This window comes from Streptomyces sp. NPDC018610, from assembly GCF_044391765.1.
GTDB lineage: Bacteria > Actinomycetota > Actinomycetes > Streptomycetales > Streptomycetaceae > Streptomyces.
Window position 1 is genome coordinate 56457 of the sequence record NZ_JBISAL010000013.1, and the last position, 56199, is coordinate 112655.

Below are 56199 nucleotides of genomic sequence, written 5' to 3' on the forward strand. Positions count from 1 at the left end.
TCTGCGCGCCGTGCGCGACCGCCACGGCACCGATGTCCTCCACCGTCTCCGCGCTGATCTGCGTCGCCTGGCACCGGATCTGCTGCGCTGGCACATGCCCCGGATCGCACCCGACGGGCGGCTCCGGCCCGGCCTCACCCTCGCCCTGGCCCGCTACCCGCGTTCCGGCGCGCCCCCGTTGCAGCTGGTGGTGCGGACGCCGCCGGCCTGGGCGGACGCCGGGCAGCGGATGTCCCTGGCCCTGTGGGACGGGTCGGGGAACGGCTGCCCCGAGGGCCCCGCGCCTCCACCGCCGCGCTCGCGCCCCCACCCTCATCCGCACCCTCACCCCGACCGCCGTTTCCGGCTCGACCTGCACCGGCACCTCTGGGACGCCGCCAGGAGCGGGGAGCTGGCGTGGCGGTGCGGGGCGGGGGACGCCTCCTTCGGGGCGCCGCCGCGCGGGGTGGCCGACGAGTCCGGCCGGCCGGTCGCGGCCGAGTGGGCGGTGGAACGCTGGGCCGCCGAGGCGGAGTCGCTGCTACGGACCGAGGGATGTCCGCGCGGCGCCTTCACCGTGCGGCTCGGCGCGCGGAGCCGGGCGGTGCTCGAACTCGTCGCGCCCGACGACAGTCACGCCCCGACCTTGCGCCCGCTGCCGGAACCGCTGCCGCCGCAGGAGGTCGCGGCGCTCGCGGTACTGCCGGAGGCCGCGGCCCGCGTCCTGCCGGACCTGGAGCTGCTGCGGGCCGGGCTGGTCGCGGCCGGCCGGTTGCACCCGCTGGTCGCCCCGGCCCTCGCGGCGTACGGCCGGGAAGCGGTGGCCGGGCCGTCCGTCCCCGAGCCGGGCGATCCGCATCGGGTGGAGTGCCGGGGCGAGGTCCACCGGATCGCGCTGCGGGACGGCGTGCTGACGGCCGTCGACCACGACCCGGACCAGCTGCGCCGGGAGGAGCTGCTGATCGCGCTCGGCGGACCGCCGCTGCCCTGCCTGCGGGCGATCGACGCGGTGCATCGCAGCCCCCAGGCGCTGCCCGCCGTGCGGGAGCGGCTCGGCCACGGAGACGTCGCCGGGGCGCTGGCCGTGGTCGAGGGGCTGCTCGGGCCCGCCGCGGTGCTGCGCGACGGTCCGCTGCGCACCGAACTGGAGACCGCCGCGTCCCGCCGAGTCGACCACGGGCTCTTCCGCGCGGGGCTGGTCGCCGTGCATCCCGCCGCCGGCCCGGCGGGGAGCGGCAGCGCCTCGGACGGCGGACGCGCCGACTCGGGGCACCGGCCCCGGCTCGGCCGCCGTACGCCACCGGACCTGCACCGCAAACGCGGCAGCCTGGCCCGGCCGCGCACCGGCATCGGCCGCTGAGAAGCGGCGACAGCTCCACCCGCACTGTGCGTTGGGCACCGCGCGTCCTTGCGCGGCTGCCTCGTTCCCCCTGTCATCCGGGACGCGCCGTCCCGTTCCCTTCTCCCACCTCAGGTGATGCCCATGACCACGAGTACCTTCCCGCCCTCGTCCGCACTCGCTCCGGAGCCGGGCCCGAGGACGACCGCCGACGCGGCTCCGGGTCCGGTTCCGGCCGTCGGTGCGGCGTCCGTCGACGCGGTGTCTGACGGCGCGTCCGGGACCGACGCCCGACTCGCCGTCGCCGAGGACCTGTTGTCGCTGCTGCGGACGACCACCACCGAGCCGCGGCCCGATGAGCAGCTCGAAGCGCTCACCCTGGCCGTCGCCGCCGACCTGCCGGTGCTGCTCTGGGGCGAGCCCGGCATCGGCAAGACGGCGGCCCTCACCCAGCTCGCCGTCTCGCTGGACCTGCCGCTGACGACCGTGATCGCCAGCGTCCACGAACCGTCCGACTTCTCCGGTCTGCCCGTCGTGGGCGAGGACCCGGCGGTCCAGGGTGTGCCGATGGCGCCGCCGCAGTGGGCCGTCGAGCTGGTGCGGGCGGGGCGGGGACTGCTCTTCCTGGACGAGCTGTCCACCGCCACCCCCGCCGTCCAGGCCGCGCTGCTCCGGGTCGTACTGGAGCGGAGGGTCGGAGCGCTGCGGCTGCCGCCGGGAGTGCGGATCGTGGCCGCCGCCAATCCGCGCGCGTCGGCGGCGGACGGCTGGGAACTGAGCCCGCCGCTGGCCAACCGGTTCGTGCACCTGTACTGGGTCCACGACCGGGAGGTGGTGGTGCGCGGGCTGGGCGGAGTATGGCCCCGGGCGGAGCTGCCCCGGCTCGCGCCGCGGCGGCTGACGGAGGCGGTGGCCTTCGCCCGCCGCGCGGTCTGCGGCTTCCTGGAGGTACGGCCGACGCTGATCCACCGGCTGCCGAGCAGCGAGACGCGGCGCGGCGGCGCCTGGCCATCGCCCCGGAGCTGGGAGGCGGCGTTGACGCTGCTGGCCTTCGGCACGGCGGCCGGCGTCTCCCGGGACGTACTGGCGCTGCTGGTGCGGGGCGCGGTGGGTGACGGGCCGGGGCTCGAACTGCTCGCCCATCTGGACCGGATGGACCTGCCGGACCCCGAGACGCTGCTGGCCGATCCGGCGCGCGCCGAGCTGCCGGAGCGCGGTGATCTGCGTCAGGCGGCGCTGGAGGCGGTGGTGGCAGCCGTCGGGGCGCGGCCGGAGCGTGCCAGGTGGGAGGCGGGCTGGGCGGTGCTGGTGCGCGCGCTGGAGACCGGCGCGCCGGATCTGCTGGTCGCCCCGGCGACCGCGCTGGCCGCGCTGCGGCGCGACGACTGGGAGGTGCCGGAGGCCGTGGAGCGGCTGGCCGGGGTGATCGGTCTCGCCCGGCGGGCGGACCGGTCGGTGGGGCGGGCCACGGCGGCGGAGGCCGGGCGCACGACGGGGGCGCGCCGATGACGGGGCCCGCGAAGCGCCCGGGCCCGCCGCAGGCGGTGCGCCGCCCCGCGCCGCAGCAGACGCCGCAGCAGACGGTGCAGCAGACGGTGCGGGAGGCGGCGCCCCGGCCGGTGCCCCGGCCGGTGCCCGGGCCCCCGCCGCAGCGAGCGGCGCCGCAGCCGGCGCCGTCGAACTCGCCGCTCCGCCCCCGCCCTCAGCCGGTGCGGCCACGTCCGGCGCCCCGGGTGCCCCCGGTGCGGGGCGCCGTGGGACGGCCGCCGGACGGCCCGGGCGGCCCGGGCGACGGTCCGCGACTCCGGCTCGACATGGACAAGTTGCTCGCCGCCCGGCTGCACGCCGTGCGGGTGCGCCCCTATCTGGCCGACGCGCTCTTCGCGCTGCACGTGGTCGAGGACCGGTCGGTGCCGACGATGGCGGTGGACGCCCACTGGCGCTGCTACGTCTCCCCCGGCTTCGTGGCGCGCACCCCGGTGGAGGAGCTGGCGGGCGTCTGGGTGCACGAGGTCTCCCATCTGCTCCGCGACCACCACGGGCGCGGTGAGCGGTACGCGCGCGAGCACGAGGAGTACGGGCCGGGCGAGCGGCTGCGGCGGAACATCGCGGCCGACTTCGAGATCAACGACGACATCTACGGCGACGGTCTGCCCCTGCCCGGCGGGGCGGCGGTGCCGTCGCTGCTGCGGCTGACGGACGGGCTGCTGATGGAGGAGTACCTGCGGACGGCGTCGATGTCCGCGCTCGCCGCCGACCTGGCCTGGCTCGACTGCGGCAGCGGGGCCGACGGCCAGGCCCGGCCGTGGGAGCTGGGTCCGGACGGGGCGCACGGACTGACCAGGCAGCAGCGGGACGCGGTCCGTTTCCGGGTGGCCGAGGGGATCAAGGGCCGGCCGGGCGAGGCGCCGGAGGGGTGGCGCCGGTGGGCGGACGAGGCGTTCCACCCGCCGCAGCCGTGGCGGCAGTTGCTCGGGGCGGCGGTCCGCTCGGCGGCGGGTGCGCCGGGCGTGGGCGAGAACCACAGCTACCGGCGTCCCTCCCGGCGCTCGGCCGGTGTGCCCGGGGTGGTGCTGCCGAGCCTGCGCCGTACGCCGCCCCGGGTGTGCGTGGTGATCGACACCTCCGGGTCGGTGAGCGACGCCGAGCTGGGCGGTGCGCTGCTGGAGGTGGCGGCGATCTCCCGGGCGGTGGGCGGGCGGCGGGATCTGGTCTCGGTGATCTCCTGCGACGCGGCGGCCGGCGTCGCCGTCCCGCTGTGCCGCGCCGAGAGCATCGAGCTGGTCGGCGGCGGGGGGACGGACCTGCGCTCCGGCTTCGCGCGGGCGCTCGGTTCCCGGCCGCGCCCGGACGTCATCGTCGCCCTGACGGACGGCCAGACCCCGTGGCCCTCCGCGCAGCCGTCCTGCCGTACGGTCGTGGGGCTCTTCCCGCGCCCCGCGCCGTCCGCGGACGAGAACGACCCCGACTACGTCCCGGACGCCCCGCCGCCGTGGGCCCGGGTGGTCATGATCGGCTGAGGCGAGGGCCGGCCGCTGCCGTCCCCCGTCCGGGTCGGAGAGCTGGGTGGCGAGGCCGTCGAGCAGCCAGCCGAGAACGCGTTCGAAGGACTGGGGCGGTTCGGTGTGCCGCCCCGGGTCGGCGGCCCAGCGGGTGAAGTGGGGGTGGCGGCCCTCGGCCGCGATCCGTTCGAGGTAGGGGGCGGCGGCCTTCTCCAGGTCGCTGTCGGCGCTCACGCCGGCGCGGGCGCGCATGGCCCGTTCCTCCAGCAGGGCGAGCCCGGAGCCGAGGACGTGGCCGAGCACCGTGTTGACGAAGCCCATGCGGGTGGCGGCGTCCCGCCCGAGCGGTTCGAGTTCGGCGAGCGCGTCGTCGTACAGGCGCAGGGCGTCGGGGCCGAGCGGGGGGCGGCTGAAGGCGAGCCGGGCGAACCAGGGGTGGGGCCGTACGGCCTCCCAGCCGGTGCGGCCGAGCCCGGCGAGCGCGGCCCGCCAGCCCTTGCCCCGCTCGACGTGGATCAGGCCGTAGATCTCGTCGGCCATCAGGTCGGCGAGTCCGTCCTTGCTGCCCACGTAGCGGTATCGCCATCGGGCCGCGTACGCCGAGCAGGGCCGGGCCCGGGCCGGAGCCCGACCCGGACGCGTCCGAGCGCTGATCGCGTGGTGCGGGGCAGGACCCCGAGGTCCGCGACGCGGCGACCGGTCCGGACGGGCGACCGGCCGGGCGGACGGCGGCGAGCCGCCCGGTGAACGCGCGGCCGGTGCCGTGCTGTTCGGCCTCTCGCAGGAGGGTCCCGCGCGAACTCGCCGCGTCTGTCCGTCTCTTCGTCTCGTTGCGGTGACCCGTTCGGTGAAACAATCATGGCTGCCATGGACCGACCGAATCAGATCATCGAGTGCGGGGACATCGTCCTGCGACGGTGGCGGCAGGACGATGTCGCCCGGGTGTCCAAGTTGATCGAGGAGTCCTCGGACCACCTGCGTCCGTGGATGCCGTGGGTCGCCGGCCACAGCGAGGAGAGAGCCCGGGAGTTCCTGGCCAAGTCCGAGTCGAACTGGGTGCGCGGCGAGACCTTCAACTACGCGGTGAGCGAGGGCGGCACGCTCGTCGGCATGTGTCAGGCCTACCGCGTCGAGGCCGAACCTCCGGGATGGCGGATGGGGTACTGGCTGCACCCCGCCGCCGTCGGCCGGGGCATCGCCACGAGAGCCACGGCGGCCCTGGTCACCGAGATGTTCACCCTGCCGCAGGTGCGGTACCTCGAGATCACGCACGACGTGGCCAACACCTCCAGTGCCGGCGTCCCGCGTCGGCTGGGGTTCACCGAGATCGGGCACGAAGAGGCGATGCCGCCCGCGGCTCCCTCCTGCCGCGGCGTCGACGTGGTCTGGCGTCTGAACCGCCCCGCACCACCCGTCGGCGGCGCCTGCGCACCCTGAGCCGCGGAAACCCGCCGGGCTCTCTCTTCGGCTCCGGTTCGCCCGTGGGCGTCCCGCTCGCCCGGTGGCGTCTCAGTCGCCGTGCAGGGCCGTCCTGAGGGCGTCGACGGCGAGTTTGCGGGCGACGACGGCTGCGCGGGTGTCGCGCGGGCTGTCCAGCAGCAGGAAGTCGTGGACCATGCCGGCCACCCGTACCGAGGTGACGTCCACCCCGGCCTCGCGCAGCTTGTTGGCGTACTGCTCCCCCTCGTCGCGCAGGACGTCGGCCTCGTCGGTGACGACCAGGTGGTGGGCAGGCCCCGGAGCTGGTCCAGGGACGCCTGGAGCGGGGAGGCGTACACCTCGGCGCGCTGGGCGGGGTCGGTGGTGTAGGCGTCCCAGAACCACTTCATGGCGTCGCGGGTGAGGTAGTAGCCCTCGGCGAACTGGAGGTAGGACGGGGTGTCGAAGGCGGCATCGGTCACCGGGTAGAGCAGGACCTGCGCCTTGAGGTCGAGGCCGCCGCGCTCCTTGTTCATCAGCGCGAACACCGCCGACATGCGGCCGCCGACCGACTCGCCGGTGACCGCGACGCGCGAGACGTCCAGTCCGTGCTCCGCACCGTGCTCGGCGACCCAGCGGCCCACGGCGTAGTTCTGCTCCACCTGGGTGGGGTACTTCGCCTCCGGGGCCCGGTCGTAGACGGGGAAGACGCCCGCCGCGCCCGCGCCGACCGTGAGTTCGCGGAAGAGACGGTCGTGGGTTCGGCGCCGACTTCTGGGCGGACCTCCTGGCCAACCCCCCGCTGGAGATGCTGCGCTGCCGCGCCTGAGGGCCGGCCGCTGCGCCCGGCGCGGGCCGTGCCGGGAGGCGGCCTCGTCGGCCGCCCCACGGTACGGCCGGCGCCGCGACGGGCTCCGCCTCCCGCCGCGACGCCGGTCGTCGCCGGATTCAGCGAAGGCGCAGCGCCTCGCGGATCGTGGTGAAGAGGTCGGTCTGGTCGGTGACGCCGAGGACACGGTAGGCCAGCGGGCCCTGGGCGGCGATCCGGACCTCGGTGCCGGTGTGCTCCTGGGACTGGCCCGGGGTGTTGGTCGAGTAGTTGACCTTCAGCCGCTGGCCCTCGTCGGTGACGAGCGTGGAGGACAGGCCGGGCGGGGTGGCCTCCAGGGGCACGATCTGGCTGGTGTGGCCGTGATCGGCGGTGGTGACGACCAGCGTGTCCGGGTGCTTGGCCGCATAGTCCCGGGCCACCTTCACCGCACGGTCGAAGGCCACGGTCTCACCGATCTGGCCGCAGGGGTCGGCGGAGTGATCCTGCTTGTCGATCGAGGCGCCCTCGATCTGCAGGAAGAAGCCCTGCTGGGAACGGTTCGCCTTCTGCTTGGCCTCCAGCACCTGGATCGCCTTCGCGGCGGAGTCGGCGAGCGTGGGGGTGGTGGACGGGCGGCCCGAGTTGGAGGTGACGCACCGCTGCGGGTCCGTACCGCCGACCGCGGCCGTCCTGCCGGTCCACTCGGTGGGCACGTTGCCCGGGGCGAACAGACCGAGAACCGGCCGGCCCGGCTTGGCCGCCTTCATCGACGCGTCGTCGGTGACGACCTGGTACCCCAGCTTCCGCGCCTTCTCGGTGACCGTCAGTCCCTTGTGCCTGCCGTCGGCGATCTTCTGGTCGAACCGCTGCTTGCCGCCGCCGAAGAGGACGTCGACCTTGTGGTCGACCTCCTGCTCGGCGATCGAGCCCGGCCCGCCGGCGGCGATCGTGTCCTTGGGGCACTTGGCCATGTCGGCCGGGCCCTGGCAGGAGCGGTCGGTGGCGTGGGAGGCGAGGACGGCCGGGGTGGCGTCGGTGAGTTCGGCGGTGGTGACGTCGCCGGTGGCGTAACCGTTGCGCTGGGCCAGCTCCAGCAGGGTCCGTACCGGCTTGTCGCCGCCGGGGGTCTTGGAGATGCGGCCGTTCACCGTCTTCACGCCGGTGGCCCAGCCGGTGCCGCTGGCCGCCGAGTCGGTGACGTAGTCCGGGGTGCCGTCCGCGTGGACCGCGTACGTGGTGTAGGCGCCGGTGAGCGGGAACGCGTCCATGTTCAGCCGCCCGGCCGCGCCCACGGTGTAGTCCCGGGCGAGGGTGATCTCCGAGTCGCCCATGCCGTCGCCGATGAGCAGGATGACGTTCTTCGCCTTCCCGCCCTGGATCGCGTGGATCGCGTGCTCCTTGCCGTCGGTGGCGCCGGCGGCGGTGGTGATCGCGACGGCGGCCGTGGTCGCCGCGACCAGCGCGGTCGCGACCGTGAGGTGGCGGCGGGTGGATCTGCGCATGAAGTGACTCCTTGGGGCGTCCGGTGACCGGATGCGTGGTCCGACGGGAGTCAGATCACCATGCGTTGACAAAGAGGAGGTAAACGAATGGCCGTGTGAACGTAGCCGCGTCATGTCGCGCGATCCACGGCGGCGCGGACCGCGGGAGCGGCAAGGGGCGGCGACGCGCGTGTCGGGTCGGGCGGTGACACCACGGCCGGTCGCCCCGCGGCCTGCGCCGCCGCCGAAGGTCCGCGGCCACGGGCGGCGCCCCTCACCCCGGCAGCACGTACTCCGCCCAGACCGTCTTCCCCGGGCCGTCCGGCCGCGGGTGCCAGTCCCAGCGGGTGGCGAGTCCGGCGACGAGGAGAAGCCCCCGGCCGCCGGTCCCCTCGACGTCCGGCCCGGCGAGCGCGGTGGGGCGGGGCGGTACGTGTTCGGCGCGGGTGTCGGTGACCTCGACCCGGGCGGTGCCGGTGCCCGGCCACGCGGACGGCAGCGCCCGGCGGGTCAGTTCCACCCGCAGGTGGAAGTCACGGCCGGGCACGTGGCCGTGCCGCACGGCGTTGGCGGTGAGTTCGGCGACGATCAGCACGATCGCGTCATGGGACGCGCAGTCGTACGGGATCCCCCACGCGTCCAGGCGCACGGCCGTCAGACGGCGCGCGAGACGGGCGCCGCGCGGCGTGGAGGTGAAGCGCATCGCGAACGCGTGGGCGGGCGGAACCGCGGAAGCGGGCAAGTGGGTGCTGTGGCCGCCGGGTTGCGTGAGGCTGTCGGTTCCGGCGGGATTCGTCGTCATGCCGACAAGGGTCGCGCCGGTCGCGTAGCGTGACCAGTGGTGACGCACCGACGCGGGCCGGTTGTACGCGCGGTGTCGGCAGGGGTACGCGGCGCGCGGCGTGACGACGCCTCCCGTGGGGGCGTTGAGCCGGTGAGGTGGTGGTGATGACCAAGGGTACGGGGACGGACGACGGGTCCGTCGCAGCGGTCGACGGGACGGCGACGGGCCTCGGGGACGGCTGGGAAAGCGAGGACCGGGACGGGCGGAGGCCGGAGGACGGGGCCGCCAAGGGCGTGGTCCTCGCGTTCGGGCAGACCATGAAGGCGCTGCGGCTGCGCAAGGGGCTGGACCGCGAGGAGTTGGGCAGACGGCTCGGCTACTCGGCGTCCACGATCGCGTCGTTCGAACAGGGACGGAGGATCCCGTCGCCCAGGACGATCGACCAGGCCGACGGGGCGCTGGACGCGGACGGGTTGCTGTGCTTGTGGAAGGCGGAGGTGGAGCGGGCCCAGTACCCGGTGTTCTTCCAGGGGATGGCGGTTTTGGAGAAGGAGGCCATGGAACTGCTCTCCTACAGCACCCTCGTGTTGAACGGTCTGGTACAGACCGAGGAGTACATGCGGGCAGTGCTGGGGATGCGGTGTCCGATCCTGGACGAGGAGACCATTGAGCAACGGGTCGCGGCGCGGCTGGCCCGGCAGGACATCTTCGACCGCTGGCCGGCCCCGCTCCTGAGCTTCGTGATCGGGGAGGCGGTGCTGCGGCACCCGTACGGCGGAAAGCCGGTGCTACGAGGGCAGTTGGAGCACCTGCTCCTCGTCGGCCAGAAGCGGAACGTCGCGATTCAGGTCATGCCGCTCGACTGCGAGGTCAATGCGGGCGTGGACGGGCCGTTCACACTGGTCACACGCAAGGACGGCAAGAAGTTCGTCTACGCCGAAGCCCAGGGGACCAGTGCTCTCCAGACCGACCCGGAACAGACGGCTCTCGCTGCTGCCCGCTATGGGATCATCCGGTCACAGGCTCTCACTTCGCGGGAGTCACTGGAGCTCATCGAAGGGTTGCTGGGATCGCTATGAACAACGCTGAGTCCTCGACCGTCGCATCCGGCCTCGCCTGGTTCAAGAGCAGCTACAGCGGAGCCGAGGGCGGCGAATGCGTAGAGGTCGCAACCGGTACGGGAACCGTGCACGTGCGGGACTCGAAGGCTGCCGCAGGGCCCGTGCTCACCGTCTCGCGCACGGCGTGGGCGGGGTTCGTCGGCCTGGCCTCCTCGGCCCGGGGCGCCTGACGGCCGTACGGTCGCGAGGGCCCTGCCGGTCCCTGTCGAACGGCGGGTCCTCGTACCGCGTCGCCGACGGGGTGCCTGGTCAGGCGGTTGCTTCGGTGAGGATGCCCGCGCAACGTCCGATCGTGCCGCCGTACTCCCACCGACCCTCCACCGAGGCCATTCTCGCCGCGGTCCCCGCTCTCGCTCCCTATGCCCGGCCCGCGGTCGTCCTCCATCCGACGGCGGGGACGCCCGGGCCCCGGCCCACCTGGCACCTCACGGACCCGTGGGAGTTCCGCTGCCGGGAGTGCGACACCCCCATGAGACTCCTGTTCACCGTGGCCAGTGACGACACCACCCGTATCACCGTGGGCCGATGGGGAGACCTCCGGGTGTTCAGCTGCCCCGCGGACATCCGGCACGGCTACGAGTTCGACGTGCACTGAGCGGCAGCGGGACGGCGGGAACCACGACGGCCCCTCCCGGGGCGGCGTCAAGTCGCCAGGAGTCCAGTGAAGTTCGGTTCCCGGACGTCCGACCTGTGCTCGAACGATTGACGGCCTTCCGGCGGCTGGCTAGCTTCCCATGAGAGCGCTCTCCGGCGTTCGGCGGTGTGCCCCCACGCATCAGGCAAGGATCAGGAGTCCCCCATGGGCGTGAAGAGATCCGTACGGGCCGCGGTGCTCGCACTGGCTATGACAACGATGTCCACCGGTATCGCCGAGGGCGCCTCCGCGCTCGAGGCGAACGCCGCGATCTGCGACAAGTTCTGCGACACCCGGGATCCGGCGCTGAGCCCACAGGACCGGCAGCCCGTCAGCGCCGCCCTCCAGTCCCGCTCGATCGTGCTGCATTTCGACGACTCCGACGCCATGGGCTGGGCGTCCATCGAGAAGGGCGCGGCCGGCGACGAGGTCTGGCTGGACCGCTCGATGGACGGCGGCCGGACCTGGTCGAGCGGCAGCAAGCTCGGCGACACCAGGGTGCCGGCCGGGAACAGCGGCTGGCGGACGCTCATGTACAACGTCGACGACTGGAACACCGAGGGCGTCGGCGCGCTGCGCGCCTGCGGACAGGTCGCCGGCAGCATCGCGTGCACGGCCTGGGCGCGGACCACCTGGAACGCCGGCGACCGGCGGACGGCCGCCGCCACCGCGTTGATGATGTCGTTCGACCGGGGCACCAAGCTCTTCGGCGGGAACGGCTGGTGGACCTCCGCCAACGCGCTGACCGCGATCATCGACAACATCCGGGTCACCGGCATGGGCAGCTACCGGTACGCGATCGCCGAGACCTACGACGCGAACATCAACGCGCAGGGCGGCAGGTTCACCAACGAGTACCTCGACGACACCGGCTGGTGGGGTCTCGCCTGGGTGGACGCGTACGACCTCACCGGTGACAGCCGCTACCTCGCCACCGCCCGCGCGGACGCCGACCACATGTACGCGAACTGGAACTCCACCTGCGGCGGCGGTGTGCGCTGGAACACGAACGGCAACTACAAGAACGCGATCACCAACGAGCTGTTCCTGTCGCTGACTTCGGCGCTGCACAACCGGATCCCCGGTGACACGGCCTATCTGGGCGAGGCGAAGAACGAATGGGCCTGGTTCCTGAGGAGCGGCATGATCAACGGCGACCACATGATCAACGACGGGCTGAGCGACGCCTGCGTCAACAACGGCCAGCCGACGTGGACGTACAACCAGGGCGTCGTGCTCGGCGGGCTGACCGAACTGTACAAGGCGACCGGCGACGCGAGCCTGCTGGACTCGGCACGCACCCTGGCGGGCGCCTCCACCGTCAGGCTCCAGTCGGGCGGCGTGCTGCGCGAACCCGGCGAGGGCGACGCCTGCACCGGCGACGGTCCGACCTTCAAGGGCGCGTACGTCCGCGGGCTGGGCAAGCTCAACACCCGACTAGGCGACCACCCTTACACCACGACCTTGCGCAGCTGGGCGGACACCGCCTGGAGCAAGGACCGCAACGCCCTCGACCAGTACGGTCCGCACTGGGCCGGTGGCGGCGGCGCCGGCGACTACGGCTGCCAGCAGAGCGCCCTCGACCTCCTCGACGCCTCCGGCTGATCCGGCCTCCACGGCCCCGGCACCAGTACCGGTACCAGGGTCGTGAAGGGGCGCGTACCGACGCCCTCCGCCTGCCGGCCCCACGTGTTCACCGGGGCCGGCGGGAGGCCGGGCCTCAGTCGACGCGGGTGCTCGTGCCCGGGGTCAGCCGATGGTAGAAGGCCGGGACCCCAGGGCCCCGCTCGCCGAGGAAGCCCTCGACCATCGCGGTGCCGACGTCGTTGAGGGCGCCGTCGTGCACGGCGTACGCGTCGCGGGGGGCGACCTCGCGCACGTAGTCGATCAGATCGCCGACGGTGGACCAGGGAGCGTGCACGGGCAACAGCAGTGTGTCGACCGGAGTGCCGGGGACGGTCAGGGCGTCGCCCGGGTGGAAGAGGGTCTCGTCCACCAGGAAACCGATGTTGGGAATGCGCGGGACATCGGGGTGGATGACCGCGTGCCAGGCGCCGTGGACCCGGACGTCGAAGCCGGCGGCGCTGAAGGCGTCCCCGTCCCCGGTGGCGGTCACCTGCGCGCCGAGGCCGTCCAGTCGCTTCGCGACGGACGAGTCGGTCCAGATGCGCAGCTCCGGACGCGCCGCGGCCGCCCGGCGCAGCGTCTCCTCCGAGAAGTGGTCGAAGTGCTCGTGCGTGACGAGCACGGCGTCGGCGCCGTCCAGCGCCCTCGGGTCGCTCAGACCGCCCGGGTCGATGACCAGGCGGCGCCCGTCCTTCTCGAGCCGCACACACGCGTGACCGAACTTGGTGAGCTCCATGGCCGACACACCCTTTCGTTTCTGCATAAACTCTTTTGTACAACCTAACTGTACAACTAGCTTACGCGACCGCGGGTAGGATGACGCCATGGACGAAGACGCACTGGCCGAGGAGCTGCGGCAGACGCTCGGGGAGCTGGTCCGGGCGGTACGAGCGGTGGACGCCATGCCTCCCGGCGAGGCCGCCGTCCTCGGATTCCTCGACCGCGGCGGCCCGTTGACCACGGCGGACCTCGCCCGCCTGCGCGGCGTCACCCACCAGTCGGCCGCCAAGTCGGTCAAAGACCTCACCACGGACGGCCTGGTCCGCGGCGAGCGGCATCCCGACGACGGGCGCAAGCTCCTGCTTCACCTCACCGACGCCGGCCGCTCCCGCCTCCAGCGGGAACGCACCCGCCGTGCGGGCGCCCTGGGCGCCGCCATCCGCGAGACGTTCGACCCCGAGGAGAAGCGGCGGCTGCGCGAGTCCGTCGCCCTCCTGTCCCGCCTGACGGCCCACCTCACCGGAGGCTGACCGCCTCGGCGAGCAGCCACCCGGGCGCGTCACCTGCTCGTCGCGGGCCGCGCTCCTCCCCGCGGCCCGCCCGGTTCACCGGCCAGGCGGCACTCCACCGCACCGGCGCCGTGGGCACGATCTCGGTGTGCAAGCGCGCGGACGGGGCGGACCTCTCCGCCCCGCGACGTCGGCCCGTCCCCGCCCCGCGGTTTCCCTCCGGACGTCACGGACCGACCGGTGCGCGTTCTGACATGATCGCGGCGTGATACCGGACTCCTCCGAACACCCTGCCGTGCCTCCCCGCGCGGTCCGCGTTCCCGCTCCCGGCGGTGGCCGGCTGTGGGCCGAGCGCGGCGGCGCCGGCACCCCGGTGGTGCTCCTGCACGGCGCGGGGATGGACTCCCGCCTGTGGGACGCCGTCGTGCCCGAACTGGCCCGCCGCCACGACGTGATCCGCTACGACGCCCGCGGACTGGGACGTTCCACACCGCCGGGCGAGCCGTTCGGCGACGTCGAGGACCTGCGCGCCGTCCTCGACCACTTCGGGCTGCGTCAGGCCGCGCTCGTCGGGTTGAGCATGGGCGGGGAGACCGCGCTGGACTTCGCCCTCGCCCATCCCGGACGCGTCACCGCGCTGGCCCTGGTCGGCGCCTCGGTCAGCGGCCACGCCTGGCCGCCGGGTCCAGAACTGGCCGCCTACGACGCGGCCCGGCGCGTGGGCGACACGGCCGCCCTGGCCGAGCTGGAACTGACGATCTGGGCAGCCATGGGCCGCACGGCTCCGGGCGGTGAGCTCATCGAGACGATGGTCGCCGAGAACGCCGAGCGGCGTGTGGTGAGCGAACGGCACTGTGTCGTCCCCCCGGCCCGCGACGCGGAACCCCACCTCGGAGAGATCACCGCCCCCACGCTGGTCGTCCACGGCGACCGCGACCACCCGGAGATCGCGGCCATCGCCGGACGACTGGTCACCGGCATCCCCGGCGCCCGCGGCGAGACGATCGCGGACGCCGACCACTACCTGCCGCTCCGCACCCCCGCACGCCTGACCGAACTGCTACGGACACACCTGCCCTGCGTAGGGTCTCCCGTATGACGATCAGCGTGCGCAGATCCCGTCCGGAAGATCACTCGGCGATCCTGTCCCTCATGGACAAGTCCCGCGGCGTGGGCCTCAGCGACGAGGAACGGGCGCGTCGAGGCTTTGTGCAGGGCAGCCTGACGGAGGAACTCCTCAGCCGTTTCGAGGACGGCCCGGGCGTCTTCGTCGCCGACGCCGCGGGGCAACTCGCCGGGTTCGCGGTCACGAGCGAGCCGGGCCGGCTCCCGCCGCAGCACCCGGCTTCGGCGGCCGTCGCGGCGGTCAACGAGGCGGCGGACGGGCGCGACCTGGGCAGGCTCTTCCTCTACGGCCCGGTCGCGGTCGACGAACGTTTCCAAGGGCGCGGAGTGCTGACGCGGCTGCTCACGACGCTCAGCCGCGCCCTGGCGGACGACTACGACCTCGCCGTCGCTTTCGTCGAGACGGCCAACGAGCGCTCCCTGGCCGTGCACCGGCACTACGGGATGACGGAGGCCGCCCCCTTCGAGACGGGCGGACGCACCTACGTGGCCTTCACCTTCTCCCCGGCGGCCTTCGCGCGAGGACAGTCCCGATGACGTCGGCCGACGAGGAGTGACGGACGGCGCCGACGGGCCGGTGGGGACGACCAGTCGCTCCGGGCAGTGACGGGACGACGCGGTCCGGCGGTCGCGGCCCGGTCCCGCGCGGCCGCAGAGGCGCCGCCGCGCCTCAGCCCCGGGGATCCGCCGGTCGTGACCGCGGGCTACGGGAGGGGCGTGCCCACGAACACCGGTCCGACCCGCCCCGGGGCGACCGGATACAGTGCGCGGGACGGCAGCCTGGTTTGTGAGGGGAAGCGTGACCGACACCAGCGACACCCGACCCGCGGACAGTGAGGCGCGAGCGCCACGGCAGAGCCGGCTGCACCGCCTGATGCGCTTCATCCCCCTGATCGCCCCCGTCCTGCTGTGGGCCGTGCCGTACTGGGTGCTCCTGCACACCGGCCAGCACTGGCCGCTGCCCGTCACGCTGGCCGGCACCGCCCTGTTCGCCCTCGGCCTCGTCGGCATGCCGCTCGCCATGACGCGCGGCCACGGCCGGCGTCAGCAGGACCGGGCGGCGATCGTCGGTGACACCCTGCTGGGCACCAGCTGGGTCCTGTTCACCTGGTCCGTCCTGCTCGGCGTCCTGCTGCGGCTCATCCTGACCGTGGCCGGCGTCGGCGAGGGCCAGGACCGGGCCCGCATCGTCACCTGGGCCGTCCTCGGCGTCAGCGCCGCACTGCTCGCCTGGGGGTACGCCGAGGCCCGCCGCGTGCCGCGCGTGCGCCGGCTCGACGTACGACTCCCGCGCCTGGGCGCGGGGTTGGACGGCACCCGCGTCGCTCTCATCACCGACACCCACTACGGCCCCCTCGACCGCGCCCGCTGGTCGGCGCGGGTGTGCGAGACGGTGAACACCCTGGAAGCCGACCTGGTCTGCCACACCGGCGACATCGCGGACGGCACGGCCGAACGCCGCCACGCCCAGGCCGCCCCGCTCGCCACCGTGCGGGCGACCCGTGCCCGTGTCTACGTCACCGGCAACCACGAGTACTACAGCGAGGCCCAGGGCTGGGTCGACCTGATGGGCGAGCTGGGCTGGGAGCCGTTGCGCAACCGCCATCTGCTGCTCGAACGCGGCGGCGACACCCTGGTGGTCGCCGGCGTGGACGACGTCACCGCCGAGTCCTCCGGCCTGACCGGCCATCGCGCCCACCTCGCCGCGGCCCTGGACGGCGCCGACCCCGACTGGCCCGTCCTGCTCCTGGCCCACCAGCCGAAGTTCGTCGACCGGGCGGCAGCCGCCGGCATCGACCTCCAGCTCTCCGGCCACACCCATGGCGGCCAGATCTGGCCCTTCCACCACCTGGTCCGCGTCGACCAGCCCGCCCTCGCCGGCCTCAGCCGCCACGGCGCCCGCACCCTGCTCTACACCAGCCGCGGCACCGGCTTCTGGGGCCCGCCGTTCCGTGTCTTCGCCCCCAGCGAGATCACCCTCCTCGTGCTCCGCTCCCCGGACCGGCCCGACTCGGTGTAGCGCGGCTCCACGCTCGGCCACCGGCCCTCGGCGCCGCCACGGTCGGCTTCTCGGACGGTCGGCGCGGTCGGCGAACGCCCGGCGGGCCTTTCTCGCGCGGCGGCGCGGGCGGGCGAACGGCGCGCCGGCGCGGGCCGGTGTCACGGGTGCAGCACGAGTCGTCCGGTGAGGCGTCCGGTCTCCAGACGGCGGTGGGCTTCCGCCGCCTCGGACAGGGGCAGGCGGTCGGTGATCCGGGGGCGCCACGCCGTGGTGGTGAGCAGGCGTACGACGCCGTCCGCCGCCTCGGCGAGATCCGTGACGGAGGCGTTGCTGATGGCGAAGCCGACGATGCTCGCGTCGCGGGTGTAGAGCCGGCCCACCGGCAGCGCCGGCGTCCTGTTCAGGCCGACCATCGCGACCAACCGGCCACCCCGCGCGAGCAGTTCGACGGCGTCGGCCAACTCGGCGTGCCCGGAGGTGTCCAGGTGGACGTCGAAGCCGTCGGGCGCGGAGCGGCGCAGCCGGTCGGTGAGGTCCGGCGCCCGGTAGTCGAGGACCTCGGTGGCGCCGAGATCCCGGAGGCGGTCGGAATCGTCGGTGCGGGCGGTGGTGACGACGCGGGCACCGGCCGCGGCGGCCAGGGCCACGGCGGCCGAGCCGACGTTGCCGCCACCGCCGCCGACGTACACGCGTTCCCCGGCGCGCAGCCGGCCGTGCCGGAACAGGGCGAGCCAGGCGCTGGCGGCCGGGTGCGCGGCGGCGACGAGGTCGTCGGGGTCGACGTCGGCGGGTGCCGGGTAGAGGCGGTCGGCGGCGACCACGGCGTACTCGGCGAAGGAGCCCTGGCGGCCCGCGTGTCCGAGGCTGGCGCACCACACCGCCTGCCCGGGTGTGTACCCGGCCGCGCCGGGTCCGGCGGCCGCGACCTCGCCGACCAGGTCGCGACCGATCACGAACGGTGTCGGCATCGGGGTGGGATAGGCCCCGGACCGTACGAAGGCGTCCACCGGGTCGGCGGCCACGGCGCGGACGCGGACCAGGACGTCGGTGGGGCCGGGCCGGGGCACGGGCAGGGTGCCCCACCGGATCGATGCGGCGGGGCCGGGTCCCTCGATGTGGGCCGCGTTCATGTGGGTGGGCAGGGTCATGGACGGACTTCCTCGCGCCGGTGGGTCGTCGGGTTCACTCGGTCCATGTCACCAGATCACCGAGGAGTGGCCCCGGCCGCGGCACGTCGTCAGCCGCGAGTCGGCGGCGGCCTGGTGACCGTCGCTCCCGCGGGATGGCCGACCGGGTTCACGGGCTTCGTCCGCCGGCGCGGCGTGCGCCGGCGTCCGGCCCGAGGGAGTCGATGAGCGGGCGCGGGTAGCCGGCGGCGAGCAGTGGTGTACGGACGTCGCGGTCGAGGTCGGGCAGGTAGCCGAACAGGACGTCGGCCGGTCCGGTGATCTCGACCTCGGCGCAGGCCGCGGGCACCAGCAGTGTCTCCGCCCGGCCGAGTTCCTCGTTCCAGCCGCCCGTGCGCACCCGTACCGGCGCCCCGACGTTGGTGAGGATCTGCGCCGTGGCGAAGGAGTGCCGCAACGGCTCCGCGGTCCCGGCGCACCCGCGTTCGAGGGCGAAGTAGGGGCCCGCGTTCAGGAAGACCCGTTCCACTCCGTCGCCGACGGCGATGCCCAGTCCGGGGGTGAAGTCCGGCCTGGTCTCCAGGTCTGCCTGCCGCATCAGCATGTCCAGGTTGGAGGCGAACTCCGCGTCTCCCACCCGCGAGCCGTCCTCCATGTGCCAGCGCATCGCGTGCTGCTGGACGTCGGAGGTCTGCTCGATCTCGTAGACCAGGGTGTCCGGTCCGAAACTGTGCGGGGTGCCGCCGGGGACGTAGAGGGTCTCCCCCGCCCGTACCGGCAGGCGGCGCAGGACGGCGTCGAAGTCCTGCGCCTCGAGCGCGGCGCGCAGCCTGCCGGCCGTCACGCCGTCCTGGACGCCGCATAGGGCGGTCGCGCCGGGGGCGGCGGCCAGGATGTGCCAGGCCTCGGTCTTGCCGTTGCGCTGCCCCTCCCAGCGCCGGGCGGTCTCGTCGTCGGCGTGCAGGTGCACGGGCAGGGTGCCGGTGGCGTCGATGAACTTCGTCAGCACGGGGAAGCACTGACCGGACCATCCGGCGCCCATCAGTGCCTCGGGATGATCGGTGACCACTTGGCGCAGGGACTGTCCGGCGAGCGGCCCGTCGGTCACCACGCCGACGGCGCCGGTGACGTCGCTGCACTCCCAGGTCTCCGCGACGCTCCAGTCCGGGATGCCGGTCTTGCCCAGGCGGCGGGCGATGGCGTGCCCGCCGAACACCAGCGGCTTGGCCGTGACGGTCAGCCGCAGCGGATACAGGCTCGGCACGCGGCCGCTCACCGGACCCGCCGACCGCCGGTGACCGTGACCCGTCGCCTCGCCGGAAAGGCGTCCGAACCCCCGGGGCTCTCCGCGCCGTGATCGGACCGGGGAGCCGTCTCACCCGTGACACCGGGCGGAGACTGCTCCTGACGGGGCTGAGACATACCGCCTCCCCACGATCGCGTCCACCGGATCGGCTCTCCATGGGGCCCTGACCGGCACCGACACGCACCCGGACGGCACCGATGGCCGGCCGCCCCGGCTACCTCACGTCCACGGGCCGAAGGTGCCACACCCCAATGTTCACCCGCCGCCCGGCGGCCCGCCACGGCACGCCGCTGCGGACCGCGGAGGACCACCGTCCGCGACGACGATCGCTTCCGCCTGCGGGTCGGCACACGAAGGTCTCCCGTCTCCCGCGAGACCGACGGGACCAGGGTCTTTCGTTTGGATCAGGGTGTCAGCACGATTCTGCCGAACACCTCGCCCGCGTCCATCCGGCGGCGGGCCGACGGAGGGCCGCGCGGGCCGCCCTTCCCTCCGCTGAGGGAAGGGCGCTGATGCCACGCGGCCAGGACTCCCGGGGTCTTCGGACTCCCGGGTGAGCGGCTGTGCGGGGCGTCAGCGTGCGAACTTCTCGATGGCCGCCGGGGTGACGGGGGTGAAGAAGTTGACGAGGTTGCCGTCGGGGTCGCGGAACAGCAGCGACCGGTTGCCCCAGGGCATCGTGGTGGGCTCGGTGACGAAGTCGGCGACGAAGCCGGTCAGGTTCTGGTGGACGCGGTCCACGTCGTCGACGAGGAACTCGGTGATCACGCTGTGGTTGTCCGCCGGGCGGGCGGAGCCCGGGGCGAACAGCGCGACGGTGCGGGTGCTCGCGATCGCGAGGGTGGCGCTCCCGGTCCGGAGTTCGGCGAAGTCCTCGGTGGCCCACGTCGCCCGCGCTCCGGTGGCTCGCTCGTAGAACTCGACGAGACGCGCGACGTCGCTGGTGATGATGCGGATCGAGACGAAGTCCATGGGAATCTCCTTGGCTGTGCCGGTGGCGTGCACTGCGCAGGCTAGGAGAAATAGTGGACAGAATCGGTCCTGTATCCGCGTTAGGCTGCGCAGCGTGCCTCGACCGACCGCCCGCGTGCTGACCCTCCTGGAACTGCTGCAGTCGGGCGGCATCCGGACGGTGGCCGAGCTCGCCGACCGGCTCGGCGTCGAGGGGCGCACCGTGCGGCGGTACGTGGACCAACTGATCGACCTGGACGTGCCCGTGGAGTCGGTGCGCGGCCGCTACGGCGGGTACCGGCTCGCCCCCGGATACCGCCTGCCTCCGCTCATGCTCAGCGACGACGAGGCGCTGGCCGTACTGCTCGGCCTGGTCGCCGGCCGCCGAGCGGGGTTGACGACGACGGAGCACACGGCGAGCGAGACGGCGGCGGCCAAGATCCGGCGGGTGCTGCCGAAACATGTCGCCCACCGGCTCGACACACTCCTGGAAGCTCTCGCCTTCACGGATCAGCCCGGCGAGTTCGACACCCCGGACGCCGGGATCCTGCTCACCGTCGCCGACGCGGTGCGCCACCGCCGACCGGTCTCGATCCGCTACACCGACCGCGAGGGGCAGCGCAGCGAACGCACGCTGCACGCCTACGGGATCGTCGCCCACGCGGGCCGGTGGTACGTCACGGGCAAGGACGCCCGAAGCGGCGAGGACCGAACCTTCCGGCTCGATCGCGTCGCGGACGCGCGGACCCTGCCCGGCTCGTTCGACGTGCCCGAGGGCCTCGATCCGGCACAGCGCGTGCTGTCTGCGTTCGCCACGGCCGAGTACCGGCACGCGGTGACCTTGCGGATCCACGGGACGGTCGGCCAGATCCGCGCCCGTCTTCCCGCCAGTGTCGCGAGTCTGGAAGACTGCGCGCCCGTGGCGGGCGGGAGTCCGGAGGACCGCGCGCCCGTGGCGGGCGAGGAGCGGCCGGCCGAGCGCTGGCTGCGCGTCGAGCTGCGGGCGGAGCGGCTGGACTGGTTGCCTCCGGTACTCGCCTCACTGGACCGGCCGTTCGTCATCGAACGCCCCGATGAGCTGCGCGACCTCGTCGCCGAGTTCGCCGATCGCCTCACGTCCCACGCCCGCCGGACCTGACAGCGAGGAGGATCGAGCGTCGCGGAGCTCCGCCACCGAACCCGCACCGCTTGCCGGTGGTGCCGGACGACCGCGACGGGTGATCTCGCAGTGCCCCTTCACCACACCCCGCCCCCGCGAGTCGGCCCGCCCGCGCATCACCCCGTCCGGTGGCCGTGTACGTCCTTCGGTGTGATGGTGGTGTGCGGGAGAACATCGGGGTGTCGGTCAAGTGCGTCGACACCAGCGACGCGGACCAGTGGGTCACGCTGACGCCGTGACGCCGTGAGCCGGTCACCGCTCGCGGGCGTACGGCCCGGAGGAGGTCACCCCATGAGTCGTCCCACGCCTCGTCCCAAGCGATCGATCCAGGCACGCGCCGGAGCAGTGGCCGTCACGGCGCTGCTGTCCCTTCCCGCCACCGCGCGTCCCGTGCCCGCCGCCGCGGCCGACGACTGCGCGAGTGCCCAGGCGGCCGCGGACAGGGCGCAGAAGGACTTCGACGAGACCAAGAAGGCCTACGAAGCCCAGATCGCCGCCGGCGGAACGCCGGGCGCCGCCGAACGCCAGGAGCTGGCGGACGCCGATGTACGGCGCAGTGTGTCCCGCGCCGAGGCCGAGCGGACCTGCGACAGTTCCTCCTGACCGCCGCGCGCGTGAGAACGCCCTGCCCTCGTCGGGACGACGTCACCCGTGCGGACCGTGACCCGAGCTCGCGACGCCGGTTGATCAGGGAGCCTGACCTGAGGCCGCCAGGTGCTTGTGTGCCAGCGGACCCGCCGGTCCCCGGCACTCGCATCGAGAGGAACACGGCATGGACACAGGTCAGGGGTTCGTCAGCCGGCGATCCTTCCTGGAGGCGTCTGCCGCGGGCGCTGCCGCGGTGTCCCCCCTGCGGGTGCGCCCCGCCGCGGCGGGGCGCGTGCTGACGTACCGCGAGACGACCGGCGGATCGGTCACCGCCCGGCTCGGCGGGGACTTCGTGGTCGCCGAGGTGCAGGGCGTTCTGTGGCGGATCCCGCGCGTGGGCGGCGACGCCGTACGGCTGACCCGCTGGGAGCTGGAGGCGACCCGGCCCGCGCTCTCCCCGGACGGACGGACCGTGGCCGTGTGCGGTTACCAGGGCGGCGGCTTCCATCTGTGGACGATGCGGCCGGACGGTGGGGGGCTGCGCCGGCTCACCGACGGTCCGTGGGACGACCGGGGCGTGGCGTGGTCGCCGGACGGCACGCGGCTGGCGTTCTCCTCCGAGCGCGGCGGGGATCCGGTGGCCGGGGGCGCCTTCGGCCTGTGGACGCTGGACGTGAGCGACGGCCGGCCGACCCGGCTGACCGGCGGCGACCACGAGGACTACGACCCCGCGTGGTTCCCGGACGGACGGTCGCTGGTGTGCGTGCGCGCCGCCCACACCCCGGACGGCGGTGACGACGGAGGTCTGTCCCTGGTGCGTGTCCCGACCGCGGGCGGCCCGGCGCGGGTGCTGCGCACGGTCGCCGCCGGCCGGCTGCTGTGTCCGGCCGTCTCCCCCGCCGGCCGGATCGCCTATCTGCGGCTGACGGGCACGAGCAGTTCGCCGTCGCTGCCGGCCGCCACGGCGACGCTGATGGTGGACGACCAGGTGATCGCCGAGGGCGAGGACCTGGCGGCGGCCCCGCCGTGCTGGCTGGGCGAGGACCGGCTGCTGTACGTCGCGGACGGGCGCATCCGCGTCCGCCGTGTGGGCGCCCAGGGCGCCGCGGACGTCGAGGAGATCCCCTTCACCGCGCCGATGCCGGTGCCCGGGCCGCACCACCGGCCCGCGCGGAGGGTCCCCGACCCGGCTGTCCCCGTTCCCGTGCGGGGCCTCCACCGTCCGGTGCTGGCCCCGGACGGCCGCAGCGCGGCGTTCGTCGCGCTCAACGCCCTGTGGCTGCTCCCGCTCGAGGACACCGGGCCGGCGGCCGTCCCACGCCGCCTGGTGCGGGCCGCCGACGTGCACTACCTGCAGGCGCCGGCCTGGGCTCCGGACGGTCGCAGCCTGCTGTACTGCACCGACCGCGACGGACTGACCGCCGTGCACCGGCTGCGCCTGGCCGACCTGCATGACGAGCGGGTCACCGGCGACGGACGGCTGTATCCGGCGCTGTCGCCGGACGGCTCGCTCCTGGCCTGCCAGGACGTGACCGGGAACCTGCTGGTGCGCGACCTGGCCACAGGCGAGGAGCGGGTGGCGGCCCGCCCCATGGCGACCGACGGGCCTCCCGGCGCGCCCACCTGGTCCTCGGACGGCCGCCACCTGGCGTTCTGCGACCGTAACCGGCTCAACCGCCGCTTCCGCGAGGGCTACAACCTCATCCGGATCGTGGACGTCCGCACCGGCGCCGAGCGACGCCGGCTGCCCGCCGACCACCAGTCCCTGTCCGACCGGGTCGCCGCCGGACCCGTGTGGTCCCCCGACGGCCGCTGGATGGCGTTCGTCGCCGAGTCGGTGCTGTGGCTGCTGCCCGTCGCCGCCGACGGCACGCCCACGGGCCCCGCCCGCCGGCTCACCGACGAACCGGCCGACCACCCGAGCTGGGCCGGCGACTCCCGCACCCTCCTCTATCTCTCCTGCGGCGCGTTGCGGCTGCTCCGCCTCGACTCCGCACACGTCCCGGGCCGTCCGCGCACCGTCCCGCTCACGCTGACCGCCCGGCGGGCGCCTGGATCGTGGGAGCCGCTGCGCGTCCACGCCGGGCGGCTGTGGGACGGCACCGGCAGCGCGCCGCGCCAGGACATGGACGTCCTGATCCGCGGCGGCCGGATCACCGCCGTCGAGCCGCACCGTGCCCGCAGGCCGGGCCACCGCACCCTGGACGCCTCCGGGCAGACCGTCCTGCCCGGCCTGTTCGACAGCCACACCCACCCTTACACCGCCACTTACGGCGCCCGGCAGAACCTGACCTTCCTCGCCTACGGCATCACCACCACCGCCTGCATGGGCGGGCCGCTGTACGAGACGGTCCGGCTGCGCGAGTCGGCCGCCTCCGGGCACGGACTGGGTCCCAGGTCACTGGCGTGCGCCGAACTGATCGACGGCGCCCGTACCGCGTACGGCATGGGCCGCGCCCACCGCACCGAGCCGGGTGTGCGGGCCACGCTGCGGCGGGCCGCCGCTCTGGACGTGGACTTCGTCAAGACGTATGTCCGCGCGCCGGGAGAGACCATGGCACTGGCGGCGCGGGCCGCGCACCGGCTGGGCGTGCCGTGCGGCAGTCACCTGATCTTCCCCGGCCGGGCCGCCGGCCAGGACCTGACCACGCATCTGCAGGCCACCCAGCGGCTGCCGTACGGCCACGCCACCACGCCGCTCGGAGGCGTCCGCCAGGACCTGGTCGAGCAGTACGCGGACGGCGCCTTCGCGCTGATCGCCACGCCGTTCACCGCGCAGTGCCTGCTGGGCGCGGACCCGGCCCTCGCCGACGACCCGCGGGTGAACGCCCTGATGCCGCCCTGGGACGCCGCCGCCGTCCGCGACCGCGCCGCTACCGCGCCCACCCGGCGGCAACTGGACTCCCTGGCCACGGAGATGGCCGACTACCGGCGGCTGACCGAGCGGGGAGCCGTACTCGTCCTGGGCACGGACTCGCCCCTGGTGCCCGTGGGCCTCTCCCTCCACCTGGCGTTGCGCGCCCTGCACCGGCACGGCTTCAGCGCCGCCCAGGCCCTGCACACCGTCACCGTCGGCCCGGCCCGCCTCTTCGGTCTGGACCGGGACCTCGGCACGGTCGAGGCCGGCAAGCTCGCGGATCTGACCGTGGTCGACGGCGATCCGTTCGACGACTTCGACACCCTCGTCGACACACCCGTGGTGCTGCGCGACGGCATCCCCCACCACCGCGACGACCTGACCGCCCTCGGCCCGGCGGACACTCCCGCCCCTCCCCACACCACCTGGCTCGACGTCGCCCACCGCTTCCAGCACCCCTCCTGCTGCCACTCGGACGAGCTGTTCCGCCGCTCCGAATCGTCGCCGTCCTGACAAGCCCGCTCGGCGAGGTCATCGACCGCTTTCCGAACGGCGCTCCCGAAAAGTCCCGACTGCCGAAAAGTCCCGGCGCCTCGGATCCCCGTCGACGCGCACGTGCTGTCCCTGCTGCGGGCGCTGAACGCGCCCAGGCGTCCGGACCAGCTGACCGCGCCGGACGGGATGCGGTGCAGGTGGTGCTGCGTGACAGCATCGGGCAGCCGCTGGGCGGTGTGCTGTTCGCCTTCGCCGCCGCGGCTCCCTTCCTCCTCGACGGCGCCTCGTTCCTGCTCGGGGTGATGCTGCTGCTGTTCCCGGTCCTGCGAACGCTGCGGACCGCTCCGAGCGGGCCGCGGGCCGGCTGGTGGCCGATGGTCCGCGAGGGCATCGGCCACCTGCGCTCGGACGCGCTGCTGATGCGGCTGGCCCTGGTGCTCGGCGCGCTGAACTTCTTCACCATGAGCCTGGGCGTCCTCATGGTCCTCTACGTCGTCCAGTGGCTGCACCTTCCGGAGAGCGCGTACGGCTTCTTCCTCGCCGCCAACGCGCTCGGCGGGGTCGTCGGCGGGCTGGGCAGCGACTGGGTGCGACGGAGGATCGGCGTCCTCCCCGGCGCCGTGGCCGCCCTCGCCGTCATGGGCGTCGCCTGCCTGCTCCTCGGCGGCACCCGCGTGGCCGTCGTCGCCGCCGTCGCCTTCGGAGCCGTCGGATTCGGCATCGCCACCTGGCAGACACTGATCACCGCGTTCCGGCAGACCACCATCCCGACGGCCATCCTGGGCCGTGTGAACGGGGCCTTCCGTCTGCTGTCGGTGTGCGTCTCGCCGTTCGGCGCGATCACCGCCGGTGTCGTCGCCAAGTACACGCAGGTCAACGTCCCGATCCTGGTGTCCGGTGTCGGCATCCTCGCCCTCACCGCGATCAGCGGCGGCCCCCTGCTGCGCATGGGCGCGGCCCAGCCGGCGGCCTAGGGACCGTCTGACAAACCCCCGCCTGCACCGCGACGGTCCTCGCCGTGGCGGGTGGCCAGGTGTCCCGACCGGGGACGGGGGCTCGCCCGGGGCGACGAGGTCGACGGCCTCGGCGAGCGCGTCCGGGACGCTGCCCGCCACGCCGGAGAACCGGACGCCCCGCCGCGGCACACCGACGCCGGCGACGGGGACAGACTTCTGTCGCGCAAGTGGTCTCGGACGTGCCGTCCCCGAAATAGCGGGGCCGCCAAGGACGTTGATCACGTCATGACGCAAGGACCAGCACCTCGCCCACTGTCCGACGAAGCCCTCTCCAGGCTCCTCGGCCAGCAGCAGTTCGGCACGCTCGCCACCGTCAAGCGCAGCGGCCACCCCCACCTGACCACCATGCTGTACAGCTGGGATCCCGAAGCCCGCACGGTGCGGTTCTCGACGACGGCCGACCGGGTCAAGGTCGGGCATCTGCGGCGTGAACCGCGGGCGGCGCTCCATGTGCAAGGTGGCGACGTGTGGTCGTTCGCCGTCGCCGAAGGCGAAGCCGAGGTCTCCGAGACCACCACCGTTCCCGGTGACGCCGTCGGGCGGGAACTCCTCGAGATGATCCCGCGAGCGGCGAAGCCGGAGGATGAAGGCGCGTTCCTCGAACAGCTGGTCGCCGAGCGCCGGGTGGTCATCCGGTTGAAGGTGGACCGCCTGTACGGCACGGCCCTCGACATCGACGGCTAGGACGTATCAGGATCCGTGCCGTGGCCTACAGCAGCCCCCGCGCCAGGAGCTGTCGTCCGTCAGCAAGGGCCCGGTCCTGCAGACGTTTCGCCAGTCCCTCCGGCTCCGCCGGCCTCGCCGGACGAATTGGGACCCTCTCCACATCGGCCTTCGAGACAGCGGTCCCGGATCTCGACGCCCTCGAACGACGGCAGGTGTGTCTGCCGAGCCGGACCGGTGCTGGAGCCGGCCACGCACTCCCAGTCCCTGGTGCCGTGGCCGCGCGCCGCGGATCCCGCCCGGCCGCGGACCGGACTGCGGCGGCTGCGCCGCAACGGGTTCGCCGTCGACAAGGAGCGCTCATTCCGGAGCGACGCGAAATTCGAATTCGGGACGGTCCCACGGCATGGCGGGCGGGTTCGCCGGCACGGTCCCGGTCCGCACCGCGCCCACGCGGTGGTAGAAGTCCGCGGCGGGAACATGCGACACGACCTTGACGCGGTCGAGTCCGGCGGCACGGGCCTCGGACCGCATGTGCGCGACGAGCAGCCGCCCGATACCCCGTCGTTGCGCTTCGTCGGCGACGAACAGCAGGTCGAGCTCCGGTGGGGAGAGGACGAGCGAGTAGAACCCGAGCACCCGCCCGTCGGGTTCGTCTGCGTCGACGGCCACGAAGACGCGGTGGGCCTCGATGTAATCCGGCCCGACCCGGTAGCCCGCGACCGCGGCCGCGTACTGGCCCGCGTAGGCGCCTGAGCCACGCACGAGCCGCGTGAGCCGTCTGGCGTCCCGCGCCACGGCCCTCCGAATCCTGATCGGCCGGCTGATCGGGGAAGTGCGTGAACTCATCGGGAGAGTATGTCGCACAGAAGCATGCCGACACGCGCCGGGTCGGCTGCTCGGGCGGCACTGCCCGACCTGCCCGCCGGAGCGCTCGTGCGCCCCGCACCGGCCGTCACACACACGACGATGCCCCGACGGCCGTCGCGTCGTTCGAGGCGGTGGACGATGCGGGTGCGGGAGACGAGGTCGACGGTGCCGCCGTCGACCTCGGTGCGTTCCTCTCGTCCCGTCCCGCCGGGCGTGGAGATCCCGGATTCAGTGGGCGCCGGGCTTGGCGGCGATGCGCTCCAGGACCGCGTCGAGGTCGGTGCGGGACCACCAGGAGCCGTCGCGCATCACCCCCACGATCCGGTGCAGGGCGGTGTGCTCCTGCAGCGGGTCGTTGTCCAGGAGCACCAGGTCGGCGGGCATGCCGGGGAGGATCCGGCCGAAGGCGCCTTCCTCGCCCAGGAACCTGGCCGGCTCGGTCGTCGTCATCCGCAGGATGGTCAGCGGGTCCAGCCCGGCCTCGGCGAGGTGGTCGAACTCGTCGTGGAGGGCGAAGCCGGGGATGATGCCCGCCGCTCCGCAGGCGTCGGAGCCCGCAATCATGGGGACTCCGGCGTCGGCGAAGGTCTTGGTCATCCGCAGCTGCGCGGTCCAGTGCCCGCGCAGGGCCTCGCGGGTGGCGTCGGGAAGCTTCGAGAACTTCCTCGCCGACTTGTCCCACGCACGCAGCTCCTCGGGGGCCATGTAGCGGCGTCGGGGGTCCGCGGTGTGTTCCGGGGAGTCGCCGAACTGCTGCGTGTGGACCCGGATCAGCGTCGGGCACTGCCAGGTGGTGTGTTCGACGAACAGGGCGGCCAGTTCCTCCGCCTTGGCCTGGTCGTAGGAGCGGTCGGCCAGCTCGTAGGCGTGGGCTTCCGTTTCGGAGGTGCCTGTCGCGGGGTTCACGGCCATGCCTTTGACCAGCTTCATCGCCAGTTTGTCGGCACCGGGGAACTTCACCTTGGGGATCGGCGGGAGCTTGCGGGCGGCGTTGGCGGCCCGGACCTCGGCCTCGCGGGAGGACGCGGCGGCGAACACCGTGACACCCGGGCCGAGGTGTTCGATCGACCACACCCCGCCGCGCGCGGCCTCCCGGGGGTCGAGGTCCGCCGGCAGGTGACCCCCCAGCAGGATGCCGAGCCGGTTCGCCTCCTCGAGGGCGGCCATGAACGTGGTGCGGGTGGTGGCGCCGGCCTTGACGAAGTCGGCGCCGTCCCGGTGCTGCTCCCGGACGGCCCGCACCGCTCCCTCGACCGTGCTCGCGTTCAACGGGGTCAGCAGGTCGCCGGAGGTCGCCTTGAGCGCGGGTGCGCCGGTCGGCCGGGGCAGCCTGCCTTCGCGCCGCGACTTCAGCAGCGCCTTGTCGCCCGACATCTGGCGGAAGCCGACGACACCGTTGGCGAGCATCAGCGCGTAGGTGCCGTCGACATCCTGCGGGGTGTTCAAGGCGTGCATGTGCATGTCCATGAACCCCGGGACGACGAACCGGCCTCGTCCCTCCACCACGTGTGCGCCGGCGGCCGGCGCGCCGGTCGTCGTCACCGCCTTGATCCGGCCGCCCTCGACGACCACGTCCTGGCCCGGGGTGCGGCTCCCGTCCAGCGGATCGACGACGGTGACGTCCCGCACCACCACGCGCCCGTTGATCGCGGACGGGTTGACGTACCTGCTCATGTCACTCCTTGGTGTCATCACTGGGCTTCGACGGTCGGCTCCGCGCCGGGCCCGGGTCGTCCGTTCCTCCGGCCTGCGTCAGGTCATGCCGGATTCACGGTGAACAGACGGCGTGCGTTGCGGGTGGTGAGGTCCCGCCAGGTGTCGGTGGCGGACGGCTGTACCGCCGCGTCGACGGTCCTGACCTGGGCGAGGGCCGCGTCGGCGGGCGTCCAGCAGTAGTCGCTGCCGTACAGGAGACGCTCGGTGCCGAACGCCGCGTCGAGGGCCGGGATCTGGCGGGGGAAGGGCGTGCCGGCCATGTCGTACCAGAGGCGGCCCAGTTGCTCCACGGCGTTCGGCGCGTCCTCGGGGCCTGTGCCCAGCAGGGTGCGGAACAGTTCCATGCGGTCCGCGAGCAGCGGCAGTGCTCCGCCGCCGTGGGTCAGGACCCAGCGGATGCGCGGGTGACGGGTGAGGACGCCGCGGAAGAGCAGGTCACTCGCGGCGCGGGCGGTGTCGAAGAGGAACTCCAGCATCGGCCGCGGCCGGTTCAGGGAGAGGTCGTCGGCGTGGGGCGGTGAGGTGGGGTGGACGAAGACGACGGCGCCGCGGCGGTCGAGGTCCTCCCACAGTGGTTCGAGGCGGGGGTCGCCGAGGTAGAGGCCGTGGTGGTTGGTCTCCACCGCCACTCCGTCCGCACCGAGCTCGTCGAGGGCGTGTGCGGCTTCGGCGAGCGAACCCTCGACGTCGGGCAGCGGGAGGGAGGCGAAGTGCCCGAACCGCCGTGGATGCTCGCCGCGGACGCGGGCGGCGAACGCGTTGACCTCCCGCGCGAGGGCCCGGGCGGCGCCGTCGTCACCGAAATGGACGCCCGGCGAGGAGATCGACAGGTAGGACTTCTCGATGCCCGAGCGCTCCATCAGGTCGAGATGCCGGTCGACGGTCCATGTGGGCCAGCCGGGCATGCCGTCGGGATGCTCGATGCCCCCGGACCGGGCGGCGGCCACGTAGCCGTCGGTGAGGAAGTGGGCGTGGACGTCGATGAGTCCTGTCGAGGTCATCCGGGGCTCCTGGTGTGCGTGCGCGGTTTCGTACGGGCACCACCGTAGGAAGGGGGGCCGTACAGTGGCAGGGGTGATGCCGATGAATGAAACAGCGGGTTCCGCGGGTGGTGTCCGACCGAGGCGCGGGGGTCGGCCCGCGGAGGGGCAACCGGTCATCGAGCGGGCGTTCGACCTGCTCAACGCCTTCGACAGCGATCACCGTGCGCTGCCGCTCGCGGATCTCGCACGCCGCAGCGGCATACCCCGCAGCAGTGCGCTGAGGCTCGCCCGGTCGCTCGTGCACGTGGGTGCGCTGGAACGTCTCGACGACGGCCGCTTCGTCGTGGGGCTGCGGTTGCTGGAGACCGCTTCCCTGGCGCCCCGTGGTCACGGGCTGCGGTCCGTGGCCATGCCTTTCATGGAGGACCTCTTTCACGTCACCCGCCAGCATGTGCTGCTCGCCGTGCGCGACCAGGAGGAGGCGCTGCTCGTCGAGCGTCTCTCGGCGCTCGACGCCAGTCCCGTGCGGTACCGCGTAGGCGGCCGCCTCCCGCTGACGTCCACCGGTGTGGGACTGATCCTGCTCGCCTTCGCGCCGCCGGCCGTGCAGGACCATGTCATCGCCGGCTACGAGCCCGGCCACGGGGACGACGACATCGGCACTCCGGCCGATCTGCGCCGCACGCTCGCGGAGGTGCGGCGTGGTGACCTGGCCCTCGGCCGCCAGAGCCACCCCTGGCAGCTGAGTACCGTCGCCGCGCCGGTGCGGGACGGGGACGAGGTGGTGGCGGCGCTGTCGGTGGTGGCGCCCAGCCCCGGGTTCCCGGACGCGGGCTACGGCCCTGCCGTGCGGGCGACGGCCCGCGCGGTCTCCCGGCGGCTCTCGCAGGAGGGCCACCGTGCGAGGGGACATGCGCGGCCCTGAGGGCGCGGGCGGGCGTCGCCCGCCCTGTGGGCCGCGCCCTCCGTACCATCCGACGTCGCCGTCGTGGCGGACGGCCGGTGGGGTCGCCGTGCGGACACCGCCTCAGACGTCCCACCAGTCGAAGGCGCGGGTGGGTGTGTGTACGCCGCACGCCCGGTCCAGGCGGACCAGTTGGCCGCGGTGGAAGATCAAGGGCTTGTGGCGTCCGCCCGCCGCGGCCAGACGCCGCGCGATGAACTCTGCCGTCCCGGACACAGGACGAAGGGGCGGCCCGGGTGGGTTGCACCCCAGTCGGAGGTGATGAACCCGGTGAAGCCCAGGTCGTTCTTGAGGACGTTGTTCTGCAGCTGCCCGTTCTCTCAGGCGAAGGTGCCGTTGACGGCCGAGTACGAGCACATGGCCGAGTCGGCGTCGCCCTGCTTCACCGAAGTCTCGAACGCCGGCAGGTAGATCTCCCGCTCGGTGCGGTCGGAGACGATCGCGTTGTCGGTGATGTCGTTGCGGTTGGTCTCCTGGTTGTAGACCGCGTAGTGCTTCACCTGGGCCATCGGCCCCTGGCTCTGGATGCCCTGGATGTCGGCGGGGCCCATTTGTCCGGCGAGGTAGGCATCCTCTCCGAAGGACTCGAAAGCCCTTCCCCACCGCGGGTCGCGCACGATGTCGACGGTCGGGGCCAGCACCACGTTGGTGCCCTTGCCCCAGGGGTGCATCCCCGAACTGGGCAACTCGGACAGTTCGCTTCACCACCCCGCAGGGGCCGTCCCCGTCCCGACGCGCCGAGCGGGCCGCCGCACTCGGTCGAGGACTTCGCTCAGCTGCTGCACGAGGCGTTCGCCGTTCTGTCCAGCGGCGGTGCGTGGCCCGCGGGCCGACATGTCCAGCCGGCACATGCCTCAGATCTACGCATCGCGCCGCAGCCGACACCGGGTGAGCGACGTCCACCGGCACGCCACGCTCGGCAGCATCTGCAGACGCAGCCCGGGTCCGCCAGGGCCTTCCTCCACCACCCCGTTCGCGCTCTCTGCACGGCGCACCGCCTTCGGGCCACATCGCAGGGGGTGGCACGGTCGACGCCCTACCCGCCGCCGCCCGCTTCCGGCCGTGACGCGTCGGGCAGCGGGAGCTCGATGCGGAAGGTGCAGCCCTGCCCGGGGGCGGTGACGAGGGTGAGGCGGCCGTTGTGGGCGGTGACCAGGGCGTGGGCGATGGCGAGGCCGAGGCCCGAGCCGCCGGTGGTGCGGGCGCGGGAGTCGTCGGTGCGGTAGAAGCGGTCGAAGACGCGGTCGCGTTCGGCCGGGGTGAGGCCCGGGCCCTCGTCGGCGACTTCGAGGACGGCCCGGTCGCCCGCGGTGCCGACGCCGATACGGATCGAGGTGCCGGGCGGGGTGTGGGCGACGGCGTTGCCGATGAGATTGGTGACGACCTGACGCAGGCGGGCCTCGTCGGCGACGGCGGGGGCGGTGGCGGGTCTTCCGCCGCCGAGGCCGGTCAGGGTGACGGGGCGGGAGGCGTCCAGGGCACGTACGTCGTGGAGGGCGTCGGCGGCCAGAGTACGCAGGTCCATGGGGGCGAGGTCGAGGGCGAGGGCCGGATCCCGGTCGGAGAGCGCGTCTTCGTCGAGGCGGGCCAGGAGGAACATCTCCTCCACCAGGCGGGTGAGGCGTTCGGACTCGGCGGCGATCCGAGTCATCGTCTGGTCGACGTCCTCGCGGGTGGGGAGGGCGCCCATCCGGTAGAGGTCGGTGTAGCCCTTGATGCCGACGAGTGGGGTGCGGAGTTCATGTCCCGCGTCGGCGAAGAAGCGGTGGGTGCGGGCCTCTGCCTCGGCTCGGGCCCGGAAGGCCGTGTCGATCCGGTCGAGCATCTGGTTGAGGCAGGTGGTCAGGTGCCCCACCTCGGTGTGAGGGGCGGCCAGTTCGGGGACGCGGTGGGAGTGGTCGCCGGCGGTGATGGCGGTCGCCGTCTCCTCGATGCGGGTCAGTGGACGCAGCCCTGAGCGGACGGCGAACCAGCCGGCGACGGTCAGAGCGGCGAGCAGGACGGCGCCCACGGTCAGGGAGAGGTCGCGGGTCTTGGTGACGGTGCGGTCGACCTCGTCGAGGGAGGCGGCCACGACGACGCTGCCTCCGCCCGCGGCCCTGCCGGGCGGGAACATCCGCGTCGGCTGGATCAGGGCGATGACCCGCCACTCGTGGTCGCCGTCCTTCGCGGGGACGGCGAAGGGCCGGCCCCCGTGGGCGACGACGGCCGCCCGGTCCAGGGGCGGGAGTTCGGGGCCGCCGCCCGGGGGCACGGTGCCCGTCTCGAACGTCGCGCGGGTGGCGCCGGCATCGTCCAGATAGGTCACGGTGGTGTCGCCGAGGACGCTGAGGGCCCGCACGCTGGTCGGGACCCCGGTGCCTGCGGGTGGGGCGAGGCGGGCGGCGATCTGCCCGGTGAGGACGAGTCGGTCGTCGACGCGGTCCTGGAGGTAGCCGTGCAGGGCCGCGGTGACGATCACGCCGGTGCCGAGGAGACCGACCGCGACCAGGGCTGTGGTCAGGCACAACAGTCGGGTGCGGAGTGACAGCCGGAGCAGCCGCCGGTGTCCGGGCAGCCGCGGGACACGCCGCTTCACGCCCGGGGCTCGCGGATCACGTAACCGACGCCCCGGACGGTGTGGATCAGCTTGGGCCCGCCCTTGTCGACCTTGCGGCGCAGATAGCTGATGTACGTGTCGACGATGCTGGGGTCGCCGCCGAAGTCGTACTCCCAGACGGCGTCCAGGATCTGGTTCTTCGTCATGGTCCGTTCGGCGTTGGCGACGAGGAAGTGCAGGAGGCGGAACTCCGTCGGGGACAGGCGCACGGTCCGGCCGGCCCGGGCGACGTGGTGGCTGTCGGGTTCCAGCGTCAGGTCGCCGACGGTCATCCGGACGGGCTGCTCGCCCCGGGTGCGGCGCAGTACGGCGTGGATGCGGGCGATCAGTTCTTCGAGATCGAAGGGCTTGGTGACGTAGTCGTCTCCGCCGAGCCGCAGGCCGTTCAGCCGGTCCTGGCGGGCGTCGCGTGCGGTGACGAAGAGGACGGGCACGTCGCCACCGCGGCCGGGCAGGGCCGAGCGGGGCTGGGCCCGTAGGCGGCGGATCACCTCGAAGCCGTCCAGGTCCGGGAGCATCACGTCGAGCAGGACGAGGTCCGGCGTGCGGGCCGCGGCCAGTTCGAGGGCTTCCTGACCGGTTGCGGCGGCGTCGACGTCGAAGCCGGCGTAGCTCAGAGCGGCGCGCAGAAGTTCCCGGACGGTCGGCTCGTCGTCGACGACGAGCAGGTGGTGCCGGCCGGGGCGACCCACGGAGTGTGGGGGAGGTGCGGATGCCGCCATGGTGTGGATCGCTGCCTTCGTGGACTGAGGACTGGGCTGACAGGGGCCTTCTCAGGAGATCACATGGAGCTCACGACACCCTGTCCGACGGGACACGGCGGGCGGGTCGGGCGGCGGCCGACCGTCCACCCGTGGCGCCGCGCAACCGCGGGGTGGGGACCGAACGCCGGGCCCGTCGGCCGTGCAGGCGGCTGCCGGCGTAGGAACCGAGGGCCGCCAGGACGAATCCGGTCAGCGCGGACAGCCCCAGGCCGCCTTCCAGGCCCGCGGTCATGCCGCCCATCTCGTTGCCCATGAGGCTGATGCCGATCCGCAGCGACCCTTGCGCGAGAAAGGGGAGCACCAGAGCTGAGGCACCCACCGCGATGCCTGTGCGCAGGGCGATCTCCGAGTGGCGGTCGAGCAGGGCTTCGGAGTTCTCGCGCGGGGTGCGGGCCGGGGTGCGGGCGGAGGCCACATATCCGGCGATCACCAGGAGGAGCAGCACGAGGGTCATGGCGAGCAGCCACAGCGGCACGCCGGCGCCCGACCAGCCGCCGAGGTCGAGGGACTTGTCCGTGCCCGCCGCGTCCCCCTGACCGGCGCCCGCGCCGCCGAGCATGCCGAGCATCCCGCCACCGCCTTCGGGCTGCAACCGGTGCATGCCGGCCTGCCAGGAGGCGCCGAGGCCGGCGGTGAGCAGGACGGCGATCACGTTGGGGCCGAGGAGCAGCAGCAGGCCCGCCGCCTTCGCCGCCTGGTCCCGGCCGGTCAAGGACGCGGCCGCGGCCAGGAGCGCGACGACCAGGGCCGAGCAGCACAGCACGGTTCCGAAACCGGTCACGGTGGAGGCGACAGCATGCCACTTCAGGCGCAGGCGGCTGAGGGCGAGGGGGCGCGGGAGGGTCGTACGACGGGCGGCGAGGCAGCCGAGGGCGAGGACGGCCCCGACCCACAGAAGACCGAGGAGGACGGTCGCCGCGGTGTCGGTCTCGAACATGACCGACGACAGGCCCTTGGTGAGACCTCCGCCCCCGCCGCCTCCGAACCGGCTGAACGCTCCGGACGAGGCGCCCTTGCCGAAGCGCTCCGTCACGCTCTCCGGCAGCCGGGCCGTGCCCTGGGCCATGCCGGCGAGTATCGGGAGGACCACGGCCGAAGTCACCAGCGCGCCGCCGCACCGGGCCCACAGCAGCGCCGCAGCAGGCCGCTTCCGTCGGCGCAGGGGCCGGTAGAAGGCGGTCGCCAGGACCGCCGTGCCGAGGAACGTCAGCATCAGTGGCGTCACCGCCGCCTCACCGGTCAGGCCGAGGCTCAGACCTCCGCCTCCACCGCCCGGTCCCCCCAGCAGCCCGCCGAGGCCGCCGTCCGAACCGCCCCCGTCGCCGGAGCCGGCGGAGGGCGCCGACTCCAAGGTGACGCCGCCGCCGACGGCCATGCTCACCGTCATCGGCACCAGGCGGGAGACGGGGGCGATCGCCCCGGCGCCGAGGACCATGAGCGCCGTCCATGCGGCGGCTGTCATCGCGAGGACGGCGGTCGCGGCAGAGAGGGCCCCTTCGAGGGCGTGGCGCCAGGGCGAGCCGGGAGGACGGAGGGACGCGGGGACGGAGGGCATGGGGCGGGCTCCTGTGTACGACATGACGGGGTAAGGGGGAGGCCCGGGGCGGCGGGAGGGGGCCGCCCCGTGGACTGGGGCGCGAACCGGGGCGGCTCTCGGACCCCGGTCCCGGGCACGGGCTCAGTGGCCGGTGCCGGTTCTCGCGGGTTCGGCGCCCTTGTCGGAACCTCGGGGTGACGTGTCGGCCAGGGCGTCCCTCTGGTCCCGCTCCAGCCGCTCGCCCTCGACGTCCAGGTCGGGCACGAGCCGGTCCAGCCATCGGGGCAGCCGCCACGCCCGCCGGCCGAGCAGCGCCAGGACCGCGGGGACGAGCGCCATGCGCACGATGAAGGCGTCGAAGAGCACGGCCGCGGCAAGGCCGAAGCCGATGGTTTTGAGCATCTGCTCGTCGCTGCCCATGAAGGACGCGAACACCGAGATCATGATCACGGCCGCCGCGGTCACCACGCGGGCGCTGTGCTCGAAGCCGCTGACCACGGAGTCCTTCGGCGACTGCCCGTGCACGAACGCCTCGCGCATCCGCGTCACGAGGAACACCTCGTAGTCCATCGCGAGTCCGAAGACGACACCCACCATGAAGATCGGCATCATCGACATCACCGGTCCCGGCACCGCGACACCGAACACCGAGGACAACCAGCCCCACTGGAACACCGCGACCACCGCGCCGAGGCCGGCGAGGACGGACGACAGGAAGCCCAGCGCTGCCTTGAGCGGGACGAGGATCGAGCGGAAGACGGCGATGAGCAGCAGGAACGCCAGGCCGACCACGAGCCCCAGGTACGGGAGCAGCGCGCCGGAGAGTTTCCGCGAGACGTCCACGTTCATCGCCGTCGATCCGGCGACCAGGACGTGAGCGTCGCTGTCGCTCGCGAGTGCCGGGTCGCGCAGCGCGTGCACGAGGTCGGCCGTGTCGGTGCTCGACGGCGCGGTCGCCGGGACGACGTCGAGGACGGCGGTGTCGCCGGACTCGCTCAGCCGCGGCTGTCCGACCGCGGCGATGTCCTTCCTGTCACGGACTTCCTCGGCCACGTTCCCGGCGGCGGCCCTGGCGCTGCCGCTTCCCTCTGCCTGGACCACCACGGTGAGCGGGCCGTTGTAGCCAGGGCCGAAGCCGTCGGCGACCAGATCGTACGCGCGGCGCTGCGTGGTCGAGGCGGGCTTGCTCTCGTCGCCCGGGAGCCCCATCTTCAGTGACGCCGCCGGTACCGCGATCACGCCGAGCAGAGCGATGCCGCCCAGGAGGACCGCGACCGGTCGCCTCACGACGAACCGGGCCCAGCGGACACCCATGGACCGCTTCGGACCGCCGTCCCCGCCGCGACGCCGCTTGACGCGGGGCGGACCGATCCGACGGCCGCAGATCCCGAGCAGCGCGGGGATCAGCGTGACGGCGATGAGCACCGCGACGACGACCGTACCGGCCGCGGCGAGTCCCATCCGCGTGAGCAGCGGAATGCCCACCACAGCCAGGCCCGCGAGGGCGATGACCACGGTCAGGCCCGCGAACACGACCGCCGGTCCCGCGGTGCCGACCGCGTGCCCGGCCGCGTCCTCGCGACTGCGGCCACGCACGAGCTCAGCTCGGTAGCGGGAGACGACGAACAGGGCGTAGTCGATGCCGACGGCGAGGCCGATCATGGTGGCGAGCCCGCTCGTGGTCGAACCGAGCCCGAGCGGCTCCGCGAGCACCTTGATGGCCAGTCCGCCGATGCCGACGCCGAGGACGGCGGTGAGCAGCGGGAGTCCGGCGGCGAGCAGTGAGCCGAAGGTGATGACGAGCACCACGGCGGCCACCGCGAGGCCCAGGGCCTCGGAGGAATGGCCGCCGGCGACCGCGTTGACGGCATTGCCGCCGACCTCGACCTGCAGCTCCGTCGAGCCCGCCGTCTCGACGGTGTCCCGCAGCGCCGTGCGCGAGTTCTCCGCCAGCTTCGAGGCGGGCACCTCGTAGGAAACCTGAGCGTAGGCGGTGGAGCCGTCGGCGCTCACCGACCGGGTGGCGTACGGGTCGGTGACCCGTACGACCTGCGGATCGCCACCGAGGTCCCGGACCGTCTCCTGGACGGCCTTCTTCGCCTCCGGAGCGGTGATCTTGCCGTCCCTCGCCCGGAACACGACCCGGGCCGTCGCGCCGTCGGCGTTCAGCTCGGGGAAGCTCTTCTCCAAAAGGTCGTACGCCTGCTGTGCCTCCGTGCCGGGCATCGAGAAGTCGTTGGGCGGCGGGGCGGGAGCCCGTCCGGCCAGCACCCCCGTCCCCACGAGCAGTACCACCCACAGCAACGCGACCAGCCAGTGCCTCCGGAAGGAGAACCGGCCCAGCCCGGAAAGGAATGTGGCCACAGCAGACGCTCCACGTCGGTCGAGGCGTATCGGAACAGGTGCCGAACGCTGTCAGCCGGTCCTGATCACCTCCGGAGAGATCCTGGGAACTTCCTGAGAGTTCCGGGCGTCATCGCGGTGGGCGATGCCCGCAATTCCGGCAGGGCCGCTGTCACCGCGGCCCGATTCACAGGAAGTTCACCGAGTCGCTTCGAGGTGGGTATCGATCCGCAGGAACACCCGGACGAGCGGGGCGATCGGCACGTCCGGGGAGATGACCTGCGAGCCGAAGTGGACGGCGACGAGGCCGAGGCCGGGTGGGACGAAGAGCCGCTGGCCGGGTGGGACCCGTGTGGTGCTCTGGTCCACTTCTTGTGGACTGGTGGGTTACCGTCGAATCTGGGGGCGGTGGAGTGACGGAACCGCTGAATGATCATGAGGTGATGGCATCGCTCGCGAGCGGTCTTCAGCATCTTGATCCGGTTGACATGACCTCCACGACGCCGGAGTTCCAGGGCAGTGCGAGGCCGGCGATGACGGCGTCGGGGTCGCGTTCGAGATGCTGGGCGAAGTGCCGGAGGCTGGGTAGGTCGGTAGTGGAGGTGGCCGCTTCGATCCAGGTCGGCAACTGGTCGCCCTGGAGGTGAGCGACCATGTGGCCGAAGGAACGCTCGTGCTCGGAGGGGTGGGTGCGAGGGCGGCCAAGAGGTCGACGGTCTCGGTGACATACCGGTAGGCGGTGGTGGTTCCGACGCCGCATCCGGCCGCGGGCTGGGCATACGTGTGGCCTATCCGCAGGTGGGCGAGCGCGGGCAGGGCCTGGCGGCCGGCGCTCAGCCGTCGCCGGCGGGAACCGATCGCACGGCGGTGCCGCCGCTGCTGCTGCTGCTGCTGCGTGAGGAAACGGAGGGCAGAGCTGGACACGTCCAGCCCGGACGGGTAGACAAGCACGTGAAGCCCCTGGTGGAGACGGTTCTCTTGGTCGAAAACCCATCTACCAGGGGGCTTCACCACGTTGCCAGCCCAACTGCCCGACTCCATAGGCAGGTTGGAAAGGGTTCACCGCACGGGACGCGCGAGTGGATGGCGCCGGTGTCGGTGAAGCGGTCAGATCGCGGGACTCATCGACTCAGCCGCCGCTCTTGCGCCTGAACGACCGCTGGCTCGCAGCCGGGCCGTGCGCCGAACGCACCTTCGATCCATCGGACTTGGCGGCGATATCGGCGGCGTCCGCCTGCGCACCGCGCTTGCGCGCCAGGGCTTCGCGGAACTTGCGCTTGAGGTCGTAGTTGCCGTCGCCGTCCGGCTCCAGAGGGGACGTCTCAGGGGCATCCGGCTCCGAACCTTCCGTAGATACGGGCTCTGCCGTCATGGTGATCTCCTAGGTTCGGGGGTGGGCAAGCACAGCTTGTCATGCCGGGCGCAGTGCGAGGCGCCGGCAACGTCATCCCGCTCCGTTTCGGCGGGTATCTCTCTCGCGGCCGAAGGCGTTGACTTCGTAGGTGAGGCGCACATGACGGCTTCGGGTCGGGCCGAGGGTTGTCGATCCCGTGGCCAGGCTGCCAGGGCAACGGCTCTCAGCCGTTGCGACGCACGAGGGCGGCCCTGCGGGCCTCGGCGAGCTTGCGGGCCTCGCCCGCCTTCCGGGACTTGCCGCCGGCGCCGCGGGAGGTGCCCTTGCTGGTGCCGAGGCCGCGGAAGGGAGCGTTGGGATTCTTGGGTCGGGGGACGGCGGGCTCGCCGTCGAGCGGGGTCCCGGAGGGAGTCTTGGCGCCGGTGATCCGGCTCAGCTCCGCCTCGCCGGAGCGCACCTTGGTGACGGTCGGCTCGATGCCTGCCCCGGCCATCATTCGGCTCGTCTCGCGGCGCTGTCCCGCCAGCACGAGCGTGACCACGCTGCCGGACTCACCGGCGCGAGCGGTGCGGCCCGCCCGGTGCACATAGTCCTTGGCGTCGGTGGGCGGGTCGACGTTGACCACGAGATCCAGGTCGTCGACGTGCAGGCCACGGGCCGCGACGTTGGTCGCCACCAGAACGGTGATCTGGCCATTCTTGAACTGCGCCAGGGTCCGCGTGCGCTGCGGCTGGGACTTGCCGCTGTGCAGGGCCCCGGCGTGCACCCCGCTGGCCCGCAGATGCCGGGTGAGCTGGTCGACGGCGTGCTTGGTGTCGAGGAACAGCAGTACACGGCCGTCGCGGGCGGCGATCTCCGTGGTGACGGCGTAGCGGTCGGGGCCGTGGACGACCAGAACGTGGTGCTCCATCGTCGTGACTGTGCCCGCGGCCGGATCGACCGAGTGGACGATGGGGTCGTGGAGGTAGCGGCGGACCAGGTGATCGACGTCGCGGTCCAGAGTGGCCGAGAACAGCATCCGCTGACCGTCGGGCTGCACCTGGTCGAGCAGGTCGACCACCTGCGGCAGGAATCCCAGGTCACACATCTGGTCGGCCTCGTCCAGCACGGTGATCCTCACCCGTCCCAGACGGCAGGCGTTGCGCTCGATCAGGTCGTGCAGGCGTCCGGGGGTGGCGACGACCACCTCGGCTCCCTGGCGTAGCGCGGCAATCTGTCGGCCGATCGACATGCCGCCGACGACCGTGGCGATCCGCAGCCGCAGTGCCTCCGCGTACGGCGCCAGCGCCTGGGTGACCTGCTGGGCCAGCTCCCGGGTAGGCACCAGGATCAGAGCAAGGGGCTGCTTCGGTTCCGCGCGCCGCCCGGCCGTCCGTGCGAGCAGCGGCAGGCCGAAGGCGAGCGTCTTGCCCGATCCGGTGCGCCCACGCCCCAGGACATCGCACCCCTTCAGGGCATCGGGCAGCGTGGCGGCCTGGATCGGAAAGGGGTCGCGCACCCCGAGGTCGCTCAGGGTCCGCAGCACCTCCGCCGGCAGTTCCAGACCGGCGAAGGTGACGGCCGGGGGCGACGCCGGGGTCGTTGCCTCGGGCCGGGCGGGACTGCCGTGCGCGATGCCGGAGTCATTGGGATGCTTCATGAACAGCCTTCCGCAAGGGAACGTACCGAGGGAGGCCCGGCAGGTTTGAACAGCCCACGCACAAGCCGAGCGGAACAGGAAGAATCGCCCACCGCGACGACCACGCAAACGCGTGAGACTAACACATGGCACAACCTCGCGCCGGGTCGCTGTTCTCCAGCGGGTACTGAGCGTGTCGGACGCGTGCGCGGAGCAGCCACTGCAGCGGGGTCGTGCCGGTCTGTTCACGGAAGCGGCGGCTGAAAGTGCGGGTGCTCATGGCGCAGCGGGCAGCCATGTCCTCCAGAGTGAGATCCTCGGCGAGGTGGTCCTGGATCCAGGCCAGTGTCGGTTCCAGAAGTGAGCCGCGCGGGCGGTCGGCCCTGCGCAACGACCGCTGTCGCCTCAGGGGCACTGGCCCCGCCGTGTGTCCTGGCGCATGGGCGGAGCCCGATCCACCGTTCGCTCAGGGAGCAGGCATGGGTGCAGGATGACGGGGTAAGCGGCGGCGTGTCGGCCGTTTCTTCGGCAGGCGGCAGCGGTGAGATCGATCGTGGGAGGGTATCAGCATGGCGCCCAGCACGCTGGCAACGCGCACCCGGACGGCCGAGCTGCCCAAGGTCGTCGATCCTTCCCAGGTGGCGCCCAAGGACGCTCGTGAGCTGTCCAAGCTGTTCTTCCGGCAGTTGGCGGTGCTGGAAGAGGGCACGCCGGAGTACAGCTATGCCCGTAACACGCTGATCGAGATGAACATGTCCCTGGTCCGCTTCGCGGCCGGCCGGTTCCGCAGCCGCGGGCCGGAGGAGATGGAGGACATCGTCCAGGTCGGCATGATCGGACTGATCAAGGCCATCGACCGGTTCGAGCTGTCGAGGGAGGCGGAGTTCACCTCCTTCGCCATCCCCTACATCGTCGGCGAGATCAAGCGCTTCTTCCGCGACACCACCTGGGCCGTGCACGTGCCGCGCCGGCTGCAGGAGGCCCGCGTTCAGCTCGCCAAGGCGACGGAGGAGCTGCGCAGCCGTCTCGACCGTGACCCGACGGTCAAGGAGCTGTCGGAGTTGATGAGCCTGTCCGAGGACGAGGTCCGCGAGGCCCGCTTGGCCTCGAACGGTTACAACTCCTCCTCCCTGGACGCCACGCTCAACGGCAGCGAGGACGGCGAGGCGGCCCTCCAGGACTTCATCGGAACCGAGGACGCGGCTCTGGAGCTGGTGGAGGACTTCTACGCCCTCGCCCCCATGATCGCCGAACTCGACGAGCGCGACCGGCAGCTCATTCACATGCGATTCGTGGAGGAGCTCACCCAGGCTCAGATCGGCGAACGTCTGGGTGTCTCGCAGATGCACGTCTCGCGGCTGCTGTCCCGGTGCCTGGCCCGGCTGCGCGAAGGCATGCTCATGACCGGCTGAGTCTCTTCGCGGTACCCCTCTTGATGCCCGCCACGGCTGTGGCGGGCATCAGCATGCTCAGTTCGTCCGGCTGACGGATTCAGGCGGCAAGTGCGTCACGCAGGGTTGGGTGGCAGGGGATGACCTCGGTGAGGCCGACGATCTTGATGGTCTCTAAGACGGCGGGGCTCGGCGCAGCGAGTCGCAGCCGGCCGCCATGGCTCTGCGCGGCATGATGCGCGGCGATAAGAGCGTTGATACCGCTGGAGTCCATGAAGCTGACGCCGGCAAGGCCGCTATCAGGTCGACGTCCACCACCGGGTCGCGACCCAGCCCGCCCCCACCGGCGACCTCTATGTACAGAACGCCGAGCTGCACACCCACCGCGTGGCACACCCGACCAAGCCGTTCCCGGATGCGATCGCCGAACTCACCATTCTCCTCGCACCGGGCGAGGCGCTGCACTGAGGCCCTCGGCCGTGACGGGGCCGTGTCCACGAATGGCTGATCCCGACGCCCGGGGCCGTGATCAAGGACGCGGTGTCCAATTGCCGCTTGCCCGGCTCACCGTCTGACCTGGTCAGTGGTTGCCGTCGGCAGCGAAGTCGGGCAGTTGGGTGGACAGTAGATGTTCGGCGGCACCGTCAAGGAGTTGGGCCATCTTCGTGGAGCGGGGAAACATGGTCTCCTCATAGGCGTGGATGGCGTCGTCGACGGTGTCGTGGTGTGCGAGGGCAAGGGCGAGTTCGCAGGCATCCAGCATGGCCAGGTTGACACCGACGCCGAGCGGGGGCATGAGGTGGGCGGCGTCACCGAGCAGAGTCACTGTGGGGCTGTGCTCCCAGGTGTGCGGGACGGGCAGGGCGAAGATCGGGCGGTCGACGTAGAGGCCGTCGTTGTCGGTGATCAGCTGGCGCAGGCGAGGTGACCAGTTGCGGTAGCGCTCCAGGAGGAGGGCGCGGACACCGTCGGTGTCCTCGGGGGTGAGGCCGCCGGCGGTGATCCAGTCGACCGGGGCCCGCTGGATGATGTAGACGCGGATGTGGTCGCCACTGTTGCGCTGGGCGAACAGGCCGCGGTCGCCATCGGCTGCTGCGGCGCCGCCCTGGCCGACCATTTCAGCGATGTCGGAGTGCCGGGCCTCGACATGGTGGAACCAGGCTTCCAGGAAGCTCACGCCGCTGTACTGGGGGACGGCCGGGGAAATGACGCGGCGGACCTTGGACCAGGCGCCGTCGGCGCCGACGACGAGGTCCGCTTCGGCGGTGGAGCCGTCGGCGAAGTGCAGCTGCCGGGGACCTTCGTCGGGGCCGCTGATGGCCTGCAGGGTATGGCCCCATCGTACGGTGCCGGATTGAAGCGAGTTGAGCAGCAGGTCGCGCAACTGGCCGCGGTCGATCTCCGGCTTGAACCGCTCACCCTCCTCGGGGGCGTGGTGGAAGAGGATCGTGCCGGCCGGGTCCATCTGGCGCATCTCCTGGCCCTCGGGGCGGGCCAGTTGGAAGAACTCCTCCAGAAGACCGGCTTCACGCAGGGCGATCTGGCCGTTGTCGGCGTGCAGGTCGAGGGTGCCGCCCTGGTTGCGGGCGTCGGGGCCGGCGTCACGGTCGTAGACGGTGGCGGTGATGCCGTGCTGCTGGAGGATGCGAGCGCAGGTCAGGCCGCCGGGGCCGGCGCCGATGATGGCGATGCGGGGTGCCGGAGTGGTGTGCATGGTGGTGCTCCGTTCGTTCCGTGCAGCGATGCCGCGACTGCATACGGCTGATGGGATGGCGGGGTCTCGTCGAGAAGCGAGAGGGGCCGGGCAGCGCCTCGCGGCCGTCACACCAGAAAAGCACACCGAACCAATAAGTGCAACGACTCAACCTTTAGAGTCGATTAACCGAAGAGGGTGAGGTGCCGATATGCCCAGCACTACGACCGACACCGCGACGCAGCCGGGCGGGTGTTGCCGGGGTCGCTCGGGTATAGGCAGCGAGCGGGCCGGCCGGCAGCCGTTCTTTGAGGTCTGCCGGGCCGTGGGCCAGGAGCACCAGACCGCTGGACGAGGCGTACAGCGGCAGGCGTACAGCGGCAGGCGTCCGGCGATCCGGGTGTAGTTGATCACCGCGTTCGATGCCGAAAGGCGTTCGAGGAACAGCACCTCGTCACCGTCGAGGACCCCCAGTTGCACGGCGACTGACGGCCGATCGGTCCCGAACGTCCTGGTTCCACGCGGCGTGGTCAGCACCAAGTCAGCACGGGAGAAGCGGGGACAGGTGATGACATGGGCTTTTGGTCAGCACCGAACCAGCACGGGATTTCGTGACGACCTTCCATAGCGTGCCGGAACAGGGCGACTCGGACGCCCCCCTTCACCTCCCTCGGAAGCCGTTTCCTTACCGTTCGCGCGGCTCCCCCACGGCCCCCATGGTGGGCACCCGCACCCCCCGGCCCGAAACTATGGTGTCCCATCACATACGCCTCTCACCTGCCCGTTCCTACGGTGTGGCGACACGTAAACGTCCCCGTCACACGCCAGGAAGTGGTGCCGATGTCGTCGCCCGCAGCCGCTCCGCCAGCTCCGAACCACCTCAAGCGCATCGTCGCCGCCAGCCTCATCGGGACCACCATCGAGTGGTACGACTACTTCCTCTACGGTTCCGCCGCCGCCCTGGTCTTCGGCCATGTGTTCTTCCCCGACTCCGATCCGCTGACCGGGACGCTGCTCTCCTTCCTCACCTACGCCATCGGCTTCGCCGCGCGTCCGCTCGGGGCCGTGGTGTTCGGGCACTACGGCGACCGTGTCGGGCGCAAGAAGCTGCTGGTCATCAGCCTGCTGATGATGGGCGGCTCCACCGCCCTGATCGGCTGTGTGCCCGGTTACGACACGATCGGCGTCGCGGCCCCGCTGCTGCTCACCACGCTGCGTCTGATCCAGGGCTTCGCTCTCGGCGGCGAGTGGGGCGGTGCGGTCCTGCTGGTGTCCGAGCACGGTGACGCCAGGCGGCGCGGGTTCTGGGCGTCCTGGCCGCAGGGCGGCGCGCCCGCCGGCAACCTGATCGCCGTCGGCGTCCTCTCCCTGATGACCGGGACGCTCAGCGACGACGCCTTCAACTCCTGGGGCTGGCGGGTGCCGTTCCTGCTCTCGGCCGTGCTGGTCATGATCGGTCTGTGGATCCGGCTGTCCGTGGACGAGTCGCCGCTGTTCAAGGAGGCGCTGGCCAAGGCCGAGCAGCGCAAGGCGCGGCAGAAGGCCGAGCAGTTGCCGTTCGTCGCCGTTCTGCGCAACCACTGGCGTGACGTCCTGGTCGCCATGGGCGCCCGGATGGCCGAGAACATCTCCTACTACGTGATCACCGCCTTCGTCCTCACCTACTGCGTCGAACACCTCGACATCGGCAAGCAGACGGCGCTCAACGCGGTGCTGATCGGCTCGGCCGTGCAGTTCTGCCTGATCCCGCTGTTCGGCGCCCTCTCCGACAAGGTCGGCCGCAAGCCGGTCTACCTGGTGGGCGCGGTCGGCGTCGGCGCGTGGTCGTGGGCCTTCTTCGGCCTGCTGGACACCAAGTCCTTCCCGGCGCTCGTCCTCGCCGTCACCGTCGGCCTCGTCTTCCACAGCGCCATGTACGCCCCGCAGGCGGCGTTCTTCTCCGAGCTGTTCGCCACCCGGATGCGCTACACCGGCGCGTCCATCGGCGCCCAGCTCTCCTCGGTGGCGGCCGGGGCGCCCGCACCGCTGATCGCCACGGCGCTGCTCGGCTCCTACGGCAGCTCCGTGCCGATCTCGGTGTACGTCGGGCTGTCCGCCGTGATCACCGTGGTCGCCGTGGCCGTCGCCCGGGAGACCCGCGGCAGCGACCTGGCCGCGGTCGAGCCCGCCGGTGAGGGCGCGCCGCGACCGGCCGCCGCCGCCACCGACCAGCAGGCGACCGCGTCCACCTGACGCCCGGCGGCCCGCCCGCCGCGACGAGGGGGCCGGGTCCTCCGGTCCTCCTCCGTCCGCCGCGCGGAGCGGGCCGGCGCCTTCGGACTTCCGGCCGTCCTCCGACCGCCGCGACGAGGGGGCCTGATCCTCCGGGCCCCCTTGGGCGGCTCCCGCTCCCGCCGTCTCCCCCCTCCCCACGCCTGCCCTCTCCCGACTACGGTCCGCCCATGCCCAAGAACACCACCTCCGTCGCCCCTCACCTGCGCCGGCTGCTCGAACTCCTCGCCTCGGACGCCCCGCCGGAGGACTTCGGCGCCGTCACCGCCGAGGCGCGGCGAAGCGGAGCCGATCCGCGGGACATCACGGAGGTCGAGCAGGCCGCCGGTACGGCGCTGCGCGTGCGGAGCACGCTGCGGCAGCACCGGCGGCGGGAGGCGGAGCTGACCGCCCTCTACGACACCGCCGGCGACCTCGCGGCGCTGCGCGACCTCGACGCGGTGCTGCGTTCGATCGTCCGCCGCGCCAGGATGCTGCTCGGCACGGACACGGCCTACCTCACCCTCCCCGACGAGGCGGCCGGGGACACCTACATGCGCGTCACCGACGGCTCGGTGTCCGAACTGTTCCAGAATCTGCGGCTCCAGCTCGGCGAGGGCCTGGGCGGTCTGGTCGCGCAGACGGCGCGGCCCTACGCGTCCCCGGACTACCGCACCGACGAGCGGTTCCACCACACCGGCAGCATCGACGCCGGTGTCCTGGACGAGGGCCTGGTCGCCATCCTGGGTGTGCCGCTGCTGCTGGGCTCGGGAAGCGGCGGCAAGGTCATCGGCGCGCTCTTCGCCGCCGACCGGGCGCCCCGGACCTTCTCCCCCGACGAGGTCGCCCTGCTGTGCTCGCTGGCCGACCACGCCGCCATCGCCATCGACACCGCCAAGGCCATGGCCGACGCGCGTGCCGCGCTGGCGGAGCTGGCCGAGGCGAACGCGGTGATCCGGGAGCACTCCGCCGCCATGCAGCGCGCCGAGGAGTCCCATGACCGGCTCACCGACCTCGTGCTGCGCGGGGGCGACGTGTCGGACGTGGCCGCCGCCGTCGCCGGCCTGCTGGAGGGGGACGTCGCGGTCCACGACAGCGGCGGGCGGCCGCTCACCTCGACCGCCCTCGACGGTGGAACGGGCGTCGGCGCGGGCGCGGATGCCGAAAGTGCGGGGAGCGCCGCGGGCGTCGACGACGCCGCGGCGCTGGTGGCCGCCGCCGAGGAGTCGCGTGCCGCCGCGCACGCGGTGTTCCGCGGCGGGCGCTGGGTGTGCGCGGTGCTGGCCGGGCAGGAGTTGCTGGGCAGCCTGGTCCTGCACGGGCGGCCGGACCTGGACGGGCCCGACCGGCGCCTGTTCGAGCGCAGCGGTGTCGTCACCTCACTGCTGCTCCTGTTGCGGCGCTCGGTCGCCGAGACCGAGAACCGGGTCCGAGGCGACCTGATGACGGATCTGCTCACCGCCCCGGACCGGGACCCCGTCGGCCTGGTGGACCGCGGCCGGCGCCTGGGTGTGGATCTGAACCGGCCCCATGTGCTGCTGGTCGCCGAGGCCGGCGCGGCCGTGCGGGAGCGGCTGGCCGGGGCCGCCGTGCGGTACCTGTTCGGCAGCGGCAGCGTCAGCGCGGAGCACGCGGGCGCCGCGGTGCTGCTGCTGCCCTGGGACGACGGCGGGCCGGGCGCGGCGGCCCGGGCCGCCGCCACGCAGCTCGCCCAGCTGGTCGGCGCCCCGGTCACGGTCGCCGGCGCCGGGCCCGCCGCCGGGCCGAGGGCGATCGCGGACGCGCACGCCGAGGCCTCGCGCTGCCTGCGGGCCATGCGGGTGCTCGGCCGGGACGGCGGCGGGGCCTGCGCCGGCGAACTGGGTTTTCTGGGTGTGCTGTTGGGCGAGGAGCACGATGTGGACGGTTTCGTCGCCGCCACCCTCGGACCGCTGCTGGAGTACGACGCCCAGCGGGGCACCCAGCTGGTCCAGACCCTGCACGCGTACTTCGGCTGCGGCGGGAGCCTGACCCGGGCCAAGGACCGACTGCACGTGCACATCAACACGGTGGTGCAGCGGCTGGACCGGGTCCAGACCCTGCTGGGGCCCGACTGGAACAGCCCGGAACACGCTCTCGAACTCCAACTCGCCCTGCGTCTGCACCTGCTGTCGGGCAGTTGACCTCTCCCCCGCGAGGCAGGCGGGAACTCGTCAGACACGCCCTAGGGTCGGCTGCGGGAGTGGCCGTCCGTGTCGGGCACTCCCGCAGCGGTCAGCAGGTGGCGTGCGACGACGCGGGCGCCGTCGTCGCCGACGAGGATCGTGTAGTGGTTGGTGCCGGGCACGACCTCCGGCCGGACCAGGTGCGGGTCGAGCCGGGCGGCGGCGAGGCGCTGTTCGTCGTACAGGCCCTGGGGCTCGTCCATCAGGCCGCGTTCGGCCCACAGCAGCACGGCGGGGCGGGGCAGCCGGTGGACGGCGCCGAGCACCTGCTCGCCGAGCTGGTCGATGCCGTCGACCCGTACGGCGTCGATGCGGCAGGAGGAGCGCAGCTCGGGCTCCTCGCCCACCAGGTCGCGCTGGATGTACGCGTCCACCCACGGCGACCAGGCCGCGGCGAAGGCGGGGTGGCCCCGCCAGAAGTCGCGGTAGGCGTCCCGGTCGGGGAAGGTCATCGACAGGCGCCGCATGGCCGGGCCGATGACCGCGGTGATCAGCTCGTCGGGGTCGAGGCCGGCGGGGGCGGGGAAGCCCACGCCGCCGTCGACCAGCAGCAGGCCGGACAGCAGACCGGGGTGGCGCACGGCGGTCAGGGCGGCGGTGAAGGCGCCCATGGAGTGACCGGTCAGGACCACCGGGCCGAGTGCGAGGGCGTCCACCACGGTGGCCATGTCGTCGGCGTGCGCGGCGATGCCGTACGGGCCGGGAAGCCCGCCGCTGCCGCCCCGGCCCCTGAGGTCGGGCGCGACCAGGGTGACCCGGCCGGCCAGGTGGTGAGCGACGCGGGCCCAGCTCAGGGCGTTGGCGGTGATGCCGTGCAGCGCCAGCACGACCGGTGCGCCAGGGGCGGCGGCCGGCCAGCGCAGTACGGCCAGTTCACCGCCGGGCACCGGCACCCGCAGTTCCTCGGGCGGGAGCCGGCCGGTCGACTGATGTTGCGTCATGTCTTCGTCGTTCGTGGTGCGGCTCACGGGTGGGACGCCTCCTTGCGGGCCGTGGGGGTGCGGGCGGCTCGCAGTCGCGCCGGCAGCCGGGCCATACCGCCGGGCAGCAGGTATATCACCGCGACGAACAGCGCGCCGAGCAGGAACAGCGGCTGGGACAGCGGCACCCGCAGCACGGCGGGCAGGCCGGCGACGGCACCGGAGTTGGCCAGGTCGCCGAGCCGGTGGTCGGCCCAGGTGTAGAGGATGCCGCCGGCCATGGGGCCCCAGCGGGTGCCGGAGCCGCCGAGCACCACCATCACCAGGAGCGACAGGGTGAAGTCGGAGGTGGTGGTCTGCGGGGTGGCGCCGCCGGTCAGCAGCAGGTAGACGATGCCGCCGAGCGCGGCCAGGGTGCCCGCCAGGGTGAAGGCGGTCAGCTTGAAGCCGTACGGGCGCAGCCCCAGCACCTCCACCCGGCGCTCGTTCTCCTTGATGCCCTCCCACACCCGGCCGGTGGGCGAGCGGACCGCCCAGTGCACGACGAACAGCACCACGACGAGGTAGGCGAGCGCGATCCAGTACAGGCCGGCGGTGTGGTCGATGCCGACCAGTGAGGCGGGCAGCTTGTCGGCGGGGGCGGCCCTGCCCTCTTCGCCGCCGGTGAGGCCGCCCGGGTCGCGCTGGACGAGGATGGAGCCGGCCTGCGCGAAGGCGAGGGTCACCATGGAGAACCCGATGCCGCTCACCCGCAGGCTGACCGCGCCCAGCAGGGCGGACAGCGCGACCCCGGCGAGCAGGCCGAGGAGCGCGGACAGGGCGAACGGCAGGCCCGCCTCCAGCATGACGGTGTTGGTGACGTAGGTGCCCGCGGCGAAGTACAGCGCGTGCCCGAAGGACAGCAGCCCGGTGCGGCCGAGCAGGAGGTCGTAGCCGGTGGCGAGGGCGCCGAAGAGCAGGCACAGGGCGAGGAGTTGGAGGTTGCCCGGGCTGCCGATGGGGCCGTCCAGCAGGCCGGGCAGCGGCAGCGCGCTGTAGGGGGCGGTGAACAGGACCGCCAGCAGCAGGGCCGGCCACCAGCGGGTGACGCGGCGCAGCCGCCCGGCGCGCAGGTCGAAGGGGTGGTCGGCCGTGCGGGTCTCGCCGCGCGGCTGGGTGGCGGTGGTCATGCGAGTCTCCCGGTCAGCCCACGCGGCCGGACGAGCAGCAGGGCGGCGAGCAGGACGACGACGGCGAGGTCGCCGAGTCCGGCGCTGGTGTAGTAGTTGGCGAACTGCTGGACGAGGCCCACGGCGACGGAGGCGAGCGCCGCGCCGGTGAGCGAGCCCATGCCGCCCATGACGACGACCACGAAGGCGAAGATGAGCAGGGAGGTGCCCTGTGCGGGGTCGACCGAGCCGAAGTAGAGGCCGCCGATCGCGCCGCCGAGGGCCGCGGCGGCCCCGCCGATGGCGAAGACCAGGGTGAAGGCCTTGCGCACGTCGATGCCGAGCGCGGTGACCATGGCCCGGTCCTCGACGCCCGCGCGGACGACCAGACCGTGCCGGGTGCGGCCCAGGAACAGCTTGAGCGCGGCGAGGACCACGACGGCGGCGGCGATCAGCACCAACCGGTTGAGAGGTACTTCGGCGCCCAGCAGGCCGAAGGTGCCGGACAGCGCCTCGGGTCCGGGGAAGGGCCGGGCGTCGGCGCCCCAGATCGCGGACAGCAGTGCGGGCACGGCCAGTCCGACGCCTACCGTGGCGAGGATCTGCTCGCGGGGGCGGGTGTAGAGGGGGCGGATGACGGCGAGTTCGAGCAGGACGGCGGCGAGGGTGCCGGCCGCGGTGCCGAACGCGACGGCGAGGACGAAGCCCGCTCCGCCGGAGCCGGCGCCGGGCAGGTGACCGGAGGCCGCCCACCAAGTGCCGTACGCGCCGACGGACATGAGTGCTCCGTGGGCGAAGTTGAGCACGTCCATCAGGCCGAAGATGAGCGAGAGGCCCGAGGCGACCAGGAAGTACAGCGCGCCCAGGCCGAGTCCGGTGAGGGTGAGCAGAACGACGGTGGACATCAGGCGTCCGCCTCCTCGGTCGGTGCGGCGGGGTGCGCCGCGGTGTGGGCTGGTGCGGCGGGGGCCTGGAGGCGGGTGTCCGCATCCCCTCGACTGCGTCGATCCCCTCGCTCGCCTCGGTCCCTCGGGTCTTCCCGGTCCGCCGGAGTTCCCCGGTCGCCTCGGTCGTCGCGGTGTTCTCGGCCGTCGGTCCGGTCGCCCCGGCTCCCGTGTCCGCCGTGGCCGACGCCGAGGAGCCGGCGGGTCGCCTCGGGGTCGGCGAGGAGTTCGGCGGCGGGGCCGCGGTGCGCCGTGCGGCCGTCGGCGAGCACGGCGCAGTGCCGGGCGAGGCGGCGCACCAGGGCGAGGTTCTGCTCCACCAGCAGCACCGGCACGGCCTCGGCGGCGCGCTCCAGCACCTGGGCGACCTCGGTGACCACCTTGGGCGCCAGGCCCTTGGTGGGTTCGTCGGCGATGATCAGTCGGTTGCCGTTGAGCAGGGTGCGGGCGATGGCGACCATCTGCTGCTGGCCGCCGGAGAGGGTGCCGGCGGCCTGCCGGGCGCGTTGCCTGAGTTCCGGGAAGAGTTCGTGCACCAGGTCGTACGCCGGTTCGCCGGCGCCGGGCCGTTCGGCCAGGCGCAGGTTCTCGGCGACGGTGAGGGCGGCGAAGACGCCGCGGTCCTCGGGGGCGTAGCCGATGCCCCGGCGCACCAGGGCGTGGGTGGCCACGCGCACGGTCTCCGCGCCGTCCAGCAGGACGCTGCCGGTGCGGGGGACGAGGCCGAGGATGCCGCGCACGGTGGTGGTCTTGCCGGCGCCGTTGCGGCCCAGCAGGGCGGTGGTGCCGGCGGCCGCCACGTCCAGGTCGACGCCGTGCAGAATGTGCCGGCCGCCGATGACGACGCGCAGTCCGCGCACGGTCAGCAGGGGCGGTGCGGTGGCCGCGGCGCGCGCGGCGGTGGCCGACGGGGGTGGTGCGGGGGTCGGCGGGGGTGGTGCGGGGCTGCTCACAGTTCCTCCCCGAGGTAGGCCTGCTGCACGGTGGGGTCGGCCATCACGGCCTCGGGTGTGTCCAGGGCCAGCAGCGTGCCGTGGTGCATCACGGCGAGCCGGTCGGCCAGGCCCAGCAGTACGTCCATGTGGTGCTCGACCATGAGGACGGTGCGGCCCTCCTCGCGGTGCAGCGAGCGGATGAGCCCGGTCAGCGCGGGCACCTCCTCGGCGCTCACACCCGCCATCGGCTCGTCCAGGAGCATCAGCCGGGGTTCGCCGACGAGCAGCACGGCGAGTTCCAGTTTGCGTTTCTCGCCGTGCGAGAGGGAGTCGGCGGGTGTGTCGGCACGGTGGGCGAGCTCGGTGCGTTCGAGCACGCGGGCGACCTGTTTCACATAGGTGCCGGCGCGGCGCCAGATCCGGTACGAGCCGCCGCCGGCGGCCTGCGCCGCCAGCCGCACATGGTCGGCGACCGTCATGCCCGGCCACAGGCTGGAGGTCTGGAAGGTGCGGCCGAGACCGCGCCGGGCCCGGGCGTAGGCGGCCTCGGTCGTGATGTCGGCGCCGTCCAGCTCGATGGTGCCCCGGGAGACCGGGTTGATGCCGCTGACCAGGTTGAACAGGGATGACTTTCCCGCGCCGTTGGGGCCGATGAAGGCCAGGAACTCGCCTTCGGGGACGTCGAAGGAGACGGAGTCGACGATGGTGGCGCCGCCGACCGTCCAGCCGACGTCGCGCAGGACGAGCACGGGCGCCGGGGAGGTGCCGGCCCCGTCCGCGGCCGAGGCGGCGTCGGCGCTCGGCGCCGCGTTCGAGGAGGTCATCTTCTCAGCCCACCGACTTCTTCACCGGGGGCGCCACCGCCGCCGTGGGGACACTGTCGAGCAGCTGGGGCCGCGCGGCGGTGCCGGCGCCCTTCAGCCTGGCGGTGAACATCGGCTGGAGCAGGGCGTGGTCGGCGGCGCGGATCTGCTCCTTGCCCTTGGGCCCGTCGAAGTTCCAGCCCTCCAGCGCCTTCGCCATGGCGGAGGTGTCGGTGGCGCTGCCGGACTCGATGGCGTGCACGATCATCTGGGCGGCGGTGAAACCGTCGGGGCTGAACAGGTCGGGGGTGCCGCCGGCCTTGGTGATGCCGTCGAGCATCGCCTTCTCCACCGGGTTGCCGCCGCCGGCGCCCGGGAAGTAGTGGGCGAGGAAGGACACCTTGGAGCCGGCCGCGCCGAAGATCGGGTACGAGGCGGTGCCGGCCAGGCCGGTGACCACCTTCCCGGCGTCCAGCACGCCCTGCTGGTCCAGCGCGGTCCACAGCGCGGGGGCGGTGGCGCCCGCCCAGGCGACGAACACCAGGTCCGGCTTGCCCGCCTTGGCCTGCCGGGCGAACGGGGTGAGGTCGGTGGCACTGGGCGGCGCCAGCACGGAGCCGACCTCGGCACCCTTCGCCCCGAGCACGGCCTTGACCGCGGCCACGTTGGCCTGCCCGAACGCGGAGTTCTGGGCGAGCACGGTGACCTTCTTGCCCTTGGGGTCGCCGAGCAGCGAGCCGGCGGTGAGGGTGTCCTGGTAGGACTGGCGGCCGGAGCGGAAGGTGTAGGCGTTGACTCCGGTGACCGCGTCGGTGGCGGCGGGGCCGCTGACGTAGAGCACCTTGTTCTGCGCGGCCAGCGGCGCCATCTGCAGGGCCACGCCGGAGTCGGTGGTCCCCGCGATGATCCTGTAGCCCTTGCCGACGAGGGTCTTGGTCGCGGCGACGGCCTTGGCCGGGTCGCCCGCGTCGTCCTGTTCGGTGACCTCGATCGGGTGGCCGCCGGCCTTGCCGGTGCCGTGGGTGGCGTACGCCAGGCCGGCCTTGAACCCCTCCTCGTACTGCTTGCCGTAGGCGGCGAGCAGTCCGCTGCGGGAGTAGACCAGGCCCACCTTGACCGGGTCCGAGGCCTTGTCGCCGGCGGCGGAGGTGCCCGCGGTGCCGGCCGAGGAGCAGCCGGTGACCAGGGCCCCGGCGGCGAGCAGGGTGAGGAACGGGACGGATCTGCTTCTGATGGTGCCCGTGACGGTGGAACGCATGGTGGCCGGCTCCTGAGGTGTGTCGCCCGTACGCCGCCGCCGGGCGCCGTCTCCCCCTGAGAACGGCGTCCCGCAGCCCGCGGCGGTGGGATCGCGGTGGGTGGTTGCCGGAACGATAGGAGCGCCGCGCCCCGTGCGGCATGTGGCCGGCACCCGCTCCTCGGGGCCCGGTCATGGCATCGGCACACATGGCCGGTGACCGGGCGGTGCCGCGATCGTGAGAACCGCCTGACCTCCGCCACGGACCGGCCACGAGCCGGCGCACCGGGCGTGACGGCTCATGACGCCGACTGCGGCATGAGGGGCGCGTGAGGGCACACGACGGGTAAGGCCGACGACTCGGTGACGTCTCGTCATGTCACGGCCGCTCTCCCGCAGATGACGGCTGTCGGCTCTCGGTGCGCTCGTCAGGCGGCACGGTACGGATCCCGATGGGGAAGGAATCGGCATGGACAAGGTGGTGGAGTCGGCCGCGCAGGCGGTGGCGGACATCCCCGACGGCGCGGTGCTCGCTGTGGGCGGCTTCGGCCTGTGCGGCATCCCCTCGACCCTGATCGGAGCGCTGGCCGAGGCCGGGACGTCCGGTCTGCGGGTGGTGTCCAACAACTGCGGGGTGGACGACTGGGGGCTGGGCCTGCTGCTGCGGGCCGGCCGGATCGTCCGGATGACCTCCTCCTACGTGGGCGAGAACAAGGAGTTCGCCCGCCGGTACCTCTCCGGCGAGCTGGAGGTGGAACTGACGCCGCAGGGCACCCTCGCCGAGCGGCTGCGGGCCGGCGGCGCGGGCATCCCCGCGTTCTACACACCGGCGGGGGTCGGCACGCAGGTCGAGGAGGGCGGCCTGCCCTGGCGTCACGACCCGTACGGCGGCGTCGCGGTGGCCTCGCCGCCCAAGGAGGTACGGGAGTTCGGCGGCCGCCGGCACCTGCTGGAGGAGGCCATCACCGCCGACTTCGGGCTGGTGCGGGCCGCGGTCGCGGACCGGCACGGCAACTGCGTCTTCCACGCGGCGGCGCGGAACTTCAACCCGCTGTGCGCCATGGCGGGGCGGGTCACCGTGGTGGAGGCCGAACGCGTCGTCGAAGCGGGCGAGTTGCCGCCGGACGCCGTCCATCTGCCGGGTGTCTACGTGGACCGGGTGGTCGCCGTCGACACATCGCTGGACAAACGTATCGAGCGCCGTACCGTACG

The 56199-nt window shown here is 73.0% G+C and carries 48 protein-coding genes and 5 pseudogenes (2 of these 53 running past the window's edge); 22 read left to right on the forward strand and 31 right to left on the reverse strand.

Annotation, left to right across the window (positions count from 1 at the left end; genetic code table 11):
- From ACH5A8_RS29690 to ACH5A8_RS29700, 3 genes are all read left to right on the forward strand, one after another.
- On the forward strand, positions 1-1339 hold the 3' portion of the coding sequence (locus ACH5A8_RS29690; RefSeq protein WP_399007053.1) for a hypothetical protein. Its footprint begins 167 nt before the window's first position; the window shows 1339 of its 1506 coding nt (coding positions 168-1506); the start codon falls outside the window, past its left edge; it ends in the stop codon at positions 1337-1339.
- A 123-nt stretch (positions 1340-1462) separates the two neighbouring features.
- Positions 1463-2827, forward strand: a complete 1365-nt coding sequence (locus ACH5A8_RS29695) for an AAA family ATPase (protein ID WP_399007054.1) — start codon at positions 1463-1465, stop codon at positions 2825-2827.
- A gap of 305 nt (positions 2828-3132) precedes the next feature.
- Complete coding sequence (locus ACH5A8_RS29700) at positions 3133-4338, forward strand: VWA-like domain-containing protein (protein ID WP_399007055.1); 1206 nt, start codon at positions 3133-3135, stop codon at positions 4336-4338.
- 102 nt (positions 4339-4440) lie between these two features.
- Here ACH5A8_RS29700 and ACH5A8_RS29705 read toward each other — a convergent pair.
- Positions 4441-4860 (reverse strand): annotated as a pseudogene (locus tag ACH5A8_RS29705) (TetR/AcrR family transcriptional regulator C-terminal domain-containing protein); the annotation flags it as partial.
- Between the two features lie 327 nt (positions 4861-5187).
- Between ACH5A8_RS29705 and ACH5A8_RS29710 the strand changes: the two are divergent.
- Complete coding sequence (locus ACH5A8_RS29710) at positions 5188-5757, forward strand: GNAT family N-acetyltransferase (RefSeq protein WP_399007056.1); 570 nt, start codon at positions 5188-5190, stop codon at positions 5755-5757.
- Between the two features lie 72 nt (positions 5758-5829).
- Here ACH5A8_RS29710 and ACH5A8_RS29715 read toward each other — a convergent pair.
- From ACH5A8_RS29715 to ACH5A8_RS29725, 3 genes and pseudogenes are all read right to left on the reverse strand, one after another.
- A pseudogene (locus tag ACH5A8_RS29715) lies at positions 5830-6503 on the reverse strand (alpha/beta hydrolase); the annotation flags it as partial.
- Between the two features lie 184 nt (positions 6504-6687).
- On the reverse strand, positions 6688-8052 hold the full coding sequence (locus tag ACH5A8_RS29720; protein WP_399007057.1) for an alkaline phosphatase: 1365 nt from the start codon (positions 8050-8052) through the stop codon (positions 6688-6690).
- Positions 8053-8305: 253 nt separating this feature from the next.
- Entirely contained in the window at positions 8306-8833 is a 528-nt protein-coding gene (locus ACH5A8_RS29725; protein WP_399007058.1) for an ATP-binding protein, read from the reverse strand.
- Between the two features lie 146 nt (positions 8834-8979).
- Between ACH5A8_RS29725 and ACH5A8_RS29730 the strand changes: the two genes are divergently transcribed.
- From ACH5A8_RS29730 to ACH5A8_RS29745, 4 genes are all read left to right on the forward strand, one after another.
- Positions 8980-9894, forward strand: coding sequence for a Scr1 family TA system antitoxin-like transcriptional regulator (locus ACH5A8_RS29730; protein WP_399007059.1), 915 nt, complete (start codon positions 8980-8982; stop codon positions 9892-9894).
- On the forward strand, positions 9891-10106 hold the full coding sequence (locus ACH5A8_RS29735; protein ID WP_399007060.1) for a DUF397 domain-containing protein: 216 nt from the start codon (positions 9891-9893) through the stop codon (positions 10104-10106). Before ACH5A8_RS29730 ends, ACH5A8_RS29735 begins: the two co-directional genes overlap by 4 nt.
- A 299-nt stretch (positions 10107-10405) precedes the next feature.
- Positions 10406-10531 (forward strand): hypothetical protein, encoded by a 126-nt coding sequence (locus tag ACH5A8_RS29740; protein WP_399007061.1) that lies wholly within the window; start codon positions 10406-10408, stop codon positions 10529-10531.
- A 249-nt stretch (positions 10532-10780) separates the two neighbouring features.
- Positions 10781-12175, forward strand: a complete 1395-nt coding sequence (locus ACH5A8_RS29745; protein ID WP_399007229.1) for a glycoside hydrolase family 76 protein — start codon at positions 10781-10783, stop codon at positions 12173-12175.
- Between the two features lie 115 nt (positions 12176-12290).
- Here the strand turns inward: ACH5A8_RS29745 and ACH5A8_RS29750 are convergent, their stop codons facing one another.
- A complete protein-coding gene (locus ACH5A8_RS29750; RefSeq protein WP_399007230.1) occupies positions 12291-12932 on the reverse strand; it encodes an MBL fold metallo-hydrolase in 642 nt (213 codons plus the stop codon).
- An 88-nt stretch (positions 12933-13020) separates the two neighbouring features.
- Here ACH5A8_RS29750 and ACH5A8_RS29755 point away from each other — a divergent pair, with 88 nt between their 5' ends.
- The 4 genes from ACH5A8_RS29755 to ACH5A8_RS29770 all read left to right on the forward strand — a co-directional run bounded on the left by ACH5A8_RS29755 (position 13021) and on the right by ACH5A8_RS29770 (position 16570).
- Entirely contained in the window at positions 13021-13446 is a 426-nt protein-coding gene (locus ACH5A8_RS29755; RefSeq protein WP_399007062.1) for a MarR family winged helix-turn-helix transcriptional regulator, read from the forward strand.
- A gap of 244 nt (positions 13447-13690) precedes the next feature.
- Entirely contained in the window at positions 13691-14524 is an 834-nt protein-coding gene (locus ACH5A8_RS29760; RefSeq protein ID WP_399007063.1) for an alpha/beta fold hydrolase, read from the forward strand.
- Positions 14521-15087, forward strand: a complete 567-nt coding sequence (locus ACH5A8_RS29765) for a GNAT family N-acetyltransferase (protein ID WP_399007064.1) — start codon at positions 14521-14523, stop codon at positions 15085-15087. The genes ACH5A8_RS29760 and ACH5A8_RS29765 overlap by 4 nt, the downstream gene beginning before the upstream one ends.
- A 262-nt stretch (positions 15088-15349) precedes the next feature.
- Positions 15350-16570, forward strand: a complete 1221-nt coding sequence (locus tag ACH5A8_RS29770) for a metallophosphoesterase (RefSeq protein WP_399007065.1) — start codon at positions 15350-15352, stop codon at positions 16568-16570.
- 140 nt (positions 16571-16710) lie between these two features.
- Here ACH5A8_RS29770 and ACH5A8_RS29775 read toward each other — a convergent pair whose 3' ends face one another.
- From ACH5A8_RS29775 to ACH5A8_RS29785, 3 genes are all read right to left on the reverse strand, one after another.
- The gene (locus ACH5A8_RS29775; protein ID WP_399007066.1) at positions 16711-17700 is read right to left on the reverse strand and encodes an NADPH:quinone reductase; all 990 of its coding nucleotides are present in this window, start codon (positions 17698-17700) and stop codon (positions 16711-16713) included.
- Between the two features lie 148 nt (positions 17701-17848).
- Positions 17849-18943, reverse strand: a complete 1095-nt coding sequence (locus ACH5A8_RS29780; protein WP_399007067.1) for a class I mannose-6-phosphate isomerase — start codon at positions 18941-18943, stop codon at positions 17849-17851.
- Positions 18944-19558: 615 nt separating this feature from the next.
- The gene (locus ACH5A8_RS29785) at positions 19559-19957 is read right to left on the reverse strand and encodes a VOC family protein (RefSeq protein ID WP_399007068.1); all 399 of its coding nucleotides are present in this window, start codon (positions 19955-19957) and stop codon (positions 19559-19561) included.
- 94 nt (positions 19958-20051) lie between these two features.
- Between ACH5A8_RS29785 and ACH5A8_RS29790 the strand changes: the two genes are divergently transcribed.
- The 5 genes from ACH5A8_RS29790 to ACH5A8_RS29810 all read left to right on the forward strand — a co-directional run bounded on the left by ACH5A8_RS29790 (position 20052) and on the right by ACH5A8_RS29810 (position 26735).
- Positions 20052-21074, forward strand: a complete 1023-nt coding sequence (locus ACH5A8_RS29790) for a helix-turn-helix transcriptional regulator (protein ID WP_399007069.1) — start codon at positions 20052-20054, stop codon at positions 21072-21074.
- 312 nt (positions 21075-21386) lie between these two features.
- The gene (locus ACH5A8_RS29795; protein WP_399007070.1) at positions 21387-21698 is read left to right on the forward strand and encodes a hypothetical protein; all 312 of its coding nucleotides are present in this window, start codon (positions 21387-21389) and stop codon (positions 21696-21698) included.
- A 169-nt stretch (positions 21699-21867) separates the two neighbouring features.
- Entirely contained in the window at positions 21868-25053 is a 3186-nt protein-coding gene (locus ACH5A8_RS29800; RefSeq protein ID WP_399007071.1) for an amidohydrolase family protein, read from the forward strand.
- Between the two features lie 182 nt (positions 25054-25235).
- Entirely contained in the window at positions 25236-26009 is a 774-nt protein-coding gene (locus tag ACH5A8_RS29805) for an MFS transporter (RefSeq protein WP_399007072.1), read from the forward strand.
- A 267-nt stretch (positions 26010-26276) separates the two neighbouring features.
- The gene (locus ACH5A8_RS29810; protein WP_399007073.1) at positions 26277-26735 is read left to right on the forward strand and encodes a pyridoxamine 5'-phosphate oxidase family protein; all 459 of its coding nucleotides are present in this window, start codon (positions 26277-26279) and stop codon (positions 26733-26735) included.
- A gap of 339 nt (positions 26736-27074) precedes the next feature.
- Here the strand turns inward: ACH5A8_RS29810 and ACH5A8_RS29815 are convergent, their stop codons facing one another.
- The 3 genes from ACH5A8_RS29815 to ACH5A8_RS29825 form a co-directional block, all read right to left on the reverse strand.
- Complete coding sequence (locus ACH5A8_RS29815) at positions 27075-27563, reverse strand: GNAT family N-acetyltransferase (protein ID WP_399007074.1); 489 nt, start codon at positions 27561-27563, stop codon at positions 27075-27077.
- 249 nt (positions 27564-27812) lie between these two features.
- The gene (locus ACH5A8_RS29820; RefSeq protein ID WP_399007075.1) at positions 27813-29258 is read right to left on the reverse strand and encodes an amidohydrolase family protein; all 1446 of its coding nucleotides are present in this window, start codon (positions 29256-29258) and stop codon (positions 27813-27815) included.
- A gap of 83 nt (positions 29259-29341) precedes the next feature.
- Positions 29342-30301, reverse strand: a complete 960-nt coding sequence (locus ACH5A8_RS29825; protein ID WP_399007076.1) for an amidohydrolase family protein — start codon at positions 30299-30301, stop codon at positions 29342-29344.
- An 82-nt stretch (positions 30302-30383) separates the two neighbouring features.
- Between ACH5A8_RS29825 and ACH5A8_RS29830 the strand changes: the two genes are divergently transcribed.
- Positions 30384-31208 (forward strand): IclR family transcriptional regulator, encoded by an 825-nt coding sequence (locus ACH5A8_RS29830; protein ID WP_399007077.1) that lies wholly within the window; start codon positions 30384-30386, stop codon positions 31206-31208.
- Positions 31209-31310: 102 nt separating this feature from the next.
- Here ACH5A8_RS29830 and ACH5A8_RS29835 read toward each other — a convergent pair whose 3' ends face one another.
- From ACH5A8_RS29835 to ACH5A8_RS29890, 12 genes and pseudogenes are all read right to left on the reverse strand, one after another.
- The gene (locus tag ACH5A8_RS29835; protein ID WP_399007078.1) at positions 31311-31463 is read right to left on the reverse strand and encodes a hypothetical protein; all 153 of its coding nucleotides are present in this window, start codon (positions 31461-31463) and stop codon (positions 31311-31313) included.
- A 104-nt stretch (positions 31464-31567) separates the two neighbouring features.
- On the reverse strand, positions 31568-31933 hold the full coding sequence (locus ACH5A8_RS29840) for a glycoside hydrolase family 3 N-terminal domain-containing protein (RefSeq protein WP_399007079.1): 366 nt from the start codon (positions 31931-31933) through the stop codon (positions 31568-31570).
- A gap of 350 nt (positions 31934-32283) precedes the next feature.
- Positions 32284-33825: an ATP-binding protein gene (locus tag ACH5A8_RS29845; protein ID WP_399007080.1), complete on the reverse strand. Its 1542-nt coding sequence runs from the start codon at positions 33823-33825 to the stop codon at positions 32284-32286.
- The gene (locus ACH5A8_RS29850; RefSeq protein WP_399007081.1) at positions 33822-34568 is read right to left on the reverse strand and encodes a response regulator transcription factor; all 747 of its coding nucleotides are present in this window, start codon (positions 34566-34568) and stop codon (positions 33822-33824) included. The genes ACH5A8_RS29845 and ACH5A8_RS29850 overlap by 4 nt, the downstream gene beginning before the upstream one ends.
- A 70-nt stretch (positions 34569-34638) precedes the next feature.
- Positions 34639-36189, reverse strand: a complete 1551-nt coding sequence (locus ACH5A8_RS29855; RefSeq protein WP_399007082.1) for a streptophobe family protein — start codon at positions 36187-36189, stop codon at positions 34639-34641.
- Positions 36190-36288: 99 nt separating this feature from the next.
- Entirely contained in the window at positions 36289-38511 is a 2223-nt protein-coding gene (locus ACH5A8_RS29860; RefSeq protein ID WP_399007083.1) for an MMPL family transporter, read from the reverse strand.
- Between the two features lie 177 nt (positions 38512-38688).
- Complete coding sequence (locus ACH5A8_RS29865) at positions 38689-38859, reverse strand: hypothetical protein (protein WP_399007084.1); 171 nt, start codon at positions 38857-38859, stop codon at positions 38689-38691.
- A 97-nt stretch (positions 38860-38956) separates the two neighbouring features.
- Positions 38957-39145, reverse strand: coding sequence for a hypothetical protein (locus tag ACH5A8_RS29870; RefSeq protein WP_399007239.1), 189 nt, complete (start codon positions 39143-39145; stop codon positions 38957-38959).
- Positions 39146-39174: 29 nt separating this feature from the next.
- Positions 39175-39441 (reverse strand): annotated as a pseudogene (locus tag ACH5A8_RS29875) (transposase family protein); the annotation flags it as partial.
- A 178-nt stretch (positions 39442-39619) separates the two neighbouring features.
- Positions 39620-39862: a DUF5302 domain-containing protein gene (locus tag ACH5A8_RS29880; protein ID WP_399007085.1), complete on the reverse strand. Its 243-nt coding sequence runs from the start codon at positions 39860-39862 to the stop codon at positions 39620-39622.
- Positions 39863-40067: 205 nt separating this feature from the next.
- Positions 40068-41483: a DEAD/DEAH box helicase gene (locus ACH5A8_RS29885; protein ID WP_399007086.1), complete on the reverse strand. Its 1416-nt coding sequence runs from the start codon at positions 41481-41483 to the stop codon at positions 40068-40070.
- A 145-nt stretch (positions 41484-41628) separates the two neighbouring features.
- Positions 41629-41835 (reverse strand): annotated as a pseudogene (locus tag ACH5A8_RS29890) (AraC family transcriptional regulator); the annotation flags it as partial.
- 196 nt (positions 41836-42031) lie between these two features.
- Between ACH5A8_RS29890 and ACH5A8_RS29895 the strand changes: the two are divergent.
- Positions 42032-42874 carry an RNA polymerase sigma factor SigF gene (locus tag ACH5A8_RS29895; protein WP_399007087.1) on the forward strand — a complete coding sequence of 281 codons (843 nt, stop codon included), beginning with the start codon at positions 42032-42034 and terminating at the stop codon, positions 42872-42874.
- Positions 42875-42953: 79 nt separating this feature from the next.
- Here the strand turns inward: ACH5A8_RS29895 and ACH5A8_RS29900 are convergent, their stop codons facing one another.
- Complete coding sequence (locus ACH5A8_RS29900) at positions 42954-43127, reverse strand: STAS domain-containing protein (protein WP_399007088.1); 174 nt, start codon at positions 43125-43127, stop codon at positions 42954-42956.
- Between the two features lie 306 nt (positions 43128-43433).
- A complete protein-coding gene (locus ACH5A8_RS29905) occupies positions 43434-44567 on the reverse strand; it encodes an FAD-dependent oxidoreductase (RefSeq protein WP_399007089.1) in 1134 nt (377 codons plus the stop codon).
- A gap of 819 nt (positions 44568-45386) precedes the next feature.
- On the opposite strand from ACH5A8_RS29905, the gene ACH5A8_RS29910 reads away from it, so the two are divergent.
- Complete coding sequence (locus tag ACH5A8_RS29910; RefSeq protein WP_399007090.1) at positions 45387-46778, forward strand: MFS transporter; 1392 nt, start codon at positions 45387-45389, stop codon at positions 46776-46778.
- Between the two features lie 209 nt (positions 46779-46987).
- The gene (locus ACH5A8_RS29915; protein WP_399007091.1) at positions 46988-48958 is read left to right on the forward strand and encodes a helix-turn-helix domain-containing protein; all 1971 of its coding nucleotides are present in this window, start codon (positions 46988-46990) and stop codon (positions 48956-48958) included.
- A gap of 41 nt (positions 48959-48999) precedes the next feature.
- On the opposite strand, the gene ACH5A8_RS29920 is transcribed toward ACH5A8_RS29915, so the two are convergent.
- The 6 genes and pseudogenes from ACH5A8_RS29920 to ACH5A8_RS29945 all read right to left on the reverse strand — a co-directional run bounded on the left by ACH5A8_RS29920 (position 49000) and on the right by ACH5A8_RS29945 (position 55008).
- A complete protein-coding gene (locus ACH5A8_RS29920; RefSeq protein WP_399007231.1) occupies positions 49000-49941 on the reverse strand; it encodes an alpha/beta hydrolase in 942 nt (313 codons plus the stop codon).
- A 23-nt stretch (positions 49942-49964) separates the two neighbouring features.
- Complete coding sequence (locus tag ACH5A8_RS29925) at positions 49965-51089, reverse strand: branched-chain amino acid ABC transporter permease (RefSeq protein ID WP_399007092.1); 1125 nt, start codon at positions 51087-51089, stop codon at positions 49965-49967.
- Complete coding sequence (locus ACH5A8_RS29930; RefSeq protein ID WP_399007093.1) at positions 51086-51973, reverse strand: branched-chain amino acid ABC transporter permease; 888 nt, start codon at positions 51971-51973, stop codon at positions 51086-51088. Before ACH5A8_RS29930 ends, ACH5A8_RS29925 begins: the two co-directional genes overlap by 4 nt.
- Positions 51974-52188: 215 nt before the next feature.
- Positions 52189-52872: pseudogene (locus ACH5A8_RS29935) on the reverse strand (ABC transporter ATP-binding protein); the annotation flags it as partial.
- An 89-nt stretch (positions 52873-52961) separates the two neighbouring features.
- Complete coding sequence (locus ACH5A8_RS29940; RefSeq protein ID WP_399007094.1) at positions 52962-53771, reverse strand: ABC transporter ATP-binding protein; 810 nt, start codon at positions 53769-53771, stop codon at positions 52962-52964.
- Positions 53772-53775: 4 nt separating this feature from the next.
- Positions 53776-55008, reverse strand: a complete 1233-nt coding sequence (locus ACH5A8_RS29945) for a substrate-binding domain-containing protein (protein WP_399007095.1) — start codon at positions 55006-55008, stop codon at positions 53776-53778.
- A 442-nt stretch (positions 55009-55450) separates the two neighbouring features.
- Between ACH5A8_RS29945 and ACH5A8_RS29950 the strand changes: the two genes are divergently transcribed.
- Positions 55451-56199, forward strand: the 5' portion of a protein-coding gene (locus ACH5A8_RS29950) for a CoA transferase subunit A (protein WP_399007232.1). Its footprint extends 97 nt past the window's final position; the window shows 749 of its 846 coding nt (coding positions 1-749); its start codon is at positions 55451-55453; the stop codon falls past the right edge of the window.

Bases quoted from the DNA above. Each gene is read 5' to 3' on its own strand.
- ACH5A8_RS29695 (WP_399007054.1), top strand. From the start codon at position 1,463: ATGACCACGAGTACCTTCCCGCCCTCGTCCGCACTCGCTCCGGAGCCG.
- ACH5A8_RS29700 (WP_399007055.1), top strand. From the start codon at position 3,133: ATGGACAAGTTGCTCGCCGCCCGGCTGCACGCCGTGCGGGTGCGCCCC.
- ACH5A8_RS29710 (WP_399007056.1), top strand. From the start codon at position 5,188: ATGGACCGACCGAATCAGATCATCGAGTGCGGGGACATCGTCCTGCGA.
- ACH5A8_RS29720 (WP_399007057.1), bottom strand. From the start codon at position 8,052: ATGCGCAGATCCACCCGCCGCCACCTCACGGTCGCGACCGCGCTGGTC.
- ACH5A8_RS29725 (WP_399007058.1), bottom strand. From the start codon at position 8,833: ATGACGACGAATCCCGCCGGAACCGACAGCCTCACGCAACCCGGCGGC.
- ACH5A8_RS29730 (WP_399007059.1), top strand. From the start codon at position 8,980: ATGACCAAGGGTACGGGGACGGACGACGGGTCCGTCGCAGCGGTCGAC.
- ACH5A8_RS29735 (WP_399007060.1), top strand. From the start codon at position 9,891: ATGAACAACGCTGAGTCCTCGACCGTCGCATCCGGCCTCGCCTGGTTC.
- ACH5A8_RS29740 (WP_399007061.1), top strand. From the start codon at position 10,406: ATGAGACTCCTGTTCACCGTGGCCAGTGACGACACCACCCGTATCACC.
- ACH5A8_RS29745 (WP_399007229.1), top strand. From the start codon at position 10,781: ATGACAACGATGTCCACCGGTATCGCCGAGGGCGCCTCCGCGCTCGAG.
- ACH5A8_RS29750 (WP_399007230.1), bottom strand. From the start codon at position 12,932: ATGGAGCTCACCAAGTTCGGTCACGCGTGTGTGCGGCTCGAGAAGGAC.
- ACH5A8_RS29755 (WP_399007062.1), top strand. From the start codon at position 13,021: ATGGACGAAGACGCACTGGCCGAGGAGCTGCGGCAGACGCTCGGGGAG.
- ACH5A8_RS29765 (WP_399007064.1), top strand. From the start codon at position 14,521: ATGACGATCAGCGTGCGCAGATCCCGTCCGGAAGATCACTCGGCGATC.
- ACH5A8_RS29775 (WP_399007066.1), bottom strand. From the start codon at position 17,700: ATGACCCTGCCCACCCACATGAACGCGGCCCACATCGAGGGACCCGGC.
- ACH5A8_RS29785 (WP_399007068.1), bottom strand. From the start codon at position 19,957: ATGGACTTCGTCTCGATCCGCATCATCACCAGCGACGTCGCGCGTCTC.
- ACH5A8_RS29795 (WP_399007070.1), top strand. From the start codon at position 21,387: ATGAGTCGTCCCACGCCTCGTCCCAAGCGATCGATCCAGGCACGCGCC.
- ACH5A8_RS29800 (WP_399007071.1), top strand. From the start codon at position 21,868: ATGGACACAGGTCAGGGGTTCGTCAGCCGGCGATCCTTCCTGGAGGCG.
- ACH5A8_RS29810 (WP_399007073.1), top strand. From the start codon at position 26,277: ATGACGCAAGGACCAGCACCTCGCCCACTGTCCGACGAAGCCCTCTCC.
- ACH5A8_RS29815 (WP_399007074.1), bottom strand. From the start codon at position 27,563: ATGAGTTCACGCACTTCCCCGATCAGCCGGCCGATCAGGATTCGGAGG.
- ACH5A8_RS29820 (WP_399007075.1), bottom strand. From the start codon at position 29,258: ATGAGCAGGTACGTCAACCCGTCCGCGATCAACGGGCGCGTGGTGGTG.
- ACH5A8_RS29825 (WP_399007076.1), bottom strand. From the start codon at position 30,301: ATGACCTCGACAGGACTCATCGACGTCCACGCCCACTTCCTCACCGAC.
- ACH5A8_RS29830 (WP_399007077.1), top strand. From the start codon at position 30,384: ATGAATGAAACAGCGGGTTCCGCGGGTGGTGTCCGACCGAGGCGCGGG.
- ACH5A8_RS29850 (WP_399007081.1), bottom strand. From the start codon at position 34,568: ATGGCGGCATCCGCACCTCCCCCACACTCCGTGGGTCGCCCCGGCCGG.
- ACH5A8_RS29855 (WP_399007082.1), bottom strand. From the start codon at position 36,189: ATGTCGTACACAGGAGCCCGCCCCATGCCCTCCGTCCCCGCGTCCCTC.
- ACH5A8_RS29870 (WP_399007239.1), bottom strand. From the start codon at position 39,145: ATGGTCGCTCACCTCCAGGGCGACCAGTTGCCGACCTGGATCGAAGCG.
- ACH5A8_RS29880 (WP_399007085.1), bottom strand. From the start codon at position 39,862: ATGACGGCAGAGCCCGTATCTACGGAAGGTTCGGAGCCGGATGCCCCT.
- ACH5A8_RS29885 (WP_399007086.1), bottom strand. From the start codon at position 41,483: ATGAAGCATCCCAATGACTCCGGCATCGCGCACGGCAGTCCCGCCCGG.
- ACH5A8_RS29895 (WP_399007087.1), top strand. From the start codon at position 42,032: ATGGCGCCCAGCACGCTGGCAACGCGCACCCGGACGGCCGAGCTGCCC.
- ACH5A8_RS29900 (WP_399007088.1), bottom strand. From the start codon at position 43,127: ATGGACTCCAGCGGTATCAACGCTCTTATCGCCGCGCATCATGCCGCG.
- ACH5A8_RS29905 (WP_399007089.1), bottom strand. From the start codon at position 44,567: ATGCACACCACTCCGGCACCCCGCATCGCCATCATCGGCGCCGGCCCC.
- ACH5A8_RS29910 (WP_399007090.1), top strand. From the start codon at position 45,387: ATGTCGTCGCCCGCAGCCGCTCCGCCAGCTCCGAACCACCTCAAGCGC.
- ACH5A8_RS29915 (WP_399007091.1), top strand. From the start codon at position 46,988: ATGCCCAAGAACACCACCTCCGTCGCCCCTCACCTGCGCCGGCTGCTC.
- ACH5A8_RS29920 (WP_399007231.1), bottom strand. From the start codon at position 49,941: ATGACGCAACATCAGTCGACCGGCCGGCTCCCGCCCGAGGAACTGCGG.
- ACH5A8_RS29925 (WP_399007092.1), bottom strand. From the start codon at position 51,089: ATGACCACCGCCACCCAGCCGCGCGGCGAGACCCGCACGGCCGACCAC.
- ACH5A8_RS29930 (WP_399007093.1), bottom strand. From the start codon at position 51,973: ATGTCCACCGTCGTTCTGCTCACCCTCACCGGACTCGGCCTGGGCGCG.
- ACH5A8_RS29940 (WP_399007094.1), bottom strand. From the start codon at position 53,771: ATGACCTCCTCGAACGCGGCGCCGAGCGCCGACGCCGCCTCGGCCGCG.
- ACH5A8_RS29945 (WP_399007095.1), bottom strand. From the start codon at position 55,008: ATGCGTTCCACCGTCACGGGCACCATCAGAAGCAGATCCGTCCCGTTC.